Annotated in this window: 52 protein-coding genes and 1 other RNA gene (2 of these 53 cut by a window edge); 28 read left to right on the forward strand and 25 right to left on the reverse strand. The window is 46.5% G+C overall.

Annotation, left to right across the window (positions count from 1 at the left end):
- The 7 genes in view from ybeY to ICN18_RS01480 are tightly spaced (at most 59 nt apart) and all read left to right on the forward strand, a layout consistent with a single transcriptional unit that may run on beyond the window.
- Window positions 1-376, forward strand: partial view of an rRNA maturation RNase YbeY gene (gene ybeY / locus ICN18_RS01450; RefSeq protein ID WP_216188773.1) — the 3' portion only. 98 nt of this gene lie to the left of the window's left edge; the window shows 376 of its 474 coding nt (coding positions 99-474); the start codon falls outside the window, past its left edge; its stop codon occupies window positions 374-376.
- Between the two features lie 39 nt (window positions 377-415).
- Window positions 416-1,255, forward strand: coding sequence for a CorC family transporter (locus ICN18_RS01455; protein WP_216188774.1), 840 nt, complete (start codon window positions 416-418; stop codon window positions 1,253-1,255).
- Window positions 1,256-1,293: 38 nt separating this feature from the next.
- Window positions 1,294-2,796, forward strand: a complete 1,503-nt coding sequence (gene lnt, locus ICN18_RS01460; RefSeq protein WP_216188775.1) for an apolipoprotein N-acyltransferase — start codon at window positions 1,294-1,296, stop codon at window positions 2,794-2,796.
- 59 nt (window positions 2,797-2,855) lie between these two features.
- Window positions 2,856-3,746 (forward strand): glycine--tRNA ligase subunit alpha, encoded by an 891-nt coding sequence (gene glyQ, locus ICN18_RS01465; RefSeq protein WP_068319536.1) that lies wholly within the window; start codon window positions 2,856-2,858, stop codon window positions 3,744-3,746.
- A 27-nt stretch (window positions 3,747-3,773) separates the two neighbouring features.
- Complete coding sequence (glyS, locus tag ICN18_RS01470; RefSeq protein WP_216188776.1) at window positions 3,774-5,912, forward strand: glycine--tRNA ligase subunit beta; 2,139 nt, start codon at window positions 3,774-3,776, stop codon at window positions 5,910-5,912.
- The gene (gmhB, locus tag ICN18_RS01475; RefSeq protein WP_216188777.1) at window positions 5,909-6,481 is read left to right on the forward strand and encodes a D-glycero-beta-D-manno-heptose 1,7-bisphosphate 7-phosphatase; all 573 of its coding nucleotides are present in this window, start codon (window positions 5,909-5,911) and stop codon (window positions 6,479-6,481) included. Before glyS ends, gmhB begins: the two co-directional genes overlap by 4 nt.
- A gap of 7 nt (window positions 6,482-6,488) precedes the next feature.
- On the forward strand, window positions 6,489-7,223 hold the full coding sequence (locus tag ICN18_RS01480; RefSeq protein WP_216188778.1) for a lysophospholipid acyltransferase family protein: 735 nt from the start codon (window positions 6,489-6,491) through the stop codon (window positions 7,221-7,223).
- A 43-nt stretch (window positions 7,224-7,266) separates the two neighbouring features.
- Here the strand turns inward: ICN18_RS01480 and rsmA are convergent, their stop codons facing one another.
- The 4 genes from rsmA to ICN18_RS01500 are packed head-to-tail and all read right to left on the reverse strand — an operon-like array spanning window position 7,267 to window position 13,002.
- Window positions 7,267-8,043, reverse strand: a complete 777-nt coding sequence (gene rsmA / locus ICN18_RS01485) for a 16S rRNA (adenine(1518)-N(6)/adenine(1519)-N(6))-dimethyltransferase RsmA (protein ID WP_216188779.1) — start codon at window positions 8,041-8,043, stop codon at window positions 7,267-7,269.
- Between the two features lie 3 nt (window positions 8,044-8,046).
- Complete coding sequence (pdxA, locus tag ICN18_RS01490) at window positions 8,047-9,051, reverse strand: 4-hydroxythreonine-4-phosphate dehydrogenase PdxA (RefSeq protein ID WP_216189425.1); 1,005 nt, start codon at window positions 9,049-9,051, stop codon at window positions 8,047-8,049.
- A complete protein-coding gene (locus ICN18_RS01495) occupies window positions 9,026-10,471 on the reverse strand; it encodes a peptidylprolyl isomerase (protein WP_255532034.1) in 1,446 nt (481 codons plus the stop codon). The genes pdxA and ICN18_RS01495 overlap by 26 nt, the downstream gene beginning before the upstream one ends.
- Window positions 10,472-10,479: 8 nt before the next feature.
- Entirely contained in the window at window positions 10,480-13,002 is a 2,523-nt protein-coding gene (locus ICN18_RS01500) for an LPS-assembly protein LptD (RefSeq protein WP_216188781.1), read from the reverse strand.
- Window positions 13,003-13,034: 32 nt separating this feature from the next.
- On the opposite strand from ICN18_RS01500, the gene ICN18_RS01505 reads away from it, so the two are divergent.
- The 10 genes from ICN18_RS01505 (at window position 13,035) to ruvB (ending at window position 22,680) form a co-directional block, all read left to right on the forward strand.
- Window positions 13,035-14,036: an aminoglycoside phosphotransferase family protein gene (locus ICN18_RS01505; protein ID WP_216188782.1), complete on the forward strand. Its 1,002-nt coding sequence runs from the start codon at window positions 13,035-13,037 to the stop codon at window positions 14,034-14,036.
- An 8-nt stretch (window positions 14,037-14,044) separates the two neighbouring features.
- Window positions 14,045-14,761: an N-acetylmuramate alpha-1-phosphate uridylyltransferase MurU gene (gene murU, locus ICN18_RS01510; protein WP_216188783.1), complete on the forward strand. Its 717-nt coding sequence runs from the start codon at window positions 14,045-14,047 to the stop codon at window positions 14,759-14,761.
- Entirely contained in the window at window positions 14,754-16,121 is a 1,368-nt protein-coding gene (gene pepP, locus ICN18_RS01515; protein WP_255532035.1) for a Xaa-Pro aminopeptidase, read from the forward strand. The genes murU and pepP overlap by 8 nt, the downstream gene beginning before the upstream one ends.
- Window positions 16,122-16,137: 16 nt before the next feature.
- Window positions 16,138-17,295: an FAD-dependent monooxygenase gene (locus ICN18_RS01520; protein ID WP_216188785.1), complete on the forward strand. Its 1,158-nt coding sequence runs from the start codon at window positions 16,138-16,140 to the stop codon at window positions 17,293-17,295.
- Between the two features lie 128 nt (window positions 17,296-17,423).
- On the forward strand, window positions 17,424-18,440 hold the full coding sequence (gene dusB / locus ICN18_RS01525) for a tRNA dihydrouridine synthase DusB (protein ID WP_216188786.1): 1,017 nt from the start codon (window positions 17,424-17,426) through the stop codon (window positions 18,438-18,440).
- A gap of 61 nt (window positions 18,441-18,501) precedes the next feature.
- Window positions 18,502-18,741 carry a helix-turn-helix domain-containing protein gene (locus ICN18_RS01530; RefSeq protein ID WP_216188787.1) on the forward strand — a complete coding sequence of 80 codons (240 nt, stop codon included), beginning with the start codon at window positions 18,502-18,504 and terminating at the stop codon, window positions 18,739-18,741.
- A gap of 73 nt (window positions 18,742-18,814) precedes the next feature.
- Window positions 18,815-20,395 carry a bifunctional phosphoribosylaminoimidazolecarboxamide formyltransferase/IMP cyclohydrolase gene (gene purH / locus ICN18_RS01535; RefSeq protein WP_216188788.1) on the forward strand — a complete coding sequence of 527 codons (1,581 nt, stop codon included), beginning with the start codon at window positions 18,815-18,817 and terminating at the stop codon, window positions 20,393-20,395.
- Window positions 20,396-20,419: 24 nt separating this feature from the next.
- Window positions 20,420-20,950 (forward strand): crossover junction endodeoxyribonuclease RuvC, encoded by a 531-nt coding sequence (ruvC, locus tag ICN18_RS01540; protein WP_215362181.1) that lies wholly within the window; start codon window positions 20,420-20,422, stop codon window positions 20,948-20,950.
- A 29-nt stretch (window positions 20,951-20,979) separates the two neighbouring features.
- Window positions 20,980-21,561: a Holliday junction branch migration protein RuvA gene (ruvA, locus tag ICN18_RS01545; RefSeq protein WP_216188789.1), complete on the forward strand. Its 582-nt coding sequence runs from the start codon at window positions 20,980-20,982 to the stop codon at window positions 21,559-21,561.
- A gap of 54 nt (window positions 21,562-21,615) precedes the next feature.
- Window positions 21,616-22,680 (forward strand): Holliday junction branch migration DNA helicase RuvB, encoded by a 1,065-nt coding sequence (gene ruvB, locus ICN18_RS01550; RefSeq protein WP_216188790.1) that lies wholly within the window; start codon window positions 21,616-21,618, stop codon window positions 22,678-22,680.
- On the opposite strand, the gene tyrS is transcribed toward ruvB, so the two are convergent.
- Complete coding sequence (gene tyrS / locus ICN18_RS01555) at window positions 22,677-23,909, reverse strand: tyrosine--tRNA ligase (RefSeq protein WP_216188791.1); 1,233 nt, start codon at window positions 23,907-23,909, stop codon at window positions 22,677-22,679. The two genes, ruvB and tyrS, sit on opposite strands and share 4 nt — an antisense overlap.
- Window positions 23,910-23,985: 76 nt before the next feature.
- Between tyrS and ICN18_RS01560 the strand changes: the two genes are divergently transcribed.
- Window positions 23,986-25,113: an anhydro-N-acetylmuramic acid kinase gene (locus tag ICN18_RS01560; RefSeq protein ID WP_216188792.1), complete on the forward strand. Its 1,128-nt coding sequence runs from the start codon at window positions 23,986-23,988 to the stop codon at window positions 25,111-25,113.
- 40 nt (window positions 25,114-25,153) lie between these two features.
- Here the strand turns inward: ICN18_RS01560 and erpA are convergent, their stop codons facing one another.
- The 4 genes from erpA to rplM all read right to left on the reverse strand — a co-directional run bounded on the left by erpA (window position 25,154) and on the right by rplM (window position 27,619).
- On the reverse strand, window positions 25,154-25,528 hold the full coding sequence (gene erpA / locus ICN18_RS01565) for an iron-sulfur cluster insertion protein ErpA (protein ID WP_068319574.1): 375 nt from the start codon (window positions 25,526-25,528) through the stop codon (window positions 25,154-25,156).
- A gap of 80 nt (window positions 25,529-25,608) precedes the next feature.
- Window positions 25,609-26,667 carry an N-acetyl-gamma-glutamyl-phosphate reductase gene (argC, locus tag ICN18_RS01570; RefSeq protein ID WP_216188793.1) on the reverse strand — a complete coding sequence of 353 codons (1,059 nt, stop codon included), beginning with the start codon at window positions 26,665-26,667 and terminating at the stop codon, window positions 25,609-25,611.
- A 112-nt stretch (window positions 26,668-26,779) separates the two neighbouring features.
- Window positions 26,780-27,181, reverse strand: coding sequence for a 30S ribosomal protein S9 (gene rpsI / locus ICN18_RS01575; protein ID WP_071466175.1), 402 nt, complete (start codon window positions 27,179-27,181; stop codon window positions 26,780-26,782).
- Between the two features lie 9 nt (window positions 27,182-27,190).
- Window positions 27,191-27,619: a 50S ribosomal protein L13 gene (rplM, locus tag ICN18_RS01580; protein WP_011903721.1), complete on the reverse strand. Its 429-nt coding sequence runs from the start codon at window positions 27,617-27,619 to the stop codon at window positions 27,191-27,193.
- A gap of 410 nt (window positions 27,620-28,029) precedes the next feature.
- Here rplM and ICN18_RS01585 point away from each other — a divergent pair, with 410 nt between their 5' ends.
- Entirely contained in the window at window positions 28,030-28,452 is a 423-nt protein-coding gene (locus ICN18_RS01585) for an OsmC family protein (RefSeq protein WP_216188794.1), read from the forward strand.
- Here the strand turns inward: ICN18_RS01585 and rnpB are convergent.
- The 13 genes from rnpB to ICN18_RS01650 form a co-directional block, all read right to left on the reverse strand.
- An RNA gene (gene rnpB, locus ICN18_RS01590) (RNase P RNA component class A) lies at window positions 28,453-28,759 on the reverse strand. It lies immediately after the preceding gene.
- Between the two features lie 57 nt (window positions 28,760-28,816).
- Window positions 28,817-29,881, reverse strand: a complete 1,065-nt coding sequence (gene pyrC, locus ICN18_RS01595) for a dihydroorotase (protein ID WP_216189426.1) — start codon at window positions 29,879-29,881, stop codon at window positions 28,817-28,819.
- Entirely contained in the window at window positions 29,878-31,230 is a 1,353-nt protein-coding gene (locus ICN18_RS01600) for a glycerate kinase type-2 family protein (protein WP_216188795.1), read from the reverse strand. The genes pyrC and ICN18_RS01600 overlap by 4 nt, the downstream gene beginning before the upstream one ends.
- A gap of 9 nt (window positions 31,231-31,239) precedes the next feature.
- On the reverse strand, window positions 31,240-33,063 hold the full coding sequence (locus tag ICN18_RS01605; protein ID WP_216188796.1) for an ABCB family ABC transporter ATP-binding protein/permease: 1,824 nt from the start codon (window positions 33,061-33,063) through the stop codon (window positions 31,240-31,242).
- A 15-nt stretch (window positions 33,064-33,078) separates the two neighbouring features.
- Window positions 33,079-33,522: a dihydroneopterin triphosphate diphosphatase gene (gene nudB, locus ICN18_RS01610; protein ID WP_216188797.1), complete on the reverse strand. Its 444-nt coding sequence runs from the start codon at window positions 33,520-33,522 to the stop codon at window positions 33,079-33,081.
- A 20-nt stretch (window positions 33,523-33,542) separates the two neighbouring features.
- Window positions 33,543-35,345 (reverse strand): aspartate--tRNA ligase, encoded by a 1,803-nt coding sequence (gene aspS / locus ICN18_RS01615; RefSeq protein WP_216188798.1) that lies wholly within the window; start codon window positions 35,343-35,345, stop codon window positions 33,543-33,545.
- Window positions 35,346-35,361: 16 nt separating this feature from the next.
- Complete coding sequence (locus ICN18_RS01620; RefSeq protein WP_216188799.1) at window positions 35,362-36,015, reverse strand: DUF502 domain-containing protein; 654 nt, start codon at window positions 36,013-36,015, stop codon at window positions 35,362-35,364.
- Window positions 36,016-36,067: 52 nt separating this feature from the next.
- Window positions 36,068-37,654 (reverse strand): ubiquinone biosynthesis regulatory protein kinase UbiB, encoded by a 1,587-nt coding sequence (gene ubiB / locus ICN18_RS01625; protein ID WP_216188800.1) that lies wholly within the window; start codon window positions 37,652-37,654, stop codon window positions 36,068-36,070.
- A gap of 3 nt (window positions 37,655-37,657) precedes the next feature.
- Complete coding sequence (locus tag ICN18_RS01630; RefSeq protein ID WP_216188801.1) at window positions 37,658-38,278, reverse strand: ubiquinone biosynthesis accessory factor UbiJ; 621 nt, start codon at window positions 38,276-38,278, stop codon at window positions 37,658-37,660.
- Window positions 38,279-38,331: 53 nt separating this feature from the next.
- Complete coding sequence (locus ICN18_RS01635; RefSeq protein ID WP_216188802.1) at window positions 38,332-39,240, reverse strand: Tim44 domain-containing protein; 909 nt, start codon at window positions 39,238-39,240, stop codon at window positions 38,332-38,334.
- Between the two features lie 70 nt (window positions 39,241-39,310).
- Window positions 39,311-40,054, reverse strand: a complete 744-nt coding sequence (gene ubiE, locus ICN18_RS01640; RefSeq protein WP_216188803.1) for a bifunctional demethylmenaquinone methyltransferase/2-methoxy-6-polyprenyl-1,4-benzoquinol methylase UbiE — start codon at window positions 40,052-40,054, stop codon at window positions 39,311-39,313.
- Window positions 40,054-40,452: a gamma-butyrobetaine hydroxylase family protein gene (locus tag ICN18_RS01645; RefSeq protein ID WP_216188804.1), complete on the reverse strand. Its 399-nt coding sequence runs from the start codon at window positions 40,450-40,452 to the stop codon at window positions 40,054-40,056. The genes ubiE and ICN18_RS01645 overlap by 1 nt, the downstream gene beginning before the upstream one ends.
- The gene (locus ICN18_RS01650) at window positions 40,452-44,291 is read right to left on the reverse strand and encodes a DUF3683 domain-containing protein (protein WP_216188805.1); all 3,840 of its coding nucleotides are present in this window, start codon (window positions 44,289-44,291) and stop codon (window positions 40,452-40,454) included. Before ICN18_RS01650 ends, ICN18_RS01645 begins: the two co-directional genes overlap by 1 nt.
- Window positions 44,292-44,425: 134 nt before the next feature.
- Here ICN18_RS01650 and ilvA point away from each other — a divergent pair, with 134 nt between their 5' ends.
- From ilvA to queF, 3 genes are read left to right on the forward strand one after another with little or no spacing between them, the layout of a single operon-like run.
- Window positions 44,426-45,946, forward strand: a complete 1,521-nt coding sequence (gene ilvA, locus ICN18_RS01655; protein ID WP_216188806.1) for a threonine ammonia-lyase, biosynthetic — start codon at window positions 44,426-44,428, stop codon at window positions 45,944-45,946.
- A 27-nt stretch (window positions 45,947-45,973) separates the two neighbouring features.
- A complete protein-coding gene (locus ICN18_RS01660; RefSeq protein ID WP_215295890.1) occupies window positions 45,974-46,882 on the forward strand; it encodes a 5'-nucleotidase in 909 nt (302 codons plus the stop codon).
- Between the two features lie 39 nt (window positions 46,883-46,921).
- Window positions 46,922-47,749, forward strand: coding sequence for an NADPH-dependent 7-cyano-7-deazaguanine reductase QueF (queF, locus tag ICN18_RS01665; RefSeq protein WP_216188807.1), 828 nt, complete (start codon window positions 46,922-46,924; stop codon window positions 47,747-47,749).
- Window positions 47,750-47,862: 113 nt separating this feature from the next.
- Here the strand turns inward: queF and ssb are convergent, their stop codons facing one another.
- Together ssb and ICN18_RS01675 are read right to left on the reverse strand one after the other, a co-directional pair.
- Window positions 47,863-48,318, reverse strand: a complete 456-nt coding sequence (gene ssb, locus ICN18_RS01670; RefSeq protein ID WP_216188808.1) for a single-stranded DNA-binding protein — start codon at window positions 48,316-48,318, stop codon at window positions 47,863-47,865.
- A gap of 81 nt (window positions 48,319-48,399) precedes the next feature.
- Window positions 48,400-49,584 (reverse strand): MFS transporter, encoded by a 1,185-nt coding sequence (locus ICN18_RS01675; protein WP_216188809.1) that lies wholly within the window; start codon window positions 49,582-49,584, stop codon window positions 48,400-48,402.
- Between the two features lie 37 nt (window positions 49,585-49,621).
- Here ICN18_RS01675 and uvrA point away from each other — a divergent pair, with 37 nt between their 5' ends.
- Window positions 49,622-52,519 carry an excinuclease ABC subunit UvrA gene (uvrA, locus tag ICN18_RS01680; protein ID WP_216188810.1) on the forward strand — a complete coding sequence of 966 codons (2,898 nt, stop codon included), beginning with the start codon at window positions 49,622-49,624 and terminating at the stop codon, window positions 52,517-52,519.
- A gap of 14 nt (window positions 52,520-52,533) precedes the next feature.
- Here the strand turns inward: uvrA and ICN18_RS01685 are convergent, their stop codons facing one another.
- Window positions 52,534-54,516, reverse strand: coding sequence for a monovalent cation:proton antiporter family protein (locus ICN18_RS01685; RefSeq protein ID WP_216188811.1), 1,983 nt, complete (start codon window positions 54,514-54,516; stop codon window positions 52,534-52,536).
- Between the two features lie 11 nt (window positions 54,517-54,527).
- Here ICN18_RS01685 and ICN18_RS01690 point away from each other — a divergent pair, with 11 nt between their 5' ends.
- The 5 genes in view from ICN18_RS01690 to lptB are tightly spaced (at most 35 nt apart) and all read left to right on the forward strand, a layout consistent with a single transcriptional unit that may run on beyond the window.
- Window positions 54,528-55,520 (forward strand): KpsF/GutQ family sugar-phosphate isomerase, encoded by a 993-nt coding sequence (locus tag ICN18_RS01690; protein WP_216188812.1) that lies wholly within the window; start codon window positions 54,528-54,530, stop codon window positions 55,518-55,520.
- A gap of 35 nt (window positions 55,521-55,555) precedes the next feature.
- Window positions 55,556-56,128, forward strand: a complete 573-nt coding sequence (locus tag ICN18_RS01695) for a KdsC family phosphatase (protein ID WP_216188813.1) — start codon at window positions 55,556-55,558, stop codon at window positions 56,126-56,128.
- A gap of 3 nt (window positions 56,129-56,131) precedes the next feature.
- A complete protein-coding gene (gene lptC, locus ICN18_RS01700; RefSeq protein WP_216188814.1) occupies window positions 56,132-56,773 on the forward strand; it encodes an LPS export ABC transporter periplasmic protein LptC in 642 nt (213 codons plus the stop codon).
- A gap of 1 nt (window position 56,774) precedes the next feature.
- The gene (lptA, locus tag ICN18_RS01705) at window positions 56,775-57,329 is read left to right on the forward strand and encodes a lipopolysaccharide transport periplasmic protein LptA (protein WP_255532036.1); all 555 of its coding nucleotides are present in this window, start codon (window positions 56,775-56,777) and stop codon (window positions 57,327-57,329) included.
- Window positions 57,326-57,671, forward strand: partial view of an LPS export ABC transporter ATP-binding protein gene (gene lptB, locus ICN18_RS01710; protein WP_216188815.1) — the 5' end (the start) only. 422 nt of this gene lie beyond the right edge of the window; the window shows 346 of its 768 coding nt (coding positions 1-346); its start codon is at window positions 57,326-57,328; the stop codon falls past the right edge of the window. Before lptA ends, lptB begins: the two co-directional genes overlap by 4 nt.

The following is a 57,671-nucleotide window of genomic DNA, read 5'->3' on the forward strand; positions in this document are numbered from 1 at the left end:
TACCTTAATTAAAAAATGGATCAAGACTGCCACACCTCTTGGTGGCCTCATTACCCTACGCTTTGTCAATGCAGTTGAAGGCAAAAAGTTGAATCTGTCTTTTCGTCAAAAAGACTACGCCACCAATGTTTTAACGTTCCCTTACGAGCTTTCTAAAAACAACTTGGCAGCAGATATTATTTTTTGCTTACCTGTACTGCAAAAAGAAGCCAAAGAGCAAGGGAAGTTACTGAAAGCCCATTTAGCGCATTTAATTGTGCATGGCTGCTTGCATGCCCAAGGACATGACCATGAGGTGGGACGTGATGCCAAAAAAATGGAGGCGCTAGAAATTCAGATTCTCCAAAAATTGGGTTTTGCTAACCCCTATTGTTGATTTGCTTGATTTGACTTCTTTCTACGCTATTCTTGCTATATGCCTGACCCCAATAAATCCCTTTTAGACCGCTTGACTGACTTTTTATCTCCAGAGCCAGCGGAACCCAACGAACGCCGTCAAGAACTGATTGAAACCCTCCGCGAAGCACAATCCGAGGGATTGATCGATGCCGACGCTCTCTCCATGATCGAGGGAGTTTTTCAGGTCGGGCAATTGTGTGCTCGCGACATCCTCGTGCCTCGCGCCCAAATTGATTGGATCGATATTGGTCACTCACTTTCCGACATCATCAAAAATGTGATTGAAGCAGCTCACTCACGCTTTCCAGTATTTGAGGGCAGCAAAGATAATGTGATTGGCATTTTGTTAGCCAAAGATCTACTGCGCCACGCTACAGAAAAAGACTTTCAAGTTCGAGATTGGTTGCGCCCGGCAGTCTTTATTCCAGAATCTAAGCGCCTTAGCGTTTTATTGCGAGACTTTAAAGATAACCGCAATCACTTAGCCGTTGTGGTTGATGAATACAGCGGTATAGCCGGCATTATTACGATTGAAGATGTACTCGAGCAAATTGTTGGCGATATTGAGGATGAACATGACATTGACGAAGAAGCTGATAACCTCATCGCTTTAGATAATGGTGATATTCGCGTCAAGGGCATCACCGAGCTCGAGCAATTCAACGAAAAACTTGGCACCCATTTTGAAGTGGAGGGTATTGAGACAGTTGCAGGCCTAGTTATCCAACATTTAGGCCGCGTTCCTAAAATGGGTGAGCTCATTGAGATAGACGGCATTGAATTTGAAGTGCAGCGTGCCGATCCAAGACAAATTCACATTCTGCTTGCAAGACAAAGCAATAAAAAATCTGACTAAGACTTGCTTTGTTTGATCAGCATTCTCATCAAGCCCGCATGAATATCAAAATATTTTCAATCTTTGTTTTATTTATATTGGGTGTAGTGCTCGCAGCCATTGCAGAGCTCCCCTATGGCGGCTGGATTCAGATTCCTGTTTTAAGCCTTCTCTGGTGGCGCCTTGATCCTCAGGTCCCCGCTGCATTTAAAAAACAATTCTTATTAGGTCTTGTATTTGGGATTGGCTATTTTGTTGTCGGTCTCTGGTGGCTTTACATTAGCCTACATGATGTAGGCGGCATGAATGCAGCACTTGCTTGCATGGGAGTATTTCTACTCTCCACTTATGTCGCTCTCTATTTTTCTCTAGCAACGCTGGCAATTCCTCTATTTAAAAAGAATCGGCTGTCCGGCTTATTCCTGGCCTCAAGCTGGGTGCTTGCAGAATTTCTGCGCGGCTATATATTTACTGGATTTCCTTGGATGGGCTTTGCTGAAACCCAATTCAATGGGCCCTTTGCGCCAGTGGCGCCTTACTTTGGTGGACTTGCCTGCACCTTCTTGATGGTATGGGCCTCCTGGGAAATTTACCAACTTCGCAAGCACGTCGTCTCTAGCGTCGCTTTAGTTGTGATTGTGATTTCTATCTCACAGCTGGGTGGTTTTTTCACATTCACAAAACCTACTGGAGAACCTATTAGCGTTCGACTGTTACAGGGTAACTTTGAACAAAGCCTGAAATTTAATCCTCAGGCAATTGGTAAACAAATTGATTTCTATGCCAGTGAAATTACCAAGGCGCCAGCGAACCTCATCATCATTCCTGAAACTGCATTCCCCTGGCCAATCCCCAATTTACCAATTGGCTTATTTGATTATTTGCAAAATTTTTCCAACGGTAGTGGCAGCAATCTTCTGCTGGGCCTCATTGGTGAAGTTCCCGGAGAGGCTGGGATGCAGTATTCAAATCGTGCCACAGGCCTTTCTACGGGGAAGGCGCCCTATCAATACGACAAGTCCCATCTCGTTCCTTTTGGGGAATTTGTTCCTCCCGGCTTTCAGTGGTTCGTCAAAGCGTTTCATGTACCCATGAGTGACTTTGCTAGAGGAAGATTGGATCAATCCCCTTTTACGATTGTGCGCAAAGATCAAGATGACATTCACGCTGCAATTACGATTTGCTATGAAGATGTCTTTGGAGGCGAACTTGCTTCTCGAATTACACACAGCGATAAGCCCGTCAACCTACTTATCAATATGACCAATCTTGCCTGGTTTGGGGAATCTCAAGCTTCTACCCAGCAACTCCGACTGTCACAAATGCGCTCACTGGAAACTGGGCTTCCCGCATTACGTGCGACTAATACAGGGATTACTGCAGTTCTTGGTCCTGATGGCAAAGTACTGAATGCGCTCCCAGAATTTACCCAAGCAACCCTAAGCACCCACGTTCAGGCCTATTCTGGCAAAACGCCTTATGTCATTTGGGGTAATTTACCGATTTTGGGTATTTCTTGCCTACTACTGCTCTGGGGTCTGATTCGTCACAGGCGTTTTTAAGCATTTTTAACTCTAGAGTGCTCTAGCCATGTAAAATCAATGGCTTAGCCAGGTTAATCATGCTTACTTTTCAGCAAATCATTCTCAAACTTCAAGATTATTGGGACCAACAAGGTTGTGCCCTATTGCAACCCATCGACCTCGAGGTTGGTGCTGGTACATCCCATACCGCAACTTTCCTACGCGCTATAGGTCCCGAGCCATGGAAGGCAGCCTACGTGCAGCCATCCCGCCGACCAAAAGATGGTCGTTATGGTGAGAACCCAAATCGTTTACAGCACTACTACCAATATCAAGTGGTTCTCAAACCAGCCCCCGAAAATATTCTTGACCTGTATCTCGGCTCTCTTGCCGCACTAGGTTTAGACCTCAAAGAGAATGATGTTCGCTTTGTAGAGGACGACTGGGAAAATCCAACGCTGGGTGCTTGGGGCCTTGGTTGGGAAGTTTGGCTGAACGGGATGGAAGTTACCCAATTCACTTACTTCCAACAAGTAGGTGGACTCGATTGCAAACCGGTTCTTGGTGAGATTACCTACGGCATTGAACGCTTGGCAATGTACATCCAGAACTGCTCTAACGTGTATGACCTAGTTTGGGCTGATGGCATTTCTTATGGTGACGTGTATCACCAGAATGAAGTTGAGCAATCTTGCTACAACTTTGAACACTCCAATACTGATTTGCTTTTTGCCAACTTCACGAACTATGAAAGTGAAGCTAAGCGCTTGATGGAAGTGCCACTAGCACTACCGGCTTATGAAATGGTTCTAAAGGCAGCTCACACATTTAACTTACTAGATGCTCGTGGCGCTATCTCGGTTACAGAGCGTGCAGCCTATATTGGCCGCATTCGCAACCTGTCTCGTGCAGTTGCCCAAGCCTACTTCGAGTCTAGAGAAAAACTGGGCTTCCCTATGTGTCAACGTCAAGCTAAAGCTCAGGCTTAAGCGCATCGAGATTTCTGCATTCCATCTATGAGCACATCCAATTCCAAACCTCAATCAGCAACTTTATTGATTGAGGTATTTACTGAAGAGCTGCCACCAAAGTCACTACGCCGCTTAGGTGATGCCTTTAGTGAAGGCATCTTTGCAGCACTCAAATCAGCAGGCCTCGCAACAGAATCATCCAAAGTGATTGGCTTTGCTACGCCGCGCCGCTTAGCGGTTCAAGTGACTGATGTTCTTGATCTTGCGCCGGACTTTCCTGTGCGCGAAAAATTATTACCTACTAGCATTGCATTTGATGCCGAAGGCAAAGCTACACCGCCTTTACTGAAAAAATTAGCCGCGCTTGGATATGCAGATATCGATCTCACCACACTAGAAAAATCCGGTGAAGGTAAGAATGAGGCCTTGTATCTGAATGTGATCGCCAAAGGTGCCGCGCTTGAGCAAACCGCACAAGCCGCGCTTGAGCAGACATTAAGTAAATTACCCATTGCAAAAATGATGCACTACCAAGTGCTACAGAAAAATGGTCAATTAGCGGATGTGCAATTTGCGCGCCCCGCTCACCGCATCATTGCTCTTCATGGCAATACGACTTTAAATATCAGCGCCTTGGGAATTGATGCGGCTAATCAAACCGAGGGACATCGTTTCCTGGCGCCGGGCAATGTCACGATCAGCAATGCGGATCTATACGAATCAGACTTGCAATCTAAAGCCAAGATTATTCCTAGCTTTAATCAGCGTCGCGCACAAATTGAAACAGCCCTATTAAAAGCGGCTGGCGATGACTTGGTCTTGATGCCAGACAGTCTTTTGGATGAAGTAACAGCCTTGGTAGAGTGGCCAGCTATCTATGAATGCCACTTTGATCAAGAATTTTTGGAAGTGCCGCAAGAGTGTTTGATTTTGACGATGCAAACCAATCAGAAGTACTTTGCGCTCACTGACAAGCACGGCAAATTACGTAATCGTTTTCTGATTGTTTCCAATATTCAAACTGATAAGCCTAATGCCATCATCTCCGGCAATGAGCGTGTAGTACGCCCACGTCTCTCAGATGCCCGCTTCTTCTTCCAACAAGATCAAAAGCGTCCTCTAGCTTCTCGCGTAGCCGATCTCGGTAAGGTCGTTTATCACAATCAACTTGGCAATCAATTAGATCGCACTAAGCGTGTTCAAGGGCTAGCTGTAGGCATTGCTAAGAAATTAGGCGCCGATGAAAAGTTAGCTGCCCGTGCTGCAGAAATTGCCAAGACAGACTTATTAACCGATATGGTTGGTGAGTTTCCGGAATTGCAAGGCATCATGGGGCGTTATTACGCCAATCACGATGGCGAGAATGCAGATGTCGCCAGCGCATGTAGCGAACACTATATGCCGCGCTTTGCAGGCGACACACTACCGCAAACCCAAACTGGCACGATCCTAGCCATTGCCGACAAACTAGAAACTCTAGTTGGCATTTGGGGGGTTGGACTTGCCCCTACCGGCGACAAAGACCCTTATGCATTACGCCGCCATGCACTAGGTATTTGCCGTTTACTCTTAGAAAAAAATCTTTCGCTCAGCTTGCCAGAGTTAATTGAGTTGGCTCGTGCACAGTTCCCGCAAGCAGATGTACAAGAAAAAGCTAAAGCTGCTGATATCTACGCTTTCATCATCGATCGCTTGCGCGCGTATTTACGTGATCAATCCGTTGCCGGCAAAGCATTTACTAGCGCGGAGATTGATGCTGTCCTTAGCCAGGACCCAGCTCAAATTAATGATTTGATTGAGCGCTTAACTGCATTGCGTGAATTCAATGCCCTTCCAGAAGCCGCTCAACTTGCTGCTGCTAACAAACGTATTAGCAATATTCTGAAGAAAACAACTACCGCTATTCCTACGGCTTGTTCTTCAACATTACTTCAAATTCCAGCAGAGGCAACATTGCACCAGGCATTGGAGGCAGCCACTCCTGCAATCAATGCTGCCTATGAAAAACGTCAGTTTGTTGAGCTCTTAAGAGCCCTCGTAGCTTTAAGTGGGCCAATTGACCAATTCTTTGCTGATGTCATGGTGATGGATCCCAACCCTGAGTTGCGTGATAACCGTTTAGCCCTTCTGCAACAACTTCACCAGAAAATGAATCTCGTTGCCGATCTCGGCAAATTAGCATGAGCATCAGCTCCGCTAAACTAATCATTCTTGATCGCGATGGCGTGATCAATGAAGATAGTGATGATTATGTGAAGTCAGTAGATGAATGGATTCCTCTACCAGGGAGCTTAGAAGCAATCGCGCTACTAAATCAGGCGGGCTATCAAATTGCCATCGCAACTAATCAATCTGGTCTCTCAAGGGGATACTTCACAATCAACGATTTGCATGCCATGCATAGCAAAATGGATGCTCTACTTAAACCCTTAGGCGGTCGCATTGATAGCATCTTTTTTTGTCCTCATCAGGATTCACACCAATGTGATTGCCGTAAACCAGCGCCAGGCATGATGAAAGAAATTGCTTTGCGTTACAAAAAGATGGATAGTATTCAGCCCCTTACAGGAGTTCCTATCGTAGGTGATTCTTTACGCGATCTCCAGGCTGGAGTAGCCTTGGGAGCCATTCCTCATCTAGTGCTCACCGGCAAAGGCGAAAAGACCCTTGCCAAAGGCAACCTGCCTGAGGGTACGCAAATTCACGCTGATCTCATGGCGTTTGCAAATACACTTTTAGAAAATAAGGTTTAGACCAATCGTGAAACTGATTCGCTCCATTCTCTTTGCCTTATTTTTAGTGGTGTTCACACCGATTTGGTCGGTGTTATGCATGATCGCCTTCCCATTTTTGAGTCCAGAAAACCGCTACACATTTATTGGTCTCTGGAACAAAATCGTTATTGCTTTACTAAAACCACTGTGCGGCATTCATTATGAAATCCGCGGCATGAAAAATATGCAGGCCGTTCTTAATGAACGTGTGATTATTCTCAGCAAGCATCAATCAGCTTACGAAACGATTGCTTATATTGCCTTGCTACCAAAGCAACTCTGCTTTGTTTTCAAGCGTGAATTACTCTGGATTCCCTTCTTCGGTTGGGCCCTAGCCCTACTAAAGATGATCCACATTAATCGCTCTAATAAGCAGACAGCAGCCCATTCAGTAGCGACTCAAGGTCGCAAACGTTTGAGCGAAGGCAAGTGGATCATGCTTTTTCCAGAAGGCACCAGAACCCCCATTGGATCAAATAAACCGTATCGCAAGGGTGGCGCACGTTTAGCAAGCGCAACCGATGCCTTGGTTATTCCGATCGCACATAACGCTGGTCGCTGCTGGCCGAAGAATAGCTTCATTAAAGAGCCCGGCACAGTCATCTTCTCAATTGGACCTGCAATTAGCTCAACGAATAAGTCGGCCGAAGAATTACAACGAGAGGTAGAAGGTTGGATTGAGGCTGAAATGCGTGTAATTGATCCCAGCGCTTATAAATAATTGTTGAAAGGCAATAAAACAGCTCTGATTGTTTAGGACCGTTTCAAGAGGCGAGAACCTTCGCCCACTCAATATAGCGATCAACAGAAATATCTTGAGCTCTTGCCTTGAGCTCCACTTCAGTCAAATTCAATCTATCAGCAAAAGCACTCAAGTTGGTGCGCAGCATTTTTCTTCTTTGAGAAAAGGCTGCAGCAACTACCTTCTCCAAAGAATTCCACTGAGCATTACTTAAAGAAAAATCTTTTCTAGGAATCATGCGTACAACTGCTGAGTTCACTTTTGGCTGAGGATCAAAAGCTTCTGGCGGAACCTCCAATACCAATTCCATGTCGTAGCGGGCCTGCAGCATGACGGATAACCGGCTAAATTCAGAGCCTCCCGCCTTGGCAACCATTCTCTCCACAACCTCGGCTTGCAACATAAAGACCTGCTCATCGATATGACTTGCAGCGGCCACCAAATGAAATAACAAAGGTGAGGAGATGTTGTAAGGTAGGTTCCCAACGACTTTACACAGACCCTGCTTGGTTTTACGATCCTGGGCCCATGTTAAGAAATCAAATTTGAGAGCATCGCCCTCAATTACGGTAAGGCCCTTGAGATTTTTTTCATTCCAAAAAGCGACTAAGTCACGATCAATCTCCAGTAAATCCAACTGATCCAGATTGCTGAGTAATGGCAATGTTAATGCGCCGAGGCCCGGCCCAATCTCAATAATGTGCATATCAGCACTGGGATTAATGAGTGCAATAATCGAATAAATAATCCCATTGTCTTGTAGGAAATTTTGGCCAAATCTTTTTCGAGCGCGATGCATGTCTTAGCTTTGTTTTCTTTGATTTACAGCTAATTGGTAGGCCAAACGTAAAGCCTCTAGCATGCTGCCAGAGTCCGCAATCCCCTTGCCGGCAATATCTAAAGCCGTTCCATGATCTACTGAGGTGCGAATAATAGGCAATCCAAGCGTGACATTTACACCATTACCAAACGTCACAAACTTAAATGGCGCTAAACCCTGATCGTGATACATGGCAATAAAGGCATCGACTTGCGCAAGGGACTCGGGATCGAACATCGTATCTCCTGGATATGGTCCAGAGACATCAATACCCATCTTCTGGGCCGCTTCAATTGCTGGGGTGATCACTTCAATTTCTTCACGCCCCAGGTAACCGGCCTCTCCTGCATGAGGGTTCAATCCAGCCACTCGGATCACGGGCTTGGTAATTCCGAATTTGCTTTGCAAATCTTGCTTGACGATCTGAATCGTCTCTAATATCAAGTCATAGCTGATAGCTTGCGGTATCGCTTTTAAGGGAAGATGCGTGGTTGCTAACGCAACCCTCAAATCCCTTGGAGCTTTGAGCCCCAAAAATCCACCTGGCAACAATGCGCATAACATCATCACCACATGGGAAACCCTGCAACGCTGCGCAAGATGCTCCGTATGCCCAGTAAATAATGTGCCAGCATCATTGATGATGCTTTTCTGAAGTGGTGCCGTTACCATGGCATCAAAGCGTCCCTGCAAGCAGCCATCAATTGCTTGATCTAATAGATTGACAACATACTGTGAATTCAGTGAGTTGAGTGTCCCAGGAGTCACAGGGGACCCAAGTGCAATAGACTGAATCTGTAATCGACTAGAAAGCTCTGGACCGAGATTGGGCAATCTCAGCAATTGATCATTGCCCAATAAAGTGATCTGAACATCGGTATGCTCGCGTAAAAATGCCAGCGAAGCAGCTAAAGAAACTTCAGGCCCGATACCGGCTGGTTCACCGGTACTTACAACGAGATTAACGAGGCGCGCTGCTTGCTGCATCATCCACGTTCAGAATTTTTACAGTTGCATTATCACGTAGCTCAAGCATCCATTCTTGATAGGCCTGATCAAACTTTCTTTCACGGATCGCTGCACGCGCAAATTGGCGCTGCTTCTCTACAGTCAGCTGACCATCACGACGCTCGACCACTTGAATCAAATGCCAACCAAATTCGGTTTTCACTGGATTACTAACTTCGCCAATTTGTAAGCGATTCATAGCCTGCTCAAACTCTGGAACCAAATCTCCAGGACTCATCCAGCCCAGATCACCACCCTTAGCGGCAGATCCGTCTTCAGAATACTTTTTCGCTAACTCTGCAAAGTCTGCTGTTTTTGCACGGATCTGATCACGATAACCTTGTAATCGTCTTTCAGCGTCTTGATCGCTTAGGCCAGGTCTACTACGCAACAAAATATGGCGAGATAAGGTTTGGGTAATCGGAATATTTTGCGGCGCGCTTGATCCAGAATCTGCAGCTGCTAGTTGCTGAGGTGGTGGGCTAGCACCAGCTGCACGGCGATCTAAGACCTTAAGCACATGGTATCCCGCTGGGCTCTTTACAACTGCGTTAGCAACTTGTCCGCTACCAGTATTACGAATCGCCTCATAAAACAGCTGGGGCAAACGATCTGGAGAGCGATAGCCTAACTCCTGAAATTTAATCTTAGGATTCTCTTTTGCAGCCGCTGCACCCAGCTGTAAGAAATCAACATCGCCACGAGCATCCTTTAATAGTGCATCAGCCTTCTTTTTTGCCTCAGCTTGAGCTCCTGCTCCAGCGGCCGCATCTACCGGAATAAATATTTGGGCAACATCAATTTCCTCTGGTTCCCCTTTGGCTGCAGGTGCCGATCTTGTGGTGCCAGCGCCAGCAATTGCCCGCGTACGCTCAGCAATAAAGTTATCTATCTCAGCATCAGAAATCTTGAGCTTACCCTCAACTTCACGCTCACGATAACGACTAACGATAATGTCGTTGCGCAGCATCTCACGATAACGTTCATATGAAGTGCCAGAAGCAATGATCTTTGCCTTAAGCTCTGCAAGCGTTAATTTGTTCTTCGCCGCAATGTCGCCAATAATCTTATCCAACTCCTTATCGGAGACCTTAACACCCTCTTGCTCAGCATTTTGTAATTGGATTTTTTCTAAAATCAGCCTATCTAGCACAACCTTACGCGCCGAACCATCCTCAGGTAACTTGATGCCCTGCTTTTTGAGTGTTGCGATGCGATCATCAATTTCTTTACGCGTTACAAAACCCGTATTAACTACTGCAGCAACACCATCAATATTGCGAATCTTGCTTTCAGTGGCAGCATTCGTTTTCGCTGAATCCTGAGCAAAAGCAGTAGTCGCAAACAATCCAAAGCCAACGAAGATGGCTTGAATACTAATTTGTTTAAAACGTTTCATACAAAGCATTATTGATAGTTCTCGTATGTTGAAGGCGGTATAGGCTTAGAAGTAGGCATATATCCAGGAACATTTAGCTTCATGATATCAACTGGATTGCTTCCAGCGCTACCGAAGCCCCTAAATTCGACCTGAAAGAGCACCTGGGTAGTGGTTATTTGAGATGTATTCACGAATTGAGAGTAAGCGCCGCGGAAAGTCCAGCAATCCCTACTCCATTCCAAGGCTAGCAAGCTATTTAATGTCTTGGTAGTTAAAGCATCGTAACCCCAGCGTCCCAAGACAGAAACCTCTCTAGTAATAGGCCATTGCCCAGAAATATTGTATTGATCTGTTGTAGTGGCCGCTGGCACGAATGCTTGATTATTTTGAACCGATGCCTGTACCGGTGGCGACCAAACGTTGCGGTAACCAAAATTTAAACTTCTTCCCTGCGTTGGACGCCAACTACCGCCAACCGTAGTTTGCACAAACTTATTTAATTGCGTGTTGTATTGTCCAAATACATCTGCGCTGAAATTACCAAGCAAGCGAACTGAGCCTGATCCCAAGGTATCAGAGTAAGTTGTGGGATTCACAATCGTGCCATTCAAGCCAACCTTTTGCCCTGTGAACTGCTGCTTTTGAGCAAGCGTGACGTTTGCACGCTCTGCCCCTGTATTCGCTTCAATCATGCGGCTCGTTAAACCCAGCGTAGCAGCATTGTTATCTGCAATACGGTCGTTACCAATAAAAGTATTTTCACTAAAGATTTGCGAAACACCAAAGCCTGCATCAGCAGTATCAAACAAAGGCGTTTGCGATTGATTTTGATAGGGCGTGTAAACGTAGAAAGCGCGAGGCTCCATGGTTAACAACATATCTCGGCCGTAGAAGCCTTTCAATTCAGCGGCATCTCTTTCAAACGCTAATGCTGAGTCCAAACTAAAAGTAGGGATAGTGAAACCTTGCGCTACCGGCGCTCCACCAGTCACAAAAGGAGTGGCGTTATAAGTATTCGACTGAAAACTCACCTTTGGTGTGATGTAGTAACCCGGCGTAACTTGCGGCAAAGCCATCGCGCCTTTAATCACTGTTCGATCGGCCTGGCTATAGACACCTGGCGCAGTTGCAGCCAAATTGCTACCAATGTTGTAAGCAAATCTCGTGTAATCGGTTGAAAATGTAGTTGCCGGTCCAGTGGGTAAAGTAACGTACTTGCCACTCGTATCTGCTACTGCCGGAGTAAGGCGATTGTTATATGACGCATTAATATTTGGCATCACGTTATATGGAGCTTGAACCAAAGCAGTTGGGTCTGGCTGCAAAGTTTGGAATGTTAGGGCTCTAGCAGACACCACCCAATTACTTAGGCTACCCGTCAACCCTTTGGTAGTTCCTACCTCTTGTCGGAACTGACTCGTAACAGCCCCAGCAATACTTTGTGAAAAATCGGTTGGATACAAATTATCAGAAACGCGTGACATATTTGCATAGCCCGACCATGAGCCCGGCAATGGAATACCGCCAGGTCCTACGCCCCCGCTAAATACTTGTCGTTGCTGCCAGTCATAACGCCAACGATCAGTTCCTGTTTTATTGTCATGCGCTAAGTAATCACCGCCTAAGGTACCGCTGTACTTGCTCTCGAGAAAACGGTAGTTTGCGCCAATCTGCAGACCACGCTCACTCATATACCGCGGCAAGATTAATAAATCTCTATTGGGTGCTATGTTGACGTAATACGGCTGCGTAACATCAAAGCCATTATTTGAGTTATATCCAGCGACAGGTGCCAAAATACCCGAGCGACGCTGATTGGAGGTAGGTGCAGTGAAATAAGGAACATAGGCAATAGGCACATCAAAGAAGCGCATTACGCCATGAGTGCCAACCATTTCTTTTTGTTCATTATCAATCTCTAATGTACTGGCCGAAAAATACCAATCCATATTTTGTGGTGTACATGTGGTGTAAGTTGCTTTATCAAAAACAAAAATATCTGAGTTTTCAATAGTGAGTTTTTTTGCAGTTCCATTACCACGGGTATCACGCAGCTCGTAGGTAGGTGTTTCCATCTCACCTTCACGAGCATCAACTTTAAATTTGGCAGCTGGTCCTTTGAAGGTAGTGTTGCCTTTAGTCAACTCAGCGTTACCTTCAAGGTCAGCAATATCGGTATCTGGGTCATAAATAATTTCATCCGCTTTAATTACGCCACCATTGCGACGCATCTGTGCACGACCTTTTAGTTTCATCTTGCGATTGACTACACCATCAATAGAATCGCTTGAAGTAAAAGTTAGTGCTTTGCTATCGTCAATTGGAAGTCCCGTTCTTAATTGATCATCCAACTTTAAAACGGTAACATTTCCGCGGTCGGGTAACAAAACAGTATTCGCATTAGCTTGCGCATTTGCAGGTAAAGGAGCGGGTGCTTGAGCCTGCGATTGGAGGGCAAATTGAAGCAATGCAACCCCCGTCATGACGCGCAGGGTTACATGCAAAAAAAGAGGGGCGCGAAGGCCGGCGCGAAGGCGATAATGACTCATAGATCCAGACCGCCTTATTATACGAATCGACCATGACTGACTCACGCTTAAACACCCTCCGTAACTGGCTAAAAGCCCTAGAAGCTAGCTGGCAATTAGATCTCGACTCTTTGGTACCAGCCTCGGCCGATGCCAGCTTTCGACGCTATTTCCGGATTACCTCCAAAAACCCCAATTTTGGGACTTTGATCGTAATGGATGCCCCTCCCCAACATGAGCCTTTGGATGCCTTTATTAAGGTCGATTTATTACTCTCAGAGGCAGGCTTAAATGTGCCAAAAATCCTTGAGCAAAACATTGCCGAAGGCTTCTTGTTATTAAATGATTTGGGAATAAAAACCTATCTTGCCGAACTCAATAATGAGACAGCAGACCATCTCTACAAAGATGCAACTCATGCATTAGTTCTGATGCAGATGGCAAGCAAACCTGATGTATTACCAAACTATGACGAAGCACTTTTGCAACGTGAGCTAGATTTATTTCCTGAATGGTATTTAAAGAAACATCTCAATATTGAACTGAATGGGCAACAAACTGAGCAGTTAAAAAAATCATTTGAGCTCATTATTGAAAATAATTTGGCGCAAGCTAAAGTGTACGTTCATCGCGATTACCATTCACGAAATTTGATGTTGACTGAAAAAAATAATCCTGGTGTGATTGACTTCCAAGATGCGGTATATGGCCCCATTACATATGATGTCTCTTCACTATGGCGCGATGCTTATATTGCATGGCCAGAAGAACGGGTGATTGACTGGGTTATTAAGTTTTGGGAAGAAGGTCGCAAGGCCGGCCTGCCAATGCCAAATGATTTTGGACAGTTCTATCGCGACTTTGAATGGATGGGCTTGCAACGCCACTTAAAGATTTTGGGGATTTTTGCAAGACTCTTTCATCGCGACGGCAAAGACGGCTATCTCAAAGATCTTCCCCTTGTTTTGGAATATGCGATTGCCACAGCAAATCGCTATATTGAATTAAAACCATTAGCCCGCATTTTGGAATCTACTCAAACAAATCCAGCGTAATACACACCATGGGTCAACTCAATCGCATACCTTGTTTTTTGCTGGCCGCAGGACGTGGCGAACGCATGCGCCCCCTAACGGATGATTTGCCTAAGCCATTACTCACGATTCAAAATAAATCTTTACTCGCCTGGCATTTGGAAGCGCTAGCAAAGGCAAAGATTCAAGATGTGGTGATTAATCACGCTTGGTTAGGTGAAAAAATTGAAGGGGCATTGGGTAACGGAGCGCAATTTGGTCTTCATATTCAATACTCCCCTGAGGGAAGTGCGCTGGAGACAGCTGGCGGCATTTGCAAAGCGCTACCCCTTATTGCTCCTGAAGACTATTTCTTGGTCATCAATGGCGATGTCTTTAGCCCAAACTTACCGATTACCCAGCTTTTAGAAACAGTTTCCAAAATGCGCATGGATTCCAGCAAGCCCTTGGCTCACTTATTGATGGTCCCCAACCCCGTCCAGCATCCTGAAGGGGATTTTTACCTCCAGGGTTCAGCGGTTAGCAGTTCTCAATCCAATGGATCCGAAAAACTCACCTTTTCTGGAATTGGGATTTATCACAAAGACCTCTTCAAAGACCTGGAATTTGGGAAGCCAGCCAAGCTCGCGCCTTTGCTAAGGACGGCAATGGAGCAAAATAAAGTGTCTGGTGAAAAATATATCGGTCCATGGCACGATGTAGGCACACCACAACGCTTACAAGAGCTCAATGCAGCATATGAATAAAACAAATATTTATCAGCTTCGTAGAAATACATTAGCAGAGCAAATTTTTGCCAAGACTAGTGGTGGAATCGCTGTTGTCTCCACTGCGCCTGAACTTTCGCGTAACCGCGACAGCGAATTTCCATATCGCCATGACAGTGACTTTTACTACCTCACTGGTTTTGAAGAGCCTGGTGCTACGCTAGTGATGAAGATTTCAGGCAATGGAAAAAGCCATCAACTTGAATCCCACTTATTTTGTAGACCCAAAGATCTAGAGCGAGAAATCTGGGATGGTATTCGCCTTGGACCCGAAGCAGCACCAGAGGCTTTGGGCGTCGAATACGCGCACAGCAATCAAGAGCTGGACAAAAAACTTGCTGACTTATTAGCAGATCAAGATGCAATCTATGTCCGCCTTGCAGAAAGCGCAGAGGCTGATAGGCGCTTGCGTCATTGGATGAAACAAGTTCGTGCTCAAGCGCGCTCAGGCGTTAATCCACCATCAGAATTTCATGATGTTGAGGCACTCATTCATGAAATGCGCTTATATAAAGATGTCCATGAAATCGACATCATGCGTCGTGCCGCAGACATCTCTGCGCGCGCCCATATTCGCGCTATGCAAGCCTGCAAACCCGGTATGCGTGAATATCAACTGGAGGCCGAACTGCTTCATGAGTTCCGCAATAGCGGCGCACAAAGCGTTGCCTACAACAGTATTGTTGCCGGCGGAGCAAATTCTTGCATTCTTCACTATCGGGCAGGCAATACAGAGTTGCGTAGTGGTGAACTTTGCCTCATTGATGCTGGCTGCGAACTCGATGGATATGCATCAGACATCACTCGGACTTTTCCAGTGAATGGAAAATTTACTGGTCCGCAACGCGCCCTGTATGACATTACATTAGCTGCACAAGAAGCAGCAATTGCCATGACTAAGCCAGGCAATACATTTATGCAGCCACACGAGGCAGCCCTGAGAGTGCTTACCCAAGGTCTGCTGGATGAAAAGTTACTAAAGCTCTCTGACTTAGGCTCTCTGGATGACGCTATCGAAACAGGCGCATATCGTCGCTTCTATATGCACCGGACCTCGCACTGGCTAGGAATGGATGTGCATGATGTAGGTTCTTATCGTGAAGCTACGCAAGATAGTCGCAAGGATGAAAAGCCATGGCGCATTCTAAAGAGCGGCATGGTCATTACGATAGAGCCAGGCCTCTACATCAGACCGGCGGATGATATTAATGAAGCATTTTGGAATATTGGCATCCGTATTGAAGATGATGCTGTCATCAATGATTCAGGATGTGAATTGATTTCACGAGGCGTGCCTGTTAAAGCCGATGAGATTGAAGCGCTTATGAAGAACGCTTAAGGCCACCAGCATAAAAATGAATTCATCTAGTTGCGATATTTTGATTCAGGGTGGTGGTCCAGTTGGGCTTGCTTGCGCTGCTTGGACCTTGCAAAAGTTTCCAGATGCAAAAATTACCTTGCTGGATCGCAACCCTCTTAATGATGACGATTTAGCCAACGCCGATAGTCGTGGTATCGCCCTCTCACATGGCAGCAAGATATTGCTCGATACGATTCATGCATGGCCAAGAGAGTCCTCCGAAATTCATCGCGTCCACGTGTCACAAGCCGGCCGCTTTGGTCGGGCACTCATGACACGCGAAGAGCTTAAGCAAGATGCTCTCGGACACATTGTTCGCTATCGCGATATTCATATCACCTTGCGCCAAGCATTACGAGCCATACAAGCAAAGAGCCCTAATTTCATATGGCAGCACATTAACAAGGATGCCGAAGAAAATAATATTCACGCTAAATGCATCGTGCATGCTGAGGGTGGCTTATTCAAAAAACAAGATTGGGTAGAGTCTGGCCGAGACTACGGACAATCGGCACTCGTGGGTTTAGTCGAAGTAGAAAATGCAGCGCCCCATCAAGCTTGGGAACGCTTTACTGCTGAAGGCCCTTTAGCAGTTCTACCAAGTCACTATGGTCACAATATTTTGAATCTCGTCTGGTGTGGTTCCCCAGAATCTTCACAACATCGCCTTCAGTTAAGTGATGCAGAATTTTTAAGTGAATTGCAAAACGAATTTGGTTCACGCATTGGACGCTTCCTTAAAATTCAAGATCGTCGCTTGTATGAACTTGGCTTGAACTACCGTAAAGAAATTACGAAAGATCATGAAGTTTGGATTGGCAACGCTGCCCAAACTTTGCACCCAGTAGCTGGACAAGGATTGAATCTAGGATTACGAGATGCCTTTTTGCTATCGGAAAAATTGGTTGGGGTATTTTCTGGATCCACTGAAGATCAATCCCCGGCAGCAATACAAAATGCATTACAAGCCTATGCCCAAAGTCGCAAAATTGATCGAACCACTACGATTGGCCTGACAGACTTCATGGCAAGGGTATTTACATCCAATCTAGCCCCAGTTGTGATGGCTCGTGGATTAGCTTTATCAGCTCTCCAGTGGCTTCCACCAGTCAAAACAGCCTTAGCTCGCCAGATGATGTTTGGCAGGCGCTAAAGGGCTTAAATAGCCCCCAAAATACAAGTCCTCTCCGTTTGATCTGAAACAAGCAATCTGCCTAATTTTTAGGCAGATTTGGGCCTGACTGTGCTAAAGTGTCATGCTTTCCGCCCTAGCTCTTTTAGATGAATATTGGCCCTCACCTCCTCGCAAATAAGCTGTTTGTAGCCCCTATGGCTGGGGTAACAGACCGCCCATTTAGGCAGCTTTGTAAGAAATTGGGTGCTGGATATGCGGTTTCTGAAATGGTGGCCTCGAATGCCCTACTTTGGAAAAGTGAAAAGACGCAGCGTCGCGCCAACCACGTTGGCGAATTCAAACCGATTGCAGTACAAATTGCCGGCGCTGATCCAGCAATGATGGCAGCAGCAGCAAAAATTAACGTCGATCATGGCGCGCAGATTATTGACATCAATATGGGCTGCCCCGCAAAGAAAGTGTGCAATGTTGCAGCGGGTTCTGCGTTGTTACGTGACGAACCTTTGGTACAGCAAATTTTGGAAGCGGTTGTTAATGCGGTTGGCGTTGGACCAGATGCAGTGCCCGTGACATTGAAGATTCGAACAGGCTGGGATCGCGAACATAAGAACGCTATTGAAATTGCACAACTTGCAGAAAAGTCTGGCATCTCTATGTTGACTGTTCATGGCCGCACAAGAGCAGACTTGTATCACGGTGAGGCTGAATACGAAACAATTACTGCAGTTAAAAATAGTGTGAGCATTCCTGTGGTTGCGAATGGTGATATCAATAGCCCGGAAAAAGCTGAGCAAGTACTAAAGCTCACCGGTGCAGATGCCATCATGATTGGCCGCGCAGCTCAAGGTCGCCCCTGGATCTTTCGCGAAATCAACCACTATCTTGAAACAGGTGGCATGCTACCAACGCCCGAGATCAATGAGATCCAGGCCATCATGAATACCCACCTCTTAGACCATTACGAGTTTTATGGTGAGCATATTGGCCTTCGCACTGCACGCAAACATATCGGCTGGTATTGTAAGGGCTTGCGTGATTCACATGCTTTCCGCCAGCGTATGAATACAGCTGATGACTGCAAAACCCAACTTCAAATGGTCAATGATTATTTTGACGAGATGAAATCCCATTCTGACCGCTTGTTATTTTTGGAAGCGGCGTAGCACTCACTGTATTTAGTTTTCTTTTTATTCTTTGTTTTAGTTTTTGTATTGATAGATTGTTATGACCAATAAGCACCCGATTACCGAATGTATTGAAACCCAATTGCAGGGCTACCTGAATGATCTCAAAGGAACAGCGCCGACCGATGTCTATCAAATGGTATTAGCAGTGGTTGAAAAGCCTATGCTGGAATTAGTAATGCAGCATGCTAAACATAATCAATCATTAGCCGCTCAATACCTTGGCATCAATCGCAACACCCTGCATAAAAAGTTAGTTGAACATCAACTGCTGAAGTAAAAGCACATATCACAATCAATAAAGTAGCAAATTTACAAAGCCATCTTCTTTTAATTAAACCCTCCGAAAAACCATGATCCGTACAGCCCTACTCTCCGTCTCCGATAAAAATGGCATTGTGCCTTTTGCTAAAGCCCTTCATGAGCAAGGTATTAAGCTCATTTCTACTGGTGGCACCGCAAAACTCTTGGCAGAAAACAATCTACCTGTTGTTGAGGTTTCTTCTTTGACGAAATTTCCAGAGATGCTAGATGGTCGCGTAAAGACCCTTCACCCTATGGTGCACGGTGGTTTATTGGCGCGCAGAGACTTCCCGGAACATATGGCGGCACTGAAAGAGCATGGCATCGACACAATCGATATGCTCGTTATCAACCTATATCCATTTAACGAGACGGTTGCCAAGGAGAGCTGCTCATTTGAAGATGCAGTAGAGAACATTGATATTGGTGGCCCCGCAATGCTACGAGCTGCCGCCAAGAATCACCAAGATGTTACCGTATTGATCTCACCGGAAGACTACGCTCCAGTCTTGGCTGAAATGAAGGCCAATAAGAATGTTATTTCTTACAAGACTAATTTAGCTTTGGCGAAAAAAGTATTTGCGCATACCGCTCAATATGATGGTGCGATTGCCAACTACCTGTCAGCATTGGGTGATGACTTGGATCACAAAGCACGTTCTGCTTATCCAGAAACTTTGCACCTTGCCTTTGAAAAAGTACAAGAGATGCGCTATGGCGAGAATCCACATCAATCTGCGGCTTTCTACAAAGATATCTATCCAGTAGATGGTGCGCTTGCTAACTATAAACAGTTACAAGGCAAAGAGCTGTCTTATAACAATATTGCTGACGGAGACTCTGCTTGGGAATGTGTCAAGAGCTTTACTGGTAATGCTGGCGGCGCTGCTGCTTGCGTCATTATTAAGCATGCCAATCCGTGTGGCGTAGCTGTTGGCGCTACTGCACTTGAGGCTTACCAAAAAGCATTTAAGACCGATCCAAGCTCTGCGTTTGGCGGAATTATTGCCTTTAACGTTCCTTGTGATGGTGCTGCTGCAGAAGCTATTTCCAAGCAATTCGTGGAAGTGCTCATTGCCCCTGGCTTTAGTGATGAAGCCAAAGCAATCTTTGCTGCCAAACAAAATGTGCGCCTGTTAGAGATTCCATTGGGCACTGCATTCAATACATTTGATTTCAAACGCGTTGGTGGCGGCCTGCTTGTGCAGTCCCCAGACGCAAAGAACGTTCTCGAAAGTGAAATGCGTGTTGTCAGCAAACGTCTGCCAACTCCAACTGAAATGCACGACATGATGTTTGCATGGCGCGTTGCCAAGTTTGTCAAATCCAATGCCATTGTGTATTGTGCTAATGGCATGACCCTGGGTATTGGTGCAGGTCAAATGAGCCGAGTGGATTCTGCTCGTATGGCCAGCATTAAAGCTGAGAATGCAGGCTTAAGCCTCAAAGGTTCTGCAGTAGCTAGCGATGCCTTCTTCCCATTCCGCGATGGTTTGGATGTTGTTGTGAATGGTGGAGCAAGCTGCGCAATCCAACCAGGGGGCAGCATGCGTGATGATGAAATCATTGCAGCAGCTAATGAGCATGGCATTGCCATGATCTTTACTGGCACACGTCACTTCCGTCATTAAGCAAACAAGAGGCAACAAAAACTGATGCGCTGGATAGGAATCGACCCAGGTTTACGGACAACCGGTTTTGGTGTCATTGATGTTGATGGCCAAAAACTGACCTACGTAGCTTCAGGGACGATTGAGAGTGGAGATCCGGCCAAAGGTTTACCTGAGCGTTTGGGTGCTCTCTATGCTGGCGTCAAAGAAGTTTTAGAGACCTACCGCCCAGAATCGGCTGCAATTGAAGAAGTCTTCTTAAACGTTAATCCTCGCTCTACGCTCATGTTGGGTCAAGCGAGGGGTGCAGTGATTGCTGCCCTCGTATCTGAAAAGCTTCCTGTAGCTGAATACAGCGCACTGCGAGTAAAGCAAGCGATTGTGGGCACAGGTCGCGCAGCCAAGCCGCAGGTGCAGGAGATGGTGAAGCGCCTTTTAAGATTAAATCGTGCCCCTGGAACAGATGCTTCAGATGCACTAGGTGTTGCTATCTGTGCCGCCCATCATGCACAAATGCCAAAAGCAATTACTGCAGCTTTAGCGCCCAAGCTAGCACCCAAAAAACGTAGTAAGTAAAAATACACATCACAGGTTAAGATCTCTACATGATTGGTCGCATTCAAGGTACTCTCGTTTCAGTTCATCCTCCTCGCCTCTTGGTCGATTGCCAAGGAATTGGTTACGAGGTTGATGTGCCCATGAGCACTTTGTATCAACTACCTCAAGCTGGACAAAAAATTACCTTACTCACGCACTTTCAAGTTCGTGAAGATGCGCAGCAACTCTTTGGCTTTGCCACCGAAACTGAGCGTGAAGCCTTTAGACAGCTCATCAAGATCAGTGGTGTTGGCTCTCGCACCGCACTAGCAGTTCTCTCCGGCATGAGCGTCAATGAGTTAGCCCAGGCTATTGCGCTGCAAGAGGCTGGACGCCTGACTCAGGTTCCCGGTATTGGCAAGAAAACTGCTGAGCGTCTCTGCCTAGAGCTTAAAGGTAAGTTAGCCCCAGACCTGGGTATTACAGGGGGCAAACCTCAAGCGATTGAAGCGAGCAGTGAAGTATTACAAGCACTCTTGGCATTAGGCTACTCAGAAAAAGAAGCACTTCTGGCTCTCAAGCAAATACCACCAGAAACAAATGTGTCAGATGGCATCCGCATGGGCTTGAAATATTTATCTAAGCCTTAAGTAGATAAACACCGCTTTAAACACTACTGAGCAAAACACCACTAAACTCATAGCATGGCAATTCATACAGACGACCTCAGCTCTATTCCCGAAGATTTACCGGAGAATAACGACCGCATTGTGAGTGGCTCGGCTGGGAACGCTGAAGCCGTCTTTGAAAGAGCGCTGCGCCCCAAACAACTCGATGAGTATGTTGGTCAAACAAAAGCGCGCGCCCAATTAGAAATTTTCATTAGCGCTACAAGAGCCCGACAAGAAGCGCTAGATCACGTTCTCTTATTTGGGCCTCCTGGTCTTGGCAAAACTACCTTGGCACATATTATTGCCAGAGAGCTTGGTGTGAATTTGCGTCAAACCAGCGGCCCTGTTCTGGATAGGCCCGGCGATCTTGCTGCCTTACTCACCAATCTAGAAGAAAATGATGTTCTCTTCATTGATGAGATTCATCGCCTATCGCCAGTAGTAGAAGAGATTCTTTACCCCGCACTTGAGGACTACAGCCTAGACATCATGATTGGCGAAGGTCCTGCTGCTCGCAGCGTGAAGATTGATCTCAAGCCTTTCACATTGATTGGTGCAACCACCCGTGCTGGCATGCTCACCAACCCATTGCGCGATCGCTTTGGCATTGTGGCCAGACTTGAGTTCTATACAACTGAAGAGCTCACCAAAATTATTAGTCGTTCAGCAAGTCTGCTCAAAGCTGATATTGATCCAGAAGGTTCGGTAGAAATTGCTAAGCGTGCACGCGGCACTCCGCGTATTGCCAATCGCCTGCTCAGAAGAGTTCGTGACTACGCAGAAGTCAAAGGCACCGGTACGATCACTAAAGCCATGGCGGATGCTGCACTCAAGATGCTCGATGTGGATCCGAGCGGCTTTGATGTAATGGACAGAAAGTTACTAGAAGCGATCTTGCACAAGTTTGATGGTGGCCCAGTAGGTATTGATAACTTAGCAGCGGCCATTGGCGAAGAACGCGACACCATTGAAGATGTGCTTGAGCCCTACTTGATTCAACAAGGCTACCTACAAAGAACCTCGCGTGGCCGAGTGGCAACCCGTCAGGCCTATGAACATTTTGGGTTAACGCCACCTAGCAGTGGCTTAGATATTTAAGCTAGAGTTACTTTGGCGAACTTACGTTTACCAACCTGCACAACGTAAGTGCCAGCCTCAACCTTTAACTGTTTCTCAGTAATGGTTGCACCATCAATCTTCACACCGTTTTGCTCGATATTGCGATTGGCTTCCGATGTAGAAGGAGCAAGGCCAGCCGCTTTCAGAAGATTGGCAATTTGCATTGGTGCACCAGAGAGATTGACCTCTGGAATGTCATCAGGTACACCGCCTTTAGCGCGGTGATTAAAGTCTTCTAATGCTTTTTCTGCCGCAGCTTGCGAATGAAAGCGCGCAACGATTTCTTGAGCAAGCAATACTTTGCAATCTTTTGGGTTTCGACCTGCAGCAACTTCTTGCTTCATTAAGTCAATCTCAGCCATTGGGCGGAAAGAAAGCAATGTGAAGTAATCCCACATCAACTCATCGGAGATGCTCAATAGCTTGCCAAACATCTCACCAGCAGGCTCACTAATGCCGATGTAATTACCTTTGGACTTACTCATCTTGTCCACGCCATCTAAACCAACCAGCAGAGGCATTGTCAAAATACATTGAGGCTCTTGGCCATATTCACGCTGGAGCTCGCGCCCAACCAAGAGATTAAATTTCTGATCCGTACCACCAAGCTCTAAATCACTCTTCAAGGCAACAGAGTCATAGCCTTGCATCAATGGGTACAAGAACTCATGTACAGAGATGGGTACGCCACTACGGTAGCGTTTTGTAAAGTCATCGCGCTCTAACATTTGCGCAACGGTATATCGCGCTGCCAACTGAATCATGCCACGCGCACCCAAGGGATCACACCACTCACTGTTGTAGCGCACTTCAGTTTTAGCAGGATCAAGAACCATGCTTGCTTGACGATAGTAGGTCTCAGCGTTGACGGCGATCTCTTCAGCAGTCAAAGGTGGGCGAGTAGCGTTGCGGCCTGACGGATCACCAATCATGCTGGTGAAGTCGCCAATTAAGAAAATAACCGTGTGACCTAAATCCTGTAGCTGACGCAATTTGTTCAAAACAACGGTATGGCCCAGATGAATATCTGGAGCTGTTGGATCTAAACCCAATTTAATCCGCAATGGCGTCTTAGTAGCTTGGCTACGAGCCAGCTTCTGAACCCAGTCAGCCTCAACCAACAGCTCATCGCAGCCACGTTTAGTGACTTCTAGTGCCGCAAAGACTTCAGGGGTCAGAGGATATTTTTGTTCTGGTTTGGCCGTCATGCTGATTCGGTTTACTGATTCAGTTAAATTAGTAGTTAAATTGCTAAAGCATAATTGTCGCATTCCTGAGAGCCCCATGAACAAACCCCATTCCTTCTATATCGGCCTGATGTCTGGCACCAGCCTAGACGGGATCGATGCCGTTCTGGCCAAGATTGGGGTTAATGGCGAAGCTAGCGCTCTCGATGCGGTGACTATGTCTTTTAGCCCAGAGCTACGCAAAGCCCTATTTGAGCTCCAAAGCCCTGGCCAAAATGAGCTCCACCGGGAAAAGCAGGCAGGTAATGCCTTAGCCCTGGCTTATGCGGATGCTGTCAATCTACTGCTGCAGAAAGCCAAACTTCAGCCCGCAGATATTACTGCTATTGGCGCACATGGTCAGACCATTCGCCACCAACCGCATCTTGGTGACATGGCCTATACCCACCAAACGCTGAATCCCGCCCTCTTGGCAGAAAAGACTGGCATTGATGTTATTGCTGACTTTAGAAGTCGTGACTTAGCTGCTGGTGGACATGGCGCTCCATTAGTGCCAGCCTTTCATGCGCAGCAATTTGTAGAAGCTAAAAATTTAGCGATCCTCAATATTGGTGGCATCGCCAATCTCACGCTGCTCCCTAAAGATGGTGAAGTGACTGGCTTTGATTGCGGCCCTGGAAATATGTTGATGGATGCTTGGATACATGAGCATCAAGGCAATGCTTTTGATGAAAATGGACAGTGGGCATTACAAGGCAAAGTCAACGAAGCGCTACTCAAAAAAATGATGAATGACGCTTTCTTTGCAAAAGTACCGCCTAAGAGCACTGGCAGGGATGACTTTCATCTTGCTTGGTTGCAAGAAAAATTGGATAGTGAAAATTATCTTTGCGAAGATGTGCAAGCCACATTACTCAATCTGACAGCACAATCTGCATTAGAGGCTTTAGCGCGTTATGCCCCGCAAACCCAGAAGCTGATTGTCTGTGGTGGTGGCGCTAGAAATAATGCGCTCATGAATTTATTTAAAGTGAAGTCGCAGCAATTCTTCAAACAACCATTAGAAATTACTACAAGCGAGTCCGCGGGAATTGACCCTCAGTTAGTTGAGGGTCTTGCTTTCGCATGGCTTGCGTGGGCCCATAAAGAAAAACGGCCAGCAAATTTGCCAGCCGTTACAGGAGCGAAAGGTCCTAGAGTTCTAGGCGCTTGCTATCCAGCTTAACTTCTCTGCTTAATTAAATATTAATTAAGCTCGTTTTTATTTAAGCAGAGAAAGAAGATCCGCAGCCACAAGTAGTTTGGGCATTTGGGTTCTTAATCACAAACTGTGATCCGTTGATGTCTTCTTTGTAATCGATCTCAGCGCCAACTAAATATTGAAAGCTCATTGAGTCTACTAACAAAGTAACGCCATTCTTTTCAAAGAGTGTGTCGTCTTCATTCACAGCATCATCAAATGTGAAGCCATATTGAAATCCTGAGCAACCACCGCCTTGTACGAATACGCGAAGCTTCAACTCTGGATTACCTTCTTCGGCAATCAAGTCAGCCACTTTTGCAGCAGCGCTATCCGTGAACACCAATGGGGTTGGTGGCTCAGCTAAATCTTGTGCAGGTTGTGTAGCTAATTCAGTCATGATTTACTCCTAATTCAAAAGGCAATGTCTCATTTTAGGCTTTTAATGCCCAGTTTGCTGAAGGGGTATTCCTTATGAAATTAAGGAGATACAGCGATCTGGGTCAGGCCCGTCGTCTCAGGCAAGCCAAACATCAGGTTCATACACTGCACACCTTGGCCTGAAGCACCCTTCACCAAATTGTCTTCAACCACCAAAATAACTAAAGTGTCGCCGCCGCCTGGACGATGGATAGCAATCCGAATGCCATTGCTACCCCGAACAGAGCGTGTTTCTGGGTGACTGCCTGCAGGCATCACATCGACAAACGGCTCATCTTTATAGAAATTCTCATAAAGCTTTTGATAATCGATCTCTTTACCGGCATCAGTCAAACGCACATACAAGGTTGAATGAATACCTCTAATCATCGGCGTTAAATGTGGCACAAATGTCAGGCCAATTTGATCATGTCCAGCAATGGCTTTTAAGCCTTGCTCGATTTCAGGTAAATGACGATGACCTTTAACGCTATACGCTTTGAAGTTATCCGCTGCTTCAGACAACAGCGTACCGATCTCTGCTTTACGTCCAGCACCAGAGGTACCTGACTTTGAATCCGAAATAATATGCGTGCCATCGATCAAATGCTTACCGCCAGTTGATTTTGGCGAGAGTAATGGTGCAAGACCTAACTGCACTGAGGTTGGGTAGCAACCTGCCAAACCAACTACGCGCGCCTTCTTAATGGCATCACGATTGATTTCTGGCAAACCATAAACAGCTTCAGCCAAAATTTCTGGGCAGCCATGCTCCATGCCATACCACTTAGCAAATTCTTTTACATCCTTTAAACGGAAGTCGGCTGCGAGATCCAAAATCTTGACATTGTTGGCGAGCAATTCTTTTGCTTGCGCCATCGCAACACCATGCGGGGTTGCGAAGAACACCACATCACATTCGTTGAGCTTGGCTTCGTCAGGCGTTGTAAATTTCAGAGCAACACGACCTCGTAAAGATGGAAACATCTCAGCTACTGGCATACCAGCTTCTGTGCGAGAAGTAATTGCAGTGAGCTTTACCTCAGGATGCTGCGCCAATAAACGCAATAGCTCCACTCCGGTATACCCAGTCCCACCAACGATGCCAACTTTAATCATGTCATTCTCCAAAATACCGACTGATGAATTTTATTTCTTTAATACCTAGATTGTAGAAACAAAAAGGGCCGCTTGCGCGACCCTTTCGATAAAACTTGAGCGACTGAAAGAATTAGCGCTTGCTGAACTGCTTACGACGACGCGCGCCGTGCAGACCAACCTTTTTACGCTCAACTTCACGAGCATCGCGAGTTACCAAGCCTGCTTTAGACAGGGTTGGCTTCAAAGCGTTGTCGTAGTCGATCAATGCACGAGTAACACCGTGACGAACTGCACCAGCTTGGCCAGTTTCACCGCCACCAGAAACGTTTACTTTGATATCAAAGGTCGTTAAGTGGGCTGTGAGAGCCAAAGGCTGACGAGCGATCATGCGTGATGTTTCACGAGCAAAATATGCATCGATAGGCTTACCATTAACAATGATTTCGCCTTTGCCAGATTTAATGAATACGCGCGCAACAGAACTCTTGCGGCGACCAGTACCGTAATTCCAATTTCCGTAATTAATAGCCATTTGGTTTCCTTAAATCTCTAACGCTTTTGGCTGTTGAGCCGCATGCGGATGATTGGCGTCGCCGTAGACTTTTAATTTCTTAATCATGGCATAGCCAAGTGGGCCTTTTGGCAACATACCCTTCACAGCCTTCTCCAAAGCGCGACCTGGGAAACGGTCTTGCATCTTGTCGAAGTTAGTCGAGCTAATACCACCTGGGTATCCGCTGTGACGGTAATAAATTTTGTTCAAGCCTTTTGTGCCAGTGACACGGAGCTTAGAAGAATTGATAACGACAATAAAGTCGCCAGTATCAACGTGTGGGGTGTATTCAGGCTTGTGCTTGCCGCGTAGACGGAGTGCCACTTCACTGGCGACACGACCGAGGACTTTGTCCGTAGCGTCAATCACGAACCATTCATGCACTACCTCATGGGATTTTGCAGAAAAAGTTTTCATGATTTCTCAAATTGTTATGGTCAAAAAAAATTACCCCAACCAAACTACGTCCACCTTGGCCCTGCTTATGTTTGCAAGCTCGCAGATTCTGCAATTTAACTGGTACAACAAATTACCGCTGACCGGCTCGGTAATTCAGTAAAGCCTTGAATTGTAACCTAAAAAAAACCCAGGAACGAGTCCTGGGTTGGAATCCACCTATGTTTGGGTGGAGGAGACACTGGGAGGTAAGTCGCAGTCTTATACAAGACTGACTACCAATATGGTTATTCTACACAAGGAATATGGTGCAACGCAAGAATATTGACCAAGATCAATTTTTTTCTGGTTTTTAGTGCCCAACTAAAGCACCTAAATATTGGTAAACTATTGATAATATTGATTAATTTAGTAAGTTAGGGGTCACTACTATGGAATGTCGAGTAAGTTGGTTGGGTAATGGCGGCATGGCTTTTTCAGCTGAAACCGGCAGTGGGCACCTCGTAAACATGGATGGCGCCCCTGAAGCGGGCGGCAGAAACCTAGCGCCAAGGCCAATGGAGCTCCTTTTAGCGGGTGCCGGGGGTTGCTCCGCATTCGATGTAGTTTTAATCCTACAAAGGGCCCGTCAGGCCATTAGCGGCTGCGAAGTTGCCCTTCAGGCTGAGCGCGCTTCAGAAGATCCTAAAGTTTTCACCAAGATTAATTTGCACTTCATAGTCAAAGGAAAAGATCTGGACCAGGCAAAGGTAGATCGCGCTGTAAAGCTCTCACATGAAAAGTACTGCTCAGCGACAACTATGCTGGCTAAAACTGCAGAACTAACTTACAGCGTCGAAATCATTTCAGAATAAGTGCAGAGTCAATCGATAAGCCGGATTCTGTCGCCTAGATTTGCATCTAGGGGCAATCATTCCTCTAGGCCGTTAGTTACCTAACGGCTCAAGCTCCCTACCCGCAGACTCAGCGGGACGCCTCATCGCCTGCTTACTTGGGATTGCTCCAGGTGGAGGTTACCGCGTTTCACCGTAACTGAATACGCTCGTCTCTGTGGCCCTATTCCTCACGTCGCCGTGGATGGCCGTTAGCCATCACCCTTCCCTATGGAGTCCGGACTTTCCTCCCCCTCAATAAAGAGGCGGCGATTGCCCAATTGACTCTGCGCCTGCAGTCTAACGCAGTCAGAGAAATTTAGCGATGAAAGTAAAAGGTTAGGCTCTAAACCAGCGACCAAGCGATGGTTTCACCAGCGCGAAGCGGGACGATGGTATCGCCGCCCAAAGGCAATTCATTTGGGATATTTTGCGGGTGCTTCACCAAGGTAATTTTTTTACTATTGCGTGGCAAGGAATAAAAGTCAGGGCCAAAGAAACTAGCAAAGCCTTCTAACTTATCCAGCTTGCCGACACTCTCAAATGCCTCAGCGTATAAACCTAATGCATTGAATGCGCTATAGCAACCCGCACAACCACAAGCCGCCTCTTTGACCCCTTTGGCGTGAGGTGCACTATCGGTTCCCAAGAAAAAGCGGGGATTACCACTGGTCGCAGCCTCCATGAGTGCAACACGATGCTCTTCACGCTTCAGAACTGGCAAACAATAGTTGTGTGGACGAATCCCGCCCGCAAAAATCGCATTGCGATTCATGAGCAAATGTTGCGGGGTAATCGTTGCTGCTATTGTATTTTTCCCACCTGTAGATGCATCACGCACATAGTGAGCTGCTTGTTTAGTGGTGATGTGCTCAAACACAATCTTGAGTTCAGGAAATTTTTTGCGTAACGGCTCTAATACAGAATCGATAAATACTGCTTCACGATCAAAGATATCAATATCAGCACTGGTGACTTCACCATGCACTAGAAGTGGCATACCAACCGCTTGCATCGCCTCTAGTGCAGCATGGCAATGCTTAAGATCGCTAACACCAGCGTCACTATTGGTGGTGGCACCAGCAGGGTATAACTTAAATGCGGCAATGCCTGCATCCTTAGCCTTACGAACTTCCTCTGCAGAAGTGTTGTCTGTGAGATACAGGGTCATTAAAGGTGTGAAGCCACTCACCCCCAATGACTTTAAATTGGATTCGATGCGAGATTGGTAGGCCTTAGCTAAATCCACAGTGGTAACTGGCGGCTTTAAGTTCGGCATGATGATTGCACGGGCAAATTGACGTGCGGTATCTGCTAGTACATCCTTCATCACTTCGCCATCGCGAATATGCAAGTGCCAATCATCTGGCTGAATCAACTGAATTTGAGAAGGTGTATTAGACATATTTATTTATCAAGCAAGATGATGCGGAAATCATTCACATTTGTAAGTGTAGGGCCAGTTTCCACTAAAGCGCCTAATTCTGCAAAGAAGCCATAGCAATCATGCGCCGATAAGAATTTTTCTGGCACAAGACCAGAGTTCAGGCTAGCTTGTCGAATATTGGCATCAAACCAAGCCCCAGCATTCTTTTCACTGCCATCAATGCCGTCGGTATCAGCCGCTAAAGCTGCAATATTAGGAAAATCAGAACTGGCAGCAAAAAGGGAGAGCAGGTATTCACTACAGCGACCCCCGCGACCCTTAAGCCCAGCTGGAATAGTCACCGTGCATTCGCCACCGGAGATTAGGGCGAGCGGTTTATCTATTCCCTTCACTACGTAGTCACGCACTAAGGCAGCCTGCTCAACACCAACCTCTTGCGCCTCACCGGTAATCGTGTCGCCCAAAATAATTGCTTCGTAACCATAAGTGCGAACATAATCAGCGGCAGCTTCCAAGCTTTTGTATGCTGTTGCAATGACATGATTAGCCACTTGAGCAGAAATTAAATCAGAATCCTTTAAGGTCTCTGGTATTTCGCCTGCTAAGCCTTGCTTGAGGTGATTCAATACGGATGCAGGAATAGCAGATGCATCCAAATCATATTTCTGCAAAATATTGAGTGCATCTAAATACGTGGAGTAGTCTGCAGCGCATGGACCACTTGCAATATCTGCAGGTGCATCACCTGTGACATCCGAAATCAACAACGCTTCCACACGTGCGCCGCGTGCAATCGCCACTCTGGCTAAATTCCCACCCAAGATGGCAGATAAATGCTTGCGCACTACATTCATTTCTTCAATCGGGGCGCCACTACGCAACAGCGCTTCGGTAGTCTTACGCATGTCATCAATCGAGATGCCTGCTTGCGGCAAAGTCAGTAGGCTGGAACCTCCACCGGACACCAAAGCCACTAAGACATCGCCTTGTTCTAACTGATTGGTTAGAGCTAAGACCTCCTTTGCGCCATTCATACCAGCCTGATCAGGCACAGGATGTCCAGCCTCAACAATTTTGATTTGCGTAGTCGGTGAGCTATGGCCATAACGCGTGAGCACTACACCCTCTAATGCCGCCTGTGGCCAATTTGCTTTTGCATAAGCCTCCAATGCGCTTGCCATAGAGGCGCTCGCTTTGCCAGCACCCACAACAAGACATCTTCCCCGTGGCTCCTGCCCCTTTGGAAATATCTTAGCTAAATACTGCGGAACAATCACCTGCGGATCAGCAACTGCAACAGCTGCAGCAAAAGCATTCTTCAGAATCACTTCTTTACTTGCTTGCATTGAATTTGTGTCAGCGTTTTGAGTCATCCAACTATTCTAATCAAGAGCAGCACGTTCTTGCATTTGCCACATTTCAGCATATTTACCCTGATGCGCAAGTAGCTCTGCATGGGTTCCACGCTCCACAATCTGCCCATGATCCATTACCAAAATTTGATCGGCATGAATAATGGTTGAAAGGCGATGAGCAATGATGAGTGTTGTTCGGTTCTTTGCCAGACTCAGCAGCTCCTCCTGAAAAGCGCGCTCTGTTTTGGAATCTAGCGCTGAAGTAGCCTCATCAAAAATCAACATAGCCGGTTTTTTGAGGAGCGTCCTTGCAATCGCAACCCTTTGTTTCTCGCCACCAGACAGCTTAAGACCCCGTTCACCCACCTGAGTGTCGTAACCGTCGGGTAAGCGCTTAATAAAGCTATCAATTTGTGCCGCCCTGGCCGCTTCTTGCACTTCTTCAATCGTTGCCGATGGATCACCGTAGGCAATGTTGTAGCCAATCGTGTCATTAAACAAAACCGTATCCTGAGGAACAATGCCAATCGCCTTACGCAAACTAGCTTGCGTGACGTCCTGAATATTCTGACTATCAATCAGAATTTGTCCTGACTGCACATCGTAGAAACGAAATAGCAATCTTGCTAAGGTGCTCTTGCCAGCTCCACTTTGACCTACTACTGCAGTAATCGTCCCAGCAGGAATATTGAAACTCACATCACGCAGAATTTCTCGCTTGGCCTCATAGTGAAACGATACATTTTCAAACCGTACATCGGGGCCATGTCCACGATTATCAATATGCAAAGGGTGAGCATCAGGCGAATCTGCAATTTCCTTATCAGTATTGAGCAAAGAAAACATGCGATCCATGTCGGTTAATGATTGCTTAATCTCTCGATAAATCACACCCAAGAAATTGAGCGGTATATAAAGCTGAATCATTAAGGTATTAACAAGAACCAAGTCACCCAAAGTCATAGTGCCATTGACGACCCCCACTGTGGCACGCCAAAGGATGAGCATCAAGCCAACCGCAATAATGATTTGTTGACCAAGGTTTAGAAAAGCCAAGGTCTTTTGCGACTTGACCGCTGCAGCTTGATAGCGCAGCAGATTTTCATCGTAACGCGCCGCTTCAAAAGCCTCGTTACCAAAGTACTTGACCGTCTCAAAGTTCAACAGAGAATCAATGGCTTTCTGATTGGCCTTTGAATCCATATCGTTCATCGTGCGGCGGTAATGAGTACGCCACTCTGTAACGACAATCGTAAAAGCAATATAAAGAACTAAGGCTGCTAAGGTAATTGCAGCAAACCAAATGTCATACGAATACGCGAAGTAGCCAAGCACCAAACAAAACTCAATGAGCGTTGGCAGGATGCTGTAAAGCGAATAAGAAATCAGCGACTGTATGCCACGTGTACCACGCTCGATATCTCGACTCACACCACCAGTTTGACGAGCTAAGTGAAAGCTCAGCGCTAAGGAGTGCAAGTGCTCAAAGACCTGAAGTGCCACTTTACGAACTGCGTTCTGAGTCACTTTGGCAAATAAAGCTTCACGCAATTCTGTGAACAAGGATGCAGAAATTCTTAAAAGGCCGTACCCCACAATAATGCCTAGAGGAACCACCAGAAGTGCCTGAGGAGAGCTAGCCTTGATATCCAAAGAGTCAATTAGCTCCTTGAGCACAATCGGAATTCCCAGGTTGGCAACCTTGGCAGCGATCAAGCAACTCAGGGCAATGATTACCCTATAGCGATACTCCAAAAGATAGGGAAGAAGATCGCGAATAACGCGCCAATCACCGCGCCCCGATGTTTTTGAATCTGCGCTACCGTGATGATGTCCCGATGAATGTCTCATCGTCCTATCTTATTCCTAATTGCCTGAGAATAATTTCAGAATGGCCTCGCCATTGCTGTGAGAAAAACATTTCTTGGCAGCCTCTTCGCAAGGCAGCCACTCATAAGCGACATGCTCTCTAGGAGCCAGAGTGATTGAGGTATTGTCCGGGACCTCAAGCGCAAACCAGTGCTCAGTATTTCGGATAACGCCGGGACCATAACGAAAACGCCACTCTGGATAGATTTCATACTCGATCTGCTGATGCATGTTTTGCAATGCGCCTTTTGGCAATCGATCCACTGCAATACCCGTTTCTTCAAAAACCTCGCGAGTAGCAGCCAGAGCAAGATCTTCCTCTAGAGCATCAAGACTGCCGGTCACTGACTGCCAAAAGCCAGCACGGTCAGCGCGCTCTATCAATAAAACATCCCTATTCGATTTGTAGATAACTACTAAAACCGAGATAGGGATTTTCAAAAGAGTACTACTTTAATTTTTTAAGCGGCAGGTGCTGCTGCTTGACGTAAACGGATATGCAATTCACGCAACTGGCGCTCATCTACTGGGCTAGGAGCCTGAGTTAATAGGCACTGCGCACGTTGAGTCTTAGGGAAAGCAATCACATCACGAATAGATTCTGCACCAGTCATCATGGTCACAATACGATCGAGACCAAATGCGATACCGCCGTGTGGAGGCGCGCCATACTGGAGCGCATCTAACAAGAAACCAAACTTCGCTTGCGCTTCTTCTGCATCAATCTTTAATGCACGGAATACTTGGCTTTGAACTGCTTCTTGGTGAATACGCACAGAACCGCCACCAATCTCACTACCGTTCAATACCATGTCATATGCTTTAGCCAAGCACTTGCCCGGATCTGACTCCAGGTACTTCATGTGCTCATCTTTAGGGCTGGTAAACGGATGATGGCAAGCAACCCAACGGGCCTCACCTTCATCGTAGTCAAACATTGGGAAATCAACCACCCACAATGGCTTCCAACCTTCGGTAAAGAGACCATGCGCTTTGCCCCAAGCAGATTGGCCAATACGTAAACGTAAATTACCAATCGCATCGTTCACTACTTTTTCTTTGTCAGCGCCAAAGAAAATAATATCGCCGTCTTTTGCGCCAGTGCGCTTCAAGATGCCTTCAATCGCTGCATCATGCAAATTCTTAACAATTGGTGACTGCAAACCATTGCGGCCTTCAGCCACAGAGTTCACCTTAATCCACGCCAAACCTTTGGCGCCATAGATGCTTACAAACTGGGTGTAGTCGTCGATTTCGCTACGGCTAATTTCAGCGCCACCAGGAACGCATAGACCCACAACACGGCCACCAACTTGATTAGCCGCGCCTGAGAACACCTTGAAATCAACGTCTTTCATCAAATCCGTTAGCTCTGTGAACTCAAAATTCACACGCAAATCTGGCTTATCTGAACCAAAACGCGCCATACCCTCTGAGTAAGGCATGGTTGGGAATGGATTAGGCAGCTCTACGTTCATTGTCTTCTTGAAAATATGACGGATCATGTTTTCAAACAAATCACGAATTTCCAACTCATTTAAGAAAGCAGTTTCACAGTCGATCTGAGTAAATTCAGGTTGACGATCTGCGCGCAAATCTTCATCACGGAAGCATTTGGTAATTTGGTAGTAGCGATCAAAGCCAGCCACCATTAACAACTGCTTAAATAATTGTGGAGACTGTGGCAATGCAAAGAACTGGCCATCATGCACACGTGAAGGTACCAGGTAATCACGCGCCCCTTCAGGCGTGCTCTTAGTCAGCATTGGTGTTTCGATATCAATAAAGCCCGCGTCATCCAAATAACGACGGCACTCCATCGCTACGTTGTAACGCAATCGCAAATTCTTTTGCATTTGTGGGCGACGTAAATCTAATACACGATGCGTCAGACGAGTGGTCTCTGACAAATTCTCATCATCGATTTGAAATGGAGGAGTTACGGAAGCGTTCAGAATCACCAAGCTATGGCAAAGAATCTCAACTTTGCCACTGACCAAATCGGTGTTTTCAGTACCAGCAGGACGGGCACGAACAAGACCTTTGATCTGAATACAGAACTCACTACGCACTTGCTCTGCAAGCGCAAACATTTCTGGGCGATCGGGATCGCAAACAACCTGCACAAATCCTTCGCGGTCACGCAAGTCAATAAAGATCACGCCTCCGTGGTCGCGGCGGCGATTAACCCAGCCGGAGAGAGTGACTTCTTGACCAATCAGTGAATCAGTTACCTGGCCGCAGGTATGGCTTCGCATCAACATAACAATTTCCTATAAATCAAAAATGGCGTGGCAACTGGGATGCAGTTAAACCACTAGAACTATTAGGGGGAACAGAGCCCATTGAAACAATATGTTTCAGAGCTTCTTCCACACTCATCTCCAGTTCAATCGTTTGTGCACGCGGCACAATCATGAAAAAACCAGAGGTGGGATTTGGGGTTGTTGGCAAGAATACGTTGACGTAATCCTCTCCCAACTTAGCAGTGACTTCTTTTGCAGGAGTACCAGTCTGAAATGCAATCACCCAAGAATCAGCATGGGGATAACGAATCAACAATGCCTTACTAAAGGCTTGGCCACTACCAGAAAATAAAGTGGATGAAACTTGTTGAACGCTAGAATAAATTGAACGCACTACTGGAATGCGGTTAATTTGCTTATTCCACATCCGAATCCACCACTGACCGGCAAAACTAATTGCCACTAAGCCGGTCAACATAATTACCGCAATCACAATCAATACGCCAACACCAGGAAGGTCTCGGAAATTCTGAACGTCTACAGCCGCATCATGAGGAAGGACCATGATGATGGCGTGCATCACTGATCCAAAAACACCGTCGAGCAAGCCCAAGCCCCAAGCGATTACCCAAACGGTGATCGACAAAGGTGCCCAAACGAGGATGCCAGCGATAAAGTATTTTTTCATGTGTTCTGCCTAACCCGCTATTTTAGCGGGTTAGCAGCCAATCAGCGAGAGACTAATAAATGCCTAGGCTGATGATCAAAATTCCGGCCAAAAACCCGCCGGCAAAGAGTAAAGCTCCCGCCAGTAGGCGATGCGTACGTCTTTCCTGCAATAAAAGGGCCTTTAAGACCTCTAATTCGCCAGTTTGGTCTTTTATTTGATGCTTCCCTTGGGCCAGGCTATCTGCAATTAAACGAGGCAAGGTAGGCAGAATTTTGGCCCAAGTAGGCGCCTCTTCCTTAAGTCCATCAATCAAACCGCGCCAACCGAGCTGCTTGCTGACCCATTTCTCAAGGATCGGCTTGGCCGTTTTCCAAAGGTCCAAATCAGGATCCAGTTGGCGAGCCAAACCTTCGACGTTCAGGAGGGTTTTTTGAAGCAAGGTGAGTTGCGGTTGAATTTCCACTTTAAAACGGCGTGATGTCTGGAATAAACGCATGAGCACAATACCCAGGGAAATCTCCTTGAGTGGACGATCAAAATATGGCTCACAAACAGAACGCACAGCACCTTCCAACTCTTCTACGCGAGTATTGGCTGGCACCCAACCTGACTCGATATGTAATTCAGCAACGCGACGGTAATCGCGGTTAAAAAACGCTAAGAAATTCAGCGCTAAATAATTTTTATCGGACTCACTCAATGCACCAACAATTCCAAAGTCAAGCGAGATAAAGCGGCCAAATGTTTCTGGCTCTAAGCTAATCATGATATTGCCAGGATGCATATCTGCATGAAAGAAACCATACTCAAACACTTGAGTAAAAAATATTTCTACGCCGTCAGAAGCCAGCTTTTTAAAGTCAACGCCAGCCTCCCGCAGCGCTGCGGTTTTGCCAATCGAGATGCCATACATTCTCTCCATGACAATCACATTGGTATGACATAGATCCCAATACATTTCTGGAATCATTAACTTTTTAGAATCTGTAAATTGCCTGCGCAACTGGCTGGCATTAGCAGCTTCGCGCATGAGGTCTAACTCATCATGCAAATAGGTATCAAACTCTGCTACGTTCTCACGAGGCTTTAGACGACGGCCATCATCGGAGCTTTTTTCAATCACCTTGGCTAAGTCATACATTAAAGCCAGATCGCCCTCAATCACCGGCAAAATGCCTGGGCGTAAAACCTTAATAGCTACAGAACGACCTTCCCACTCAGGGCGCTTCTCGGTGCCGCGCAATACTCCAAAGTGCACTTGCGCAACTGAAGCACTAGCAACAGGCGTTGCATCAAAGCTAATAAATACCTCTTCGATCGGCTGACCTAAATCCTTCTCAATCAAGCGACGAGATTCTTCATTTGAAAATGGCGGCACTTGATCTTGTAACTTGGCCAGCTCATTAGCAATGTCTTCTGGCAATAGATCACGACGTGTAGAAAGGACTTGTCCGAACTTTACAAAAATAGGACCCAATGCCTCAAGTGTCAGTCGAATACGCTCCCCTCTAGGCAAATGACTGCCAGGAGAAATCCAACAGAGCATCGTTAAGAAGCCACGACGAATGCCTGGCTTTAGAAGATCACGTAATAGTGGTAATAAGCCATAGCGCCATGCAGTAAAGAAGATAAAAAAGAAGCGAGTAATTCGACGCACGATTTATTTAGCCTTTTGCTCTAAAAATTGAATACGTTTTTCCATGCGATCTACAGACTCGCGCAATTCGCTTAATTCGGATTTACGAACCATAAAGTCTCTTTTATTTAAAAGTACTTTCTTTTCTTCACTGACATACTCAAGCACATTGTCCAGCAAATCAGTTGCAGCAGAGCGCGTTGCAGAGACAAACTTTTTACCCTGCCTTACAGCGAAATTTGCTGGGGCATCACCTACCAGGCGAGCCAAATCTTCTTCATACTCCCAGCGCAACTGCCCCGCAAGACGACCTAAGAGCTGAGCCAAGTCTGCATCACCTGTAATTTTCACAGCTCTAAAGGCCTGCTCTCGCAAAGAACCAGAGCTGCCTGCTAAGTCATTTAATGCTTTAGCAGAGACTTCCAAATTCAAGGAAGGGCCTTCAATCTCTTTTAACGAAGCCAATAAACCATCAGACTTAATCTCAAAACAAAGATTACCCAAAGGCAACTGCAACAAAATCGTTTTACCGGCATGACGAGCCAATTCTGTAGACGCCCAAGGCTCGCTACCCAAAACGTGATTAATCCCCCGGCAGGCAGCGCCAGAGGCAATCGTATGGGTAGTAGTAAATTGGCTGTTCATGAGTGTAAAAAACCCGCACTAGTGCGGGTTTTCCAACGGAAATTACCTAGAGCTTAAACCAACTGGGAGATGCCCGCCAGTACCCAGCCGCCAGGACCGTCAACTGGCTTACTTAAATTCCAGATTTCGGAGAAGTCGCTTGCTGGAGCCCCCTGTTGTTCACGGATCATGCCGCTGAACTGCACACTACAGAAGTAATGAGCATCAGCCGTCTCAATTCCCAAAAGCTGAGCATTAATGGTCACAACATCGGTTTGATTACTGCCATCAGTTCTACCAGCTAAGTCTTGCTGAATCGTGGCAAACATTTCTGGGGTTGTAAATTCACGCAAGGCAGCAAGATCGCCCTGATCCCAAGCCTTTTGCAAAGTCACAAAATATTGTTTTGCATTCTCCAAGAATGTTAGTTGATCAAAACCTGGAGGCAAAGTGGACTCAAATGCCGCAGGCTCAGCACTCAGGCCACCAAATGCATTTGCAGCAGGAGTAAAAGCAGGCTCCTGCCTTGGAGACTCGATATTGCTACGTTGCATACCTTGTGGCGGCACATTGGAATTTTGACCGGCGCCAGACAACGCAGGCAACATTTTGCGAATAATGAACATAATGACAAATCCTGCCAACATCGCGATAAGTAAACCAGTGATCATGGAAGAGGCTGCCTCGCCCAAACCGAAGTGAGATAAGAGATAACCAATTCCTAAACCAGCTGCTAAGCCGCCTAAGATGCCACCCATGCCACCAAAGCGACTAGGCGCAGGAGCTTGAGGTGTTGGGGCGGGAGCAGCAGGTTGCGCTTGTTGTACTGGCTTTTGCACGGGAGCAGCTTGACGTTGCATTGGAGCGCTTGGAGCTCGTCCCAAACTTCTTCCACCACCCAAGCGAGCAGCATCGACTTGACCAATCATTGCAACGATCAAAGTAACGCTCAACAAAACCGCCTTAAAAAAATGTTTGTTCATTTTTGTATTTACCCCTTCTTATAACTGCTGAACTTCTTTAGTTTTTAAGAGTTTAAAAACTATACAACCATCAGTATTTAATACCAATATGTAGGGCAACGATACCCCCAGTCATCCTGTGGGTTTCCACTTCGTCAAAACCCACTCCTAACATCATTTCTTTGAGGGTTTGCGCATCAGGGTGCATGCGAATAGATTCTGCTAGGTAACGGTAGCTTTCTGAATCTTGCGCAATCTTCTCGCCAAGCCAAGGTAACACCTTAAAGGAATAGGTGTCATATACCGGCTGCAAGAAAGCATCTGGCTTAGAAAACTCCAATACTAAAACGCGGCCACCCGGCTTGATTACACGACGCATCTCGCCCAAGGCAATATCTTTATGGGTCATATTGCGTAAACCAAAAGCAACAGTCACCACATCAAAATGATTGTTTGGAAAAGGAATTTTCTCTGCATCAAACTGAACGCAAGGCAAAGCCATGCCGCGATCTAACAAGCGATCACGCCCAACGCCCAACATAGAGGCATTGATGTCACTTAACCAAACCTGAGCATCAGGGTTGCGACCCCAATCGGTGGCTTTTGCAAAAGCGGCTGCCAGATCACCAGTACCGCCAGCAATATCTAAAATCTTCTGACCAGGGCGTACATTTGCACGAGCGATCGTTACTTTTTTCCAAACGCGATGTAAGCCGAAGGACATTAAGTCATTCATCACATCATATTTACTAGCTACCGAATGAAATACCTCAGCGACCTTGCCGGCCTTTTCAGCTTCATCAACACTTTGATACCCGAAGTGCGTTTTACTCATTAGTGACTTCCACAAGAATGGCCTGATGCACCGCCTGACTGAGTCATCGGTGCATCACGATCTAAACCAGCAGCGGCCAATTTATCTAAATGCTCTTTCCACAATTGCTCCTGGTTTTCACACAGAAACAATAAATAATCCCAGGTAAACAAGCCAGAGTCATGTCCATCAGAAAAGCTAGGCTTGAGAGCATAGTGACCTACTGGCTCAAGGTTAGCAATTAAGACATCCCGCTTACCGGTTTGCAAGGTTTCTTGACCCGGTCCGTGCCCTTGCACTTCAGCAGAAGGAGACAAGACTCTTAACAATTCAAAAGGCAAGCGATAAGTAGTGCCGCCCTCATAGGAGAGCTCCAATACTTTAGATTGTTGATGCACTACTACATTGCTTGGAATCATTAAACGAGCACTCTCTCAATACCGCCTTGGTTGGCTTTGGCCACATAGTCTTGCATCCAATCTTTACCAAGAATCTTCTGGGCCATTTCAACCACGATGTAGTCAGCTGTGGTGTCGCTATCGGCATCAAAGCGAGTTAAGCCTTGCAAGCAAGATGGGCAGCTGGTCAAGACTTTGACATCGCCAGTGAAATCATCTTTACGTAAATCATTGGCAGCTTTCTCCATCTCAATCTGTTTACGGAAACGTACTTGAGTAGAGATGTCAGGACGAGTCACCGCTAATGTGCCAGATTCGCCGCAGCAACGATCATTTTTCTGAATCGCTTTGCCATCTTCCAATTGAATGAGTTCATTCACCGTCTTCAATGGATCTTGCAATTTCATTGGAGAGTGACAAGGATCGTGATACATGTACTTCACGCCCGTGACGCCAGAAAGCTTAACGCCTTTCTCAGCTAAGAACTCATGGATATCAATAATGCGGCAACCAGGGAAGATCTGCTCAAACTGATATCCCGCCAACTGGTCATAACAAGTACCGCAAGAAACGACCACAGTCTTGATGTCCAAGTAATTTAAGGTATTGGCCACGCGATGGAATAACACGCGGTTATCCGTAATCATCTTTTCCGCTTTATCAAAGTCACCATTACCCCGCTGTGGATAGCCGCAGCAGAGGTAGCCCGGAGGCAATACAGTTTGTACGCCAACATTCCATAACATCGCTTGAGTAGCTAGGCCAACTTGTGAGAACAAACGCTCAGATCCACAACCCGGGAAATAGAAGACCGCCTCAGTATCTGCAGAAGTCGTTTTAGGGTCACGAATAATCGGAACGTAGTTGGCATCCTCAATATCCAACAAAGCACGCGCCGTTTTTTTAGGTAAGTTGCCAGGCATTTTCTTATTCACAAAGAAAATCACCTGCTCTTTAACGCTCGGCTTACCAACAGTTGCTGGTGGATGTGCCGTTTGCTGTTTTGCAAACTTACGCAACACATCATTGCCCAAACGCTGCAATTTATAACCCCAGCCAATCATGGTCTTACGAGCCAGATGAATACTTTCTGGGCTGGTTGCATTCAAGAAGAACATTGACGCAGCAGTGCCAGGATTAAAACGTTGTTGACCCATCTTGCGCAAGAGATTACGCATGTTCATAGTCACATCACCAAAGTCAATCTTGACCGGGCAAGGCGTTAAACACTTGTGACAAACCGTGCAATGTGCGGCGACGTCATCAAACATTTCCCAATGACGAATCGAAACACCACGTCGGGTTTGCTCTTCGTATAAGAAGGCTTCGATCAATAAGGATGTTGCAAGGATCTTGTCGCGCGGGCTATAGAGCAAGTTTGCACGTGGTACGTGGGTTGAGCAAACTGGTTTGCATTTGCCACACCGCAAACAATCTTTCACGCTATCAGCAATCGCACCAATATCGCTTTGTTGCATGATGATTGACTCATGCCCCATCAAGCCAAAGCTCGGTGTGTAGGCCATGCTGAGGTCAGCATGCGGCATCAACTTCCCTTTATTGAAACGGCCTTCTGGGTCAACACGATTCTTGTAGCTACGAAAGTCTTTGAGTTCGGCTTCAGTTAAATACTCTAATTTGGTAATACCGATACCATGCTCGCCAGAAATAACGCCATCCAATGAACGCGCTAACTTCATGATGCGATCAACTGCACGATGGGCATCTTGCAACATCTCATAGTCATCAGAGTTCACTGGAATATTGGTATGCACGTTACCGTCACCAGCATGCATGTGCAGCGCTACGAACACGCGCTTACGCAAAATGGTTTTATGAATTGCTTCTAACTCAGCTAGGATCGGCTCGAATGCCAGACCACCAAAGATGATGCGCAACTCTGCACGCACTTCTTCTTTCCATGAGGCACGCAAACTGTAATCCTGCAGACGAGGGAAATATGAATCCATTTCCATGAGCCACTCAGCCCATTTTCCACGAACCTTGGCAATTAAATCTAACGCTTGCTGAACACGATCGCCCAAGATTTCTGCTGTCGGAATCTCATACTCAGCATCACTTTTACCTAGCGGCAATGCGCTCTTTTTCAAGAAAGTCTCAAGACCATCGAGTACTTGTAACTTATTCTTAAGAGAGAGCTCAATGTTGATGCGATCAATGCCGTCGGTGTACTCGCCCATACGTGGCAAAGGAATCACGACGTCTTCATTAATCTTAAAAGCATTGGTATGACGGGCAATCGCAGCCGTGCGGGCACGATCAAGCCAGAATTTCTTACGAGCTTCGGCGCTGACTGCAACAAAACCTTCGCCAACGCGCAAATTCGCCATGCGAACTACTTCACTAGTGGCTGCAGCAACCGCTTCTTCATCGTCACCCGCAATGTCACCGATCAATACCATTTTCGGCAAGCTATTGCGCTTTGATTTAGTAGAGTAGCCCACTGCACGCAAGTAACGATCATCTAAATGCTCAAGTCCAGCCAAGATTGGGCCGCCTTGCTTACTGAGCCCATCTAAGTAAGCTTTGATTTCAACAATACTAGGAATAGCTTCACGCGCTTGACCAAAAAATTCCAAACAAACAGTGCGCATGAATTTTGGCATGCGATGCAATACCCAAGTTGCGCTAGTAATTAAACCATCGCAACCTTCTTTTTGTACGCCAGGCAAACCTGATAAAAATTTATCAGTAACGTCTTTACCTAAACCTTCTTTGCGGAAACGTCTGCCTTCAACTTCAAGCAATTCTGTTTTCAGAATGCGTTGACCAGGCTCACTATTACCATCGGACCACGTTAGCTGAAAGCGCACTGTCCCCACATCATGAATCTTGCCCATGTTGTGTTCGAGACGCTCTACATCCAACCAATTACCTTCTGGGTCAACCATACGCCAGCTGGCGAGATTGTCTAAAGCAGTTCCCCAAAGAACCGCTTTTTTACCACCAGCATTCATCGCGATATTGCCACCGATGCAACTTGCATCAGCAGAAGTCGGATCAACCGCAAACACAAGACCAGCATGCTCTGCAGCGTCAGAAACGCGACGTGTAACGACACCAGCGCCTGTAAAGATGGTTGATACTTCACGATCCATTCCAGGAAGCTTTTTAGACTTCACGCCGCCGATATCTTGTAGCTTCTCGGTATTAATTACTGCTGACATTGCGTAGAGTGGAATAGCGCCGCCGGTATAGCCAGTGCCACCTCCACGAGGAATAATCGTGAGTCCTAATTCAACACAAGCTTTGACTAAGCCTGGAATTTCAGATTCGTAGTCAGGCTTGAGAACGACGAGCGGAAACTCAACGCGCCAATCGGTTGCATCTGTAACATGAGCAGCACGAGACACACCATCAAAACAAATATTGTCAGATGCAGTGTGACGTCCCAATTCTTTACGAGCACGCTTACGAATGACTTCAACTTCCTTAAAGCCATTTTCAAAATTTTCAATTGCGCGATAGGCGGCGGCTAATAGAATTTCTACTTGGTCTGCAGAGTCGCCACTATTACGCTTCTTCACCTCACCGAGACGGTGCCAGAGCGCATCAATTAATTGTTTGCGGCGGTTAGGGCTATCAAGCAAGTCATCTTGCAAAAAAGGGTTACGCTGTACCACCCAAATATCGCCCAGAATTTCAAACAACATGCGAGCTGAACGGCCTGTTCGGCGAACGCCACGCAAGTTATTGAGAACGTGCCAAGACTCCTCGCCCAGCAAGCGAATAACAATCTCTCGATCGGAAAAGGAGGTGTAGTTGTAGGGAATCTCTCGAAGACGGGGAGAGCCCGCTTCAGCATCCAACAACTGGTTCAAAGCTAATGGTGCGTTCATAGCGACATATTTGATAAATAAGCATTTTAATTGAGCGAACCTGATAGTGGCAGGATTCTGAGAAAGTTGCTCCCCGAAGGGATAAACCCTTGCAAATCTAAGGGCTTAGGAGCCATCCGTGGTACGCTCATTGGATGGCAACGAACTATTTAAAGAAAATTTTATCGGCTCGCGTCTATGACGTAGCCAGAGAAACCGAACTTCAGCTCGCCCCCGAACTGACTAAACGTTTGGGCAACCAAGTTCTCCTGAAAAGGGAAGATAACCAGCCGGTTTTCTCCTTCAAGCTCCGTGGCGCCTATAACAAAATGGCCCATTTACCCCCAGAAGCTTTAAAACGCGGGGTTATTGCTGCTTCAGCAGGTAATCATGCCCAAGGCGTAGCCCTTTCGGCTGCCAAAATGAAATGCAAAGCCGTCATCGTGATGCCGGTGACCACTCCGAGCGTCAAAATCGATGCAGTGAAGGCTAGAGGGGGCTCCTGGGTGGAAATCATCCTTCACGGTGAATCCTATAGCGATGCTTTCAAGCACTCTGAGATCCTCGGCAAAAAACGGGGGCTCACTTTTGTTCACCCCTTTGACGACCCGGATGTGATCGCAGGCCAAGGAACGATTGCTCACGAAATTTTTACTCAATATGAAAAACCGATCGATGCAGTATTTGTAGCTATTGGTGGCGGCGGTTTGATTTCTGGCATTGGTGAATACATCAAAGCCGTTAGTCCAAAGACAAAAGTGATCGGCGTCCAAGCTTCAGATTCTGATGCCATGAATCAATCACTCAAAGCGAACAAGCGCATTGAAATGAAAGATGTTGGTTTGTTCTCTGATGGTACCGCCGTGAAACTCGTCGGCAAAGAAACATTCCGCATCTGCAAAAAAGTAGTGGATGAAATTGTCACTGTCGATACAGACGAAATTTGTGCAGCAATTAACGATGTTTTCACCGATACTCGCAGCATTCTGGAGCCTGCTGGCGCACTTGCTATTGCAGGCATGAAGAAGTATGTTGAGAAGAAGCGCATCAAGAAGAAAACCTTAGTAGCTGTGGCTTGCGGGGCCAATATGAACTTTAGTCGCCTGCGCTTTGTAGCTGAGCGTGCAGACGTTGGTGAGTTCCGCGAAGCCGTATTTGCAGTCACCATCCCCGAAGAGCGTGGTTCATTCAAACGCTTCTGCGAATTGCTTGGCAAACGAAACGTTACTGAATTTAACTATCGTATTGGCGATCAAAGCGAAGCGCATATTTTTGTTGGCATCAGCACACAAAAAGCTGGCGATAGCGAGACGATTGCAAAGCATTTCCGTAAAGCAAAGTTTGCGACGATTGACCTTACTCACGATGAATTAGCAAAGTCTCATTTACGTCATATGGTTGGCGGTCACTCTGCGCTTGCTAAAGATGAGCTTCTCTATCGATTTGAATTCCCAGAGCGCCCCGGCGCACTGATGAAGTTCTTGACCAGCATGGCACCGAACTGGAATATCAGCTTGTTCCATTATCGTAATCACGGGGCTGACTATGGTCGTATTCTGATTGGTATTCAGGTTCCCAAGAATGAGCAGAAGAGGTTCCAAAGCTTTTTGGCTGGCCTAGGCTACCCACATTGGGATGAGACCAACAACCCGGCTTATCGCCTGTTCTTAAAATAAGACGAATACCTAAGACGCAATTCATCTATGTCATATACGCTCACCGGAAAACTTGTCGTCGCAATCTCCTCGCGCGCCCTGTTTGATTTCGAAGAAGAAAATCGTATCTTCGAATCGACCGATGACAGCGCTTATATGAAGCTACAGCTTGAGCGCCTGAGTGAGGCCGCTCAAAAAGGGGTGGCATTCCCCTTAGTCAAGAAACTCCTCGCCTTTAATGAAGAAGGTGAGCAGCGTGTTGAGGTAGTCATTCTGTCCCGTAATGATCCCGTCAGCGGCCTCCGTGTGTTCCGCTCAGCAGAACATCATGGCCTGCATTTAGAGCGTGGCGTATTTACCAGAGGGCGCCCTCCGTATCATTACCTCCGCTCTCTGCATGCCAACCTCTTCCTATCTGCAAACGAAGATGATGTTCGAGCAACAATTGATGCTGGCTTTCCCGCAGCGCGTGTTTATCCAGAGTCTAGTAAAACTGCTGAGTCCCACCCAAATGAAATCCGCATTGCATTTGACGGAGACGCGGTACTGTTCTCTGATGAAGCTGAACAAGTATTCCAGAAAAAAGGTCTTGAAGCATTCGTAGATCATGAGAGCAAAAAGGTTGACATTCCTTTGCCGCCGGGCCCCTTCAAACCCTTACTAGAAGCGCTTCATAGACTACAACGCTCCACTAGTGAAAACGGTATGCGTATACGCACCGCACTAGTTACTGCACGCTCAGCACCCGCACATGAACGCGCTATTCGCACTCTAATGGCATGGGGCATTGATGTAGACGAAGCAATGTTTTTGGGCGGTTTATCCAAGAGTGAGTTCCTGCGTGAATTCGAACCAGACTTTTTCTTTGATGATCAAACTGGCCACTGTCAATCGGCTGCTTCTGTTGCGCCAACTGGCCACGTTGTATCAGGTGTATCGAATAAGCCAAAAAGCTAAAAACATAACGACTTAAAACGAAAAGAAACAAAGTAATTCATGGCAACGTTACCGCTCGGTCAATCCACACAATACCCAGATCAATACGATCCGAGTTTGTTATTTCCGATTCCAAGGGCTGAGAACCGCAAGAAGCTTGGTCTTCAAGACGGTCAAGCATTACCATTCGTCGGTGTAGATATTTGGAATGCTTTTGAACTTAGCTGGCTCAATAAAAAGGGTAAGCCCCAAATTGCATTAGCTGAATTTCAGATTCCTGCAGACTCACCGAACATGATTGAGTCCAAGTCATTTAAGCTGTATCTCAATAGCCTCAATAGCGCTCGCTTTGAAGATGAAAGCGAAGTTAAAGAGCGTCTCATCAGAGACTTATCGGCGGTCGCCGGCAGCAAGATTACGACCCGTATCAACCCAACTGAACTTATCTCCAAAAAAGGGATGCAAGAAATGGGAGGTATTTTGATGGACAGATTGGATATTGAAGTAGATCCAAACTTGCCAGCAGACCCAAGCCTGTTGGGCGTGAATGAATCCTTTGGTCCAATTGAGCAATGCTTAGTCTCACACCTACTTAAATCAAACTGCCCTGTTACAGGTCAGCCAGACTGGGCGAGCGTACAGATACGCTATCAAGGTAGACCGATCCTAGAGGAAGGTTTATTGCGCTACCTCGTTGGCTTTAGGAACCTAGGTGAGTTTCATGAGCATTGCGTAGAAACCATCTTTACCGACATCAAGCGTCAGTGCAAACCAGAGAAACTTTCTGTGTATGCGCGATACACAAGACGTGGTGGATTGGATATCAACCCATTTCGCACTGATCACAACTCGCCGTGGCCTGAAAATATTCGGCACGCGCGGCAGTAAGCAATTTAATAAGTTTTAAAAGTAGGCAAATAAAAACCCCTTGTAGGAAATCCTAGAAGGGGTTTTTGCTATTCAACCCACCGGCCAATAACTAGCGAGTTGTTTGGTAATGCTTAAAACGGAATATCGTCATCCATTGCGCCCAGTGATGCAGCGTTTGATGCTGGTGGGGCAGACTGTTCAGCCGGCTTTGAGCGGCTGTAGCTTTCGCCACCATCACCACTGCCACCAACTGGCTTACCACCGAGCATTTGCATTGTTTCTGCAACGATCTCTGTGGAATACTTTTCTTGGCCGCTAGCATCAGTCCATTTGCGTGTACGCAAACGACCTTCAACATAAACCTGCGAACCTTTTTTGAGGTACTGACCAGCGATTTCTGCGAGCTTGCCAAAGAATGCAACACGGTGCCATTCTGTGGTTTCTTTCATTTCGCCAGTTTGTTTGTCTTTGTAGCGATCAGATGTTGCTACTGAAATGTTTGTAACGGCGTCGCCGCTTGGCATGTAACGCGTCTCTGGATCTCGTCCTACGTTACCTACGATGATGACCTTATTTACCGAAGCCATGTTGTCTCCCGAAGAAAAATACTGCTGTTATTACTGCTAAAAAATAAACTGCTCGCTTTAATTTAATTAATGAAGCTGCGGTTATGTCGTTGTGCTTACATCCTTTGATTCTGTTGCTCTCGTTGGCATTTCGCCCATCGACCAAGCAATTATAAGCCAGCAAACTAGAAGGGCTGCACCCATCGCAAAGACCGATAAATCGCCATGGCTATCCATCAAATAACCTCCAATGACGGCGCCTGAGAAGAGGCCAATCGATTGAGTAGTGTTGTAAACACCCAATGCGGTACCTTTAGATTCTTTAGCAAAACGGGACACCAAGGAAGGCTGTAAGGCTTCGAGCAAATTAAAGCCTACAAAATAAATCAATAGCGCAGCCGCAATAGACATGACGGAATTCGCTTGTGTGAATACTGCTTCAGCAATTAATAGCAAAACAATCGCAACTAACAAAACTGTTCTTAATTTTTGTTTCTTCTCACCGTAAATAATTCCTGGCGCCATGAATACAAATGAAAGCAGCACTACGGGAAGATAAATCTCCCAATGGGAAGAGAGTGGCAATCCTGCCTGCACTAGTAAACGTGGCACTACCAAGAACATCGCTACTTGAGTTGCATGCAATACAAAGACGCCGAGATTTAAACGCATTAACTCAGGGCGAAAGAAAACTTCTTTCAATGAAGCTTGTTGAACTTTTGCATCAGGCTTGCTTGTTGGCAATACGTAATAAGTCACAAACATCGCAATCACGCCTAACGCTGCCAGAATGATAAAAATTCCGCTGAGACTAATCGCACGATAAATCGGTGCGGCAATCACTAAAGATAAGGCAAATGAAAGGGCAATACTGCCACCGACTAATGCCATGGCTCGCGTACGAACCTGCTCACGAGTCAAATCGGCCACCCAAGCTGAAATCGCTGCTGAAACTGCGCCAGCACCCATAATTCCGCGACCAATGGCGATCCAGAGCAAGTCATCCTTGGCAGCACAGATCAGCGCGCCAGCAACAAATAAGGAGAGCCCCCATAAAACGACCGGTTTACGGCCAATTCGGTCAGATAAACGACCTAAAGGGATATAAAAACAGGCTTGAACAATGTTGAAGATTCCGAGGGTCAAACCAACCCAGAGTGCGTGCTCGCCACCCGGCAAGCCCCGCGCATGAATGCTGAAGATGGGCAATAGCAAGAACAGGCCCAGCATACGGAGGCCAAATATGCCTGCTAAGGCCAGAGTGGAGCGAAGTTCAGAAGGATTCATGGGAAAGAGCTATATTAACAAGTTACGCTAAAAAATCATGAATAACGAAATCAAGATCCGCGGTGCCCGCACCCACAACCTCAAAAACATCAATCTAGACATTCCTAGAGAGAAACTTGTTGTCCTTACTGGCTTATCAGGTTCAGGCAAAAGCTCATTGGCTTTTGACACCCTGTATGCGGAAGGTCAACGTCGCTATGTTGAATCGCTCTCAGCTTATGCCCGTCAGTTTTTGCAACTCATGGAAAAGCCAGATGTCGACACGATTGAAGGGCTTTCACCAGCGATTTCGATTGAGCAAAAAGCAACCAGTCACAACCCACGCTCAACCGTTGGTACCGTTACTGAAATTCATGATTACTTACGTTTGCTGTTCGCACGCGCAGGCACACCACATTGCCCAGATCACGATCTTCCATTAGAAGCGCAAAGCGTTTCTCAAATGGTCGATACCGTGTTGTCGATGCCAGAAGATACAAAGCTCATGATTCTTGCTCCAGTAGTGAGTGAGCGCAAAGGCGAGTTTGTCGATCTCTTCCAAGACTTGCAAGCACAAGGCTTTGTGCGCTTTCGCGTCCGCTCTGGAGGCGGCACAGCAAACGTAGCCAAAGCAGAAATTTTTGAAGTCGATCAATTACCGACGCTCAAGAAAAACGATAAGCACTCGATTGAAGTGGTGGTGGATCGCATTAAAGTGCGTCCTGATATTCAGCAGCGTTTGGCGGAGTCTTTTGAGACCGCCCTACGTTTAGCCGATGGCAAAGCCATGATTGTGGATATGGATACTGGCAAAGAGATGATTTTCTCTAGCAAGTTTGCTTGCCCAGTGTGCTCATACTCACTTCAAGAACTAGAGCCGCGTCTCTTCTCTTTTAACAACCCAATGGGTGCTTGCCCATCGTGTGACGGCTTAGGGCATCAGTCTTTCTTTGATCCAAAGCGCATCGTTGCTCACCCTGACTTATCGCTTGCCTCTGGCGCCATTAAAGGCTGGGATCGTCGCAATCAGTTCTATTTCAAACTCCTTCAGACCCTCGCTAAGCATGGTGGCTTTGATGTCGAGAAGCCATTTGAGACTCTCAACAAGAAACAACAAGATCTCATTCTCCTGGGCTCCGGTGATGTCACTATTCCATTTGAGTACATCAACGAGCGCGGTAAAAACAGTATTCGCGAACACGCTTTTGAAGGCATTGTTGCCAACTTTGAAAGACGCTATCGCGAAACGGATTCCATGACAGTGCGTGAAGAATTGTCACGCTATCAAAATGTGCAGACTTGCCCAGAATGTAATGGCAGCCGTTTACGTAAAGAGGCCCGCTTTGTCAAAGTGGGTGAGAAAAAACAATCGCGCGCTATTTATGAAATTAGCGCCCTGCCACTTAAGGAAGCTAAAGAATATTTCGAGACCCTGGAGCTCAAAGGCGCTAAGCGAGAAATTGCCGATAAGATCGTTAAAGAGATCGGTGCACGTCTACGCTTCTTAAATGATGTGGGTCTTGACTACCTTTCACTCGAGCGTAGTGCCGATACCTTATCTGGCGGTGAAGCCCAACGTATTCGCCTAGCAAGCCAGATCGGCTCTGGCTTAACGGGCGTGATGTATGTTTTGGATGAGCCATCGATTGGTCTGCATCAACGCGATAACGATCGCTTGATTGGAACCCTGAAGCACTTACGTGATTTAGGTAATAGCGTCTTGGTGGTCGAGCATGACGAAGACATGATTCGCGCCTCTGACTGGGTGATTGATATCGGCCCTGGTGCTGGCGTTCATGGTGGTGAAGTGGTTGCACAAGGTACACCTGCAGAAGTGGAAGCAAACCCGAACTCTTTAACTGGTGCCTACCTCGCTGGCCGCGAAGCCATTGCAGTCCCAGAAAAACGGGTTCCGGTGAATGATCGCTTCTTAGAAATTATTGGTGCGCGTGGCAATAACTTACAATCCGTACATGCAAAGATTCCAGTTGGCTTGCTAACTTGCGTTACTGGTGTATCAGGCTCTGGTAAATCCACCCTCATTAACGACACCTTGCATCATGCAGTTGCACAACATCTGTATGGCTCGAATGCAGAGCCTGCAGCACACGATGCAATTAAGGGTCTAGAGCATTTCGATAAGGTGATTAGTGTTGACCAGTCTCCAATCGGCAGAACCCCACGCTCTAATCCTGCAACCTACACAGGACTATTTACTCCGATTAGAGAACTCTTTGCTGGAGTTCCTGCATCACGTGAACGGGGCTATGAAGCAGGTCGCTTCTCCTTTAATGTCAAAGGTGGTCGCTGCGATTCTTGTGAAGGCGATGGCGTTCTTAAAGTAGAAATGCATTTCTTGCCAGACGTGTACGTGCCTTGCGATGTTTGTCACGGCAAGCGCTACAACCGTGAGACCTTAGATATTCGCTACAAGGGCAAGAATATTCACGAAGTGTTGTCGATGACAATCGAACAAGCTCATGAGTTCTTTGAGGCGGTTCCGGTAGTCAAACGCAAACTCAAAACATTACTAGATGTAGGTCTGGGCTATGTGAAGCTTGGCCAAAGTGCTACGACCTTGTCTGGAGGCGAAGCACAACGCGTCAAACTGTCGCTTGAACTCTCTAAGCGTGATACCGGCAGAACCTTATACATCCTAGATGAACCAACTACTGGCTTGCATTTCCATGACATTCAGTTGTTGCTCACTGTAATCCAAACACTCAAGAAACAAGGCAATACGATTGTCATCATTGAGCACAACCTCGATGTGATTAAGACCGCTGATTGGATTATTGACTTAGGACCTAAGGGTGGCGCTGGCGGTGGACAGATTATTGCTACCGGTACACCAGAAGATGTTGCTAAAAATGAACTCAGTTTTACGGGTCACTACTTGGCACCACTGCTAACTCGTAAAGCACCCACTCCTGTAGCCAGTAAAAAGAAAAAGTAAGGCGCTATCAGATCTCAGAGTAATTTAGCTTCGGCCAAATCCGTTGCTTCTGAATTACCTGAGATCACCAAAATATCATTAGCCTCAAGCATAAGATCTGGGGCAGGGTCTAGCTTCACGTAATCCGCGTTTCGACCTTTACGACGCACCGCCTGAACATTGACACCCTCTTTATCTAGGTCAAGCTCACCCAGGGTTTTACCAATCGCTTGTGAATGCGGCAACAGAGTAATGGCATGTAAGCGCCAAGACTCATTCGACCCAAAGTCATCGTCCGCAGATCCTCGGAAATAACCCCTGAGCAAGCTATAGCGCTCTTCCCTTGCAGTCGTTATCCGTCGTACTACCTTACGCATTGGCACTCCCATGATCAGCAATACATGGGAGGCAATCATCAAGCTGCCTTCAATGAGTTCAGGCACTACTTCTGTGGCACCGGCCGCTTGCAGCTTAGCGATATCCGCATCATCTCGAGTACGCACCAGTACAGTCATACCTGGACGCAAGTGTTCGACTTGACGTAACACTCGCATGCTTGCGGCAGTATCTGCATAAGTAATCACAACCGCCTTTGCTCTTGAGAGGCCAGCGGCGACTAAATAATTTTCACGACTAGCATCGCCATAAACCACATTGTCGCCAGCAGCCGCGGCTTCTTTAACGCGATCAGGATCTAAATCTAATGCGATGTAAGGAATCTTTTCTTGATCCAGCATGCGCGCCAAACTTTGACCTGAACGACCGAAGCCACAAATGATTACGTGGTTTTCATTACGAACGCTCTTGGCAGCAACTCGAGTAAGTGCAAGTGATTGCAATAACCATTCATTACTAGAGAAGCGCATGGCAATGCGGTCGCTATATTCAATCAGGAATGGCGCACAGAACATCGAGATCAACATCGCTGCCAACACTGCTTGACTCAAAGTCGGATCAATTAAATCCAAGCCATCAATTTGATTGAGCAACACAAAACCGAATTCACCAGCCTGAGCCAAGCACAAACCGGTTCTAATAGAAATGCCAGGGCTCGAACCAAAAGCCCTAGATAACAGGGCGATAAGGCCAAACTTAAAGACTAGTGGACCGACTAACAAAGCCAAGACAAGCATCCATTGCTCACGAATCACATTGAAATCGAGCAGCATGCCAATAGTAATAAAGAAGAGGCCTAGCAAGACATCGCGGAATGGTTTGACATCCTCTTCCACTTGATGACGATAAGGTGTTTCAGAGATCAACATGCCTGCTAAAAACGCACCAAGCGCCAGCGATAAACCAAAGTGTTCGGTTAGCCCTGCCATACCCAGAACGATTAACAAGAGGTTCAACATGAATAACTCTTGTGAACGCAGCTTAGCAACCAATCTAAACCAATGACTCATCAAACTTTGGCCGATGAAGAAAATTAATACCAAAGCAACAGTAATTTTGATCGAGGCTGCAGTAAGCGCAACAAATAAGTCCGAGGGATTTTTTCCAAGCGATGGCAATAAGATCAATAGAAAAACTACTGCCAAATCTTGGAATAACAAAATACCGACTACATTACGGCCGTGCTCTGTCTCTAGTTCAGCGCGATCAGAGATCAGCTTAGTCACAATCGCTGTGGATGACATTGCTAGCGCACCACCTAACGCAATCGCAGCTTGCCAGGAAATAGGGTAAATCCAACTCATCAGAAGACTTGCCGGGACTGCGAGCAACATAGTCAAGATGACCTGACTTCCCCCAAGACCAAATACGATCAATCGCATCGCCCGCAACTTATGCAGGTTAAATTCCAGACCAATTGAGAACATCAAGAAAACTACGCCAAATTCAGCCAAATACTTTACTGTGGCTGAATCATTCGCCAAGCCCAGGGCATGGGGTCCAATCAGGACACCAATGGCCAAATAGCCCAAAATAGGGGGCAAACCAAAATAGCGGAAAATAACCACTCCGGCCACACCCGAGGCCAGAAGAATGAGGGTTAACTGAAGGACTGACGGCATATACTTACTCGATGATAGCTAAGACTCGTGAACGTACCCTAAAGCTTGCGCGCGACACCCTCACTATTGAGGCTGCTGCACTGCAAACCATGCGTGATCGCCTTGAAGGCGCTAATGCAGATGCCCTTGTCCTGGCGGTAGAGCTTTTACACGGCTGCAAAGGCAGAATCGTGGTTTCTGGTATCGGCAAATCAGGTCATATTGCCCGCAAAATTGCTGCCACCTTTGCCTCCACAGGCTCCCCAGCCTTTTTTGTTCACCCAGCTGAAGCCAGCCATGGTGACCTAGGTATGGTGACTCGTGATGATGTTTTTGTCGCCCTATCCAATTCCGGTGAGACAGATGAGCTGTTAACCATCGTTCCAATTGTGAAACGCACGGGGGCAAAGCTCATTGCTCTGACTGGCGCTCCGAATTCTTCCCTAGCCAAATTAGCAGATGCCCATTTAGATACCAGCGTAGAAAAAGAGGCTTGCCCTTTAAATCTCGCGCCCACGACAAGCACTACCGCCGCGCTAGCGATGGGTGATGCGTTGGCAGTTGCTTTGCTTGATGCCAGAGGTTTTGAAGCGGAAGACTTTATTCGCTCCCATCCTGGTGGCAGATTAGGACGCAAGCAATTGATGCACGTCTCTGAAGTAATGCGCAGCCTTGCCGACACCCCAAAGATTTCTATCAACGCCTCATTGCAAGATGCTTTACTAGAGATGACATCAAAACGAATGGGTATGGTAGTGATTCTGGATGCCAACAAAAAAGTGTTTGGCATCTTAACGGATGGTGACTTGCGCCGCCTCCTAGAAAAAACCACCAATCTCGATGGCATCAAACTTGAGAGCGCAACTACTGCAGACCCTCGCACCATCCCAGCAGAGCTACTTGCTGAAGAGGCTATTGAGATGATGGAAAAACATCGCATTAATCATCTAGTAGTTACTGATAACCAAGGTCATTTATTGGGCGCTTTAAATCTGCATGATTTGTTTGCAGCAAAAGTTATTTAGTCATTTAATTTCATCAGTAATCGAGCCGCCTCTTTATGCCTAGCGCCTTTAATACCCACAACACCAACCCTCTAGCCCAATACCCGCAAGCTTGGGAGCGCGCAGGTCAAGTGAAGCTCCTAGTTTTGGATGTTGACGGAGTGCTCACCAACGGCCAAGTGTGGATTGGTGCTGATGGTAAAGAGTCTTTAAAAGCATTTGATATTCAAGATGGCTTAGGCATCAAATTACTAGAGCAATGCGGCATTCCAACTGCCATCATCACCGGCAGAAATTCCAAAATGGTTTTAGCACGCTGCGAAGAGCTTGGAATTAAACATGTTCACATGGGTGTTGAAAATAAAGCGATCGCATTAGAAGAAGTGCTTAAGTCTTTGGGCCTTAAGCATACAGACTGCGCCGTTATGGGTGATGATTGGCCAGACCTACAAATGATGAAGCATGCCGGCTTACGAATTTGCCCCGCGCAAGGTCATAAGGATGTTCAAGAATTTGCCCATTTGGTGACGACCCGTAGTGGCGGCAATAGTGCAGTACGCGAAGTATGTGACCTCATTCTGAAGTCACAGAATCGCTACGAAGAATTGCTCAATAAGGCCCGCAGTTAAGCAATGCAATTAAACCCCCAGAAAATCAAACTCGGTATTGGTCGCACTCTGTTGCGCCTGATGCCTTTAATTTTGATGGGGACGCTCACGCTAGCAACTTTTTGGCTTGTGCAAAAAAATATGCCGCCAGAGAAATCTCCACTTGAAAGAGTGCGTCTGCATGAACCGGACTACACCATCAAAGATGGTGCGCTCTCAGCTTTAAATGAATTAGGTAATACCAAATATCGAATTTTGGGTGTCAAAGTGACGCACTATGATGACGATGCCTCTATCGACATTCTCACGCCACGCATGCGCTTATTCCAGGCCGAGAAGGCGCCAGTTACAGTTAAATCTGATACCGGTCACCTTGATGGCGACCTCACTATTTTGGATTTGTACGATAACGCAACGATCTTTCGCCCCGCACAAGAAGCGACTGCAGCTCAGCCGGCCACTTTAAGAATGCTGGCCAGCTCTAGCTATTTCAAAGTATTAATTAATGATGATGTGATTGAAACAAATAGGCCTATTACTTTAGAACAGGGTATGTCGATCATGAACTCCACTGAAGGTGGGGTATTTAATAATGTTGAACAAAGTATGGTGCTCAGCGGCCAAGTGAAAGGGCGTATTGAACGCGCGCCACGGAGCAATCCATAAAATGCTGTCAATAAAATATTTTCTTAGCTATCTTGCTCTCGGTCTCATCTTTACTTTGTCAGCACATGCAGAAAAAGCAGATCAAGATAAACCCGTGATCTTAGAAGCTGAAAAAGTTTCGGTGAATGATGTAAAGCAAGTCTATGACCTCAATGGTCAAGTCTTGCTCATCAAAGGCAGCATTATTGTTACCGGCGAAGATGGGCACATTGCAGTTGATCCACAGGGTTATGAGTTTGTGGATGTTATTGGCACACCCGAAACAGTAGCTAGCTTTAGACAACGTCGTGAAGGTACTGCGGATGAATTCATGCAAGGACGCGGCACTCAAGTTACCTATGACGCCAAGACAGAGTTCTTAACGCTGACTGGGGATGCTAGCCTCAAACGCTTACTCAATATGCAAATGCTCGATCAATTAAAGGGCTGGAAAATTGAGTACGATGATGTAAAGCAGTACTATCGGGTCATGCCACCTAAAGATGCAAAGCCGGATGATTTGCCCTTAGCAAGAGCCCTTCTTTCACCAAGACGAAAAGCAACCCTAGAGAAATGACAGCGGATTTAACCCAACTCGATAATGCGCCAACACTTAGTGCGCATCACCTGCAAAAACGTTATGGCTCAAGAACCGTTGTTCGGGATGTTTCCGTACAAGTGCGATGCGGAGAGGTTGTAGGATTACTCGGTCCCAATGGAGCCGGTAAAACAACTTCTTTCTACATGATTGTTGGTCTGGTTCCGCTCGATGGTGGCAACATTGTTTTAGATGGCACCGATATTACACATTTACCCATTCATGAACGTGCTCGCATGGGCCTGTCTTATTTACCGCAAGAAGCTTCCGTATTTAGAAAACTAAATGTCGCTGAAAATATTCAGGCCGTCCTAGAACTTC

Origin of the sequence: Polynucleobacter parvulilacunae (genome assembly GCF_018881715.1) — a bacterium.
In the GTDB taxonomy this organism is placed as follows: Bacteria; Pseudomonadota; Gammaproteobacteria; order Burkholderiales; family Burkholderiaceae; genus Polynucleobacter; species Polynucleobacter parvulilacunae.

Bases quoted from the DNA above. Each gene is read 5' to 3' on its own strand.
- purH (WP_216188788.1), top strand. From the start codon at position 18,815: ATGATCCGTACAGCCCTACTCTCCGTCTCCGATAAAAATGGCATTGTG.
- ICN18_RS01560 (WP_216188792.1), top strand. From the start codon at position 23,986: ATGAACAAACCCCATTCCTTCTATATCGGCCTGATGTCTGGCACCAGC.
- ICN18_RS01630 (WP_216188801.1), bottom strand. From the start codon at position 38,278: ATGAACAGCCAATTTACTACTACCCATACGATTGCCTCTGGCGCTGCC.
- ICN18_RS01585 (WP_216188794.1), top strand. From the start codon at position 28,030: ATGGAATGTCGAGTAAGTTGGTTGGGTAATGGCGGCATGGCTTTTTCA.
- ICN18_RS01600 (WP_216188795.1), bottom strand. From the start codon at position 31,230: ATGACTCAAAACGCTGACACAAATTCAATGCAAGCAAGTAAAGAAGTG.
- lnt (WP_216188775.1), top strand. From the start codon at position 1,294: ATGAATATCAAAATATTTTCAATCTTTGTTTTATTTATATTGGGTGTA.
- ssb (WP_216188808.1), bottom strand. From the start codon at position 48,318: ATGGCTTCGGTAAATAAGGTCATCATCGTAGGTAACGTAGGACGAGAT.
- ICN18_RS01605 (WP_216188796.1), bottom strand. From the start codon at position 33,063: ATGAGACATTCATCGGGACATCATCACGGTAGCGCAGATTCAAAAACA.
- ICN18_RS01620 (WP_216188799.1), bottom strand. From the start codon at position 36,015: ATGAAAAAATACTTTATCGCTGGCATCCTCGTTTGGGCACCTTTGTCG.
- ICN18_RS01520 (WP_216188785.1), top strand. From the start codon at position 16,138: ATGAATTCATCTAGTTGCGATATTTTGATTCAGGGTGGTGGTCCAGTT.
- ICN18_RS01500 (WP_216188781.1), bottom strand. From the start codon at position 13,002: ATGAGTCATTATCGCCTTCGCGCCGGCCTTCGCGCCCCTCTTTTTTTG.
- ilvA (WP_216188806.1), top strand. From the start codon at position 44,426: ATGGCAACGAACTATTTAAAGAAAATTTTATCGGCTCGCGTCTATGAC.
- ruvA (WP_216188789.1), top strand. From the start codon at position 20,980: ATGATTGGTCGCATTCAAGGTACTCTCGTTTCAGTTCATCCTCCTCGC.
- ICN18_RS01635 (WP_216188802.1), bottom strand. From the start codon at position 39,240: ATGAACAAACATTTTTTTAAGGCGGTTTTGTTGAGCGTTACTTTGATC.
- ICN18_RS01530 (WP_216188787.1), top strand. From the start codon at position 18,502: ATGACCAATAAGCACCCGATTACCGAATGTATTGAAACCCAATTGCAG.
- ICN18_RS01495 (WP_255532034.1), bottom strand. From the start codon at position 10,471: ATGAAACGTTTTAAACAAATTAGTATTCAAGCCATCTTCGTTGGCTTT.
- ICN18_RS01455 (WP_216188774.1), top strand. From the start codon at position 416: ATGCCTGACCCCAATAAATCCCTTTTAGACCGCTTGACTGACTTTTTA.
- ICN18_RS01650 (WP_216188805.1), bottom strand. From the start codon at position 44,291: ATGAACGCACCATTAGCTTTGAACCAGTTGTTGGATGCTGAAGCGGGC.
- ruvC (WP_215362181.1), top strand. From the start codon at position 20,420: ATGCGCTGGATAGGAATCGACCCAGGTTTACGGACAACCGGTTTTGGT.
- lptA (WP_255532036.1), top strand. From the start codon at position 56,775: ATGCTGTCAATAAAATATTTTCTTAGCTATCTTGCTCTCGGTCTCATC.
- lptC (WP_216188814.1), top strand. From the start codon at position 56,132: ATGCAATTAAACCCCCAGAAAATCAAACTCGGTATTGGTCGCACTCTG.
- ICN18_RS01505 (WP_216188782.1), top strand. From the start codon at position 13,035: ATGACTGACTCACGCTTAAACACCCTCCGTAACTGGCTAAAAGCCCTA.
- rpsI (WP_071466175.1), bottom strand. From the start codon at position 27,181: ATGGCTATTAATTACGGAAATTGGAATTACGGTACTGGTCGCCGCAAG.
- dusB (WP_216188786.1), top strand. From the start codon at position 17,424: ATGAATATTGGCCCTCACCTCCTCGCAAATAAGCTGTTTGTAGCCCCT.
- pdxA (WP_216189425.1), bottom strand. From the start codon at position 9,051: ATGCAGCAAGCAGCGCGCCTCGTTAATCTCGTTGTAAGTACCGGTGAA.
- glyS (WP_216188776.1), top strand. From the start codon at position 3,774: ATGAGCACATCCAATTCCAAACCTCAATCAGCAACTTTATTGATTGAG.
- ICN18_RS01660 (WP_215295890.1), top strand. From the start codon at position 45,974: ATGTCATATACGCTCACCGGAAAACTTGTCGTCGCAATCTCCTCGCGC.
- rplM (WP_011903721.1), bottom strand. From the start codon at position 27,619: ATGAAAACTTTTTCTGCAAAATCCCATGAGGTAGTGCATGAATGGTTC.
- gmhB (WP_216188777.1), top strand. From the start codon at position 5,909: ATGAGCATCAGCTCCGCTAAACTAATCATTCTTGATCGCGATGGCGTG.
- aspS (WP_216188798.1), bottom strand. From the start codon at position 35,345: ATGTTGATGCGAAGCCATACCTGCGGCCAGGTAACTGATTCACTGATT.
- uvrA (WP_216188810.1), top strand. From the start codon at position 49,622: ATGAATAACGAAATCAAGATCCGCGGTGCCCGCACCCACAACCTCAAA.
- argC (WP_216188793.1), bottom strand. From the start codon at position 26,667: ATGATTAAAGTTGGCATCGTTGGTGGGACTGGGTATACCGGAGTGGAG.
- glyQ (WP_068319536.1), top strand. From the start codon at position 2,856: ATGCTTACTTTTCAGCAAATCATTCTCAAACTTCAAGATTATTGGGAC.
- ICN18_RS01645 (WP_216188804.1), bottom strand. From the start codon at position 40,452: ATGATTCCAAGCAATGTAGTAGTGCATCAACAATCTAAAGTATTGGAG.
- erpA (WP_068319574.1), bottom strand. From the start codon at position 25,528: ATGACTGAATTAGCTACACAACCTGCACAAGATTTAGCTGAGCCACCA.
- ruvB (WP_216188790.1), top strand. From the start codon at position 21,616: ATGGCAATTCATACAGACGACCTCAGCTCTATTCCCGAAGATTTACCG.
- ICN18_RS01695 (WP_216188813.1), top strand. From the start codon at position 55,556: ATGCCTAGCGCCTTTAATACCCACAACACCAACCCTCTAGCCCAATAC.
- ICN18_RS01690 (WP_216188812.1), top strand. From the start codon at position 54,528: ATGATAGCTAAGACTCGTGAACGTACCCTAAAGCTTGCGCGCGACACC.
- pepP (WP_255532035.1), top strand. From the start codon at position 14,754: ATGAATAAAACAAATATTTATCAGCTTCGTAGAAATACATTAGCAGAG.
- ICN18_RS01685 (WP_216188811.1), bottom strand. From the start codon at position 54,516: ATGCCGTCAGTCCTTCAGTTAACCCTCATTCTTCTGGCCTCGGGTGTG.
- tyrS (WP_216188791.1), bottom strand. From the start codon at position 23,909: ATGACGGCCAAACCAGAACAAAAATATCCTCTGACCCCTGAAGTCTTT.
- queF (WP_216188807.1), top strand. From the start codon at position 46,922: ATGGCAACGTTACCGCTCGGTCAATCCACACAATACCCAGATCAATAC.
- ubiE (WP_216188803.1), bottom strand. From the start codon at position 40,054: ATGAGTAAAACGCACTTCGGGTATCAAAGTGTTGATGAAGCTGAAAAG.
- murU (WP_216188783.1), top strand. From the start codon at position 14,045: ATGGGTCAACTCAATCGCATACCTTGTTTTTTGCTGGCCGCAGGACGT.
- ICN18_RS01675 (WP_216188809.1), bottom strand. From the start codon at position 49,584: ATGAATCCTTCTGAACTTCGCTCCACTCTGGCCTTAGCAGGCATATTT.
- rsmA (WP_216188779.1), bottom strand. From the start codon at position 8,043: ATGCATCGCGCTCGAAAAAGATTTGGCCAAAATTTCCTACAAGACAAT.